This is a genomic window from Streptomyces sp. NPDC096040 (assembly GCF_040303265.1).
GTDB lineage: Bacteria > Actinomycetota > Actinomycetes > Streptomycetales > Streptomycetaceae > Streptomyces.
In genome coordinates, this window is sequence record NZ_JBEOTA010000006.1 from 281,046 (window position 1) to 336,156 (window position 55,111).

General features: G+C 72.1%; 51 protein-coding genes and 2 pseudogenes (1 of these 53 running past the window's edge). 24 read left to right on the forward strand and 29 right to left on the reverse strand.

Going from position 1 to position 55,111, the window contains the following annotated elements; all coding sequences use genetic code 11:
- Both ABTY98_RS10310 and ABTY98_RS10315 read left to right on the forward strand, forming a co-directional pair.
- Positions 1 to 140, forward strand: the 3' portion of a protein-coding gene (locus ABTY98_RS10310) for a DUF397 domain-containing protein (protein WP_352220438.1). The gene continues 52 nt to the left of window position 1, outside the view; 140 of the gene's 192 nt are visible here — the last part of the coding sequence; the start codon falls outside the window, past its left edge; its stop codon occupies positions 138 to 140.
- A 31-nt stretch (positions 141 to 171) separates the two neighbouring features.
- Complete coding sequence (locus ABTY98_RS10315; protein WP_352220439.1) at positions 172 to 558, forward strand: nitroreductase family deazaflavin-dependent oxidoreductase; 387 nt, start codon at positions 172 to 174, stop codon at positions 556 to 558.
- A gap of 7 nt (positions 559 to 565) precedes the next feature.
- On the opposite strand, the gene ABTY98_RS10320 is transcribed toward ABTY98_RS10315, so the two are convergent.
- The 7 genes from ABTY98_RS10320 to ABTY98_RS10350 all read right to left on the reverse strand — a co-directional run bounded on the left by ABTY98_RS10320 (position 566) and on the right by ABTY98_RS10350 (position 9,047).
- A complete protein-coding gene (locus tag ABTY98_RS10320; RefSeq protein WP_352220440.1) occupies positions 566 to 1,474 on the reverse strand; it encodes an NmrA family NAD(P)-binding protein in 909 nt (302 codons plus the stop codon).
- Between the two features lie 104 nt (positions 1,475 to 1,578).
- A complete protein-coding gene (locus ABTY98_RS10325) occupies positions 1,579 to 3,039 on the reverse strand; it encodes an aldehyde dehydrogenase family protein (protein ID WP_352220441.1) in 1,461 nt (486 codons plus the stop codon).
- Positions 3,036 to 4,757, reverse strand: a complete 1,722-nt coding sequence (locus ABTY98_RS10330; protein WP_352220442.1) for an N-acyl-D-amino-acid deacylase family protein — start codon at positions 4,755 to 4,757, stop codon at positions 3,036 to 3,038. Before ABTY98_RS10330 ends, ABTY98_RS10325 begins: the two co-directional genes overlap by 4 nt.
- A gap of 111 nt (positions 4,758 to 4,868) precedes the next feature.
- Positions 4,869 to 5,987 carry an LLM class flavin-dependent oxidoreductase gene (locus ABTY98_RS10335; RefSeq protein WP_352220443.1) on the reverse strand — a complete coding sequence of 373 codons (1,119 nt, stop codon included), beginning with the start codon at positions 5,985 to 5,987 and terminating at the stop codon, positions 4,869 to 4,871.
- Between the two features lie 97 nt (positions 5,988 to 6,084).
- On the reverse strand, positions 6,085 to 6,855 hold the full coding sequence (locus tag ABTY98_RS10340) for an SDR family NAD(P)-dependent oxidoreductase (RefSeq protein WP_352220444.1): 771 nt from the start codon (positions 6,853 to 6,855) through the stop codon (positions 6,085 to 6,087).
- A gap of 12 nt (positions 6,856 to 6,867) precedes the next feature.
- Entirely contained in the window at positions 6,868 to 7,812 is a 945-nt protein-coding gene (locus ABTY98_RS10345; RefSeq protein WP_352220445.1) for an LLM class F420-dependent oxidoreductase, read from the reverse strand.
- Entirely contained in the window at positions 7,809 to 9,047 is a 1,239-nt protein-coding gene (locus ABTY98_RS10350) for an amidohydrolase family protein (RefSeq protein WP_352220446.1), read from the reverse strand. Before ABTY98_RS10350 ends, ABTY98_RS10345 begins: the two co-directional genes overlap by 4 nt.
- 255 nt (positions 9,048 to 9,302) lie before the next feature.
- Between ABTY98_RS10350 and afsR the strand changes: the two genes are divergently transcribed.
- The gene (gene afsR, locus ABTY98_RS10355) at positions 9,303 to 12,254 is read left to right on the forward strand and encodes an SARP-family global regulator AfsR (RefSeq protein WP_352220447.1); all 2,952 of its coding nucleotides are present in this window, start codon (positions 9,303 to 9,305) and stop codon (positions 12,252 to 12,254) included.
- Positions 12,255 to 12,455: 201 nt separating this feature from the next.
- Entirely contained in the window at positions 12,456 to 12,638 is a 183-nt protein-coding gene (locus ABTY98_RS10360; protein WP_352220448.1) for a hypothetical protein, read from the forward strand.
- A 141-nt stretch (positions 12,639 to 12,779) separates the two neighbouring features.
- On the opposite strand, the gene ABTY98_RS10365 is transcribed toward ABTY98_RS10360, so the two are convergent.
- A complete protein-coding gene (locus tag ABTY98_RS10365; protein ID WP_352220449.1) occupies positions 12,780 to 13,151 on the reverse strand; it encodes an ATP-binding protein in 372 nt (123 codons plus the stop codon).
- Positions 13,148 to 13,327, reverse strand: coding sequence for a hypothetical protein (locus tag ABTY98_RS10370; RefSeq protein WP_352220504.1), 180 nt, complete (start codon positions 13,325 to 13,327; stop codon positions 13,148 to 13,150). Before ABTY98_RS10370 ends, ABTY98_RS10365 begins: the two co-directional genes overlap by 4 nt.
- A gap of 182 nt (positions 13,328 to 13,509) precedes the next feature.
- Here ABTY98_RS10370 and ABTY98_RS10375 point away from each other — a divergent pair.
- The 4 genes and pseudogenes from ABTY98_RS10375 to ABTY98_RS10395 form a co-directional block, all read left to right on the forward strand.
- Positions 13,510 to 14,252 (forward strand): annotated as a pseudogene (locus tag ABTY98_RS10375) (helix-turn-helix domain-containing protein); the annotation flags it as partial.
- The gene (locus ABTY98_RS10380; RefSeq protein ID WP_352220450.1) at positions 14,236 to 14,442 is read left to right on the forward strand and encodes a DUF397 domain-containing protein; all 207 of its coding nucleotides are present in this window, start codon (positions 14,236 to 14,238) and stop codon (positions 14,440 to 14,442) included. The pseudogene ABTY98_RS10375 and the gene ABTY98_RS10380, both read left to right, overlap by 17 nt.
- A 73-nt stretch (positions 14,443 to 14,515) precedes the next feature.
- Complete coding sequence (locus ABTY98_RS10385) at positions 14,516 to 15,448, forward strand: hypothetical protein (RefSeq protein ID WP_352220451.1); 933 nt, start codon at positions 14,516 to 14,518, stop codon at positions 15,446 to 15,448.
- Between the two features lie 619 nt (positions 15,449 to 16,067).
- Complete coding sequence (locus ABTY98_RS10395) at positions 16,068 to 17,441, forward strand: O-antigen ligase family protein (RefSeq protein WP_352220452.1); 1,374 nt, start codon at positions 16,068 to 16,070, stop codon at positions 17,439 to 17,441.
- On the opposite strand, the gene ABTY98_RS10400 is transcribed toward ABTY98_RS10395, so the two are convergent.
- Positions 17,438 to 19,027, reverse strand: a complete 1,590-nt coding sequence (locus ABTY98_RS10400; RefSeq protein ID WP_352220453.1) for a FadD3 family acyl-CoA ligase — start codon at positions 19,025 to 19,027, stop codon at positions 17,438 to 17,440. The genes ABTY98_RS10395 and ABTY98_RS10400 overlap by 4 nt on opposite strands.
- A gap of 95 nt (positions 19,028 to 19,122) precedes the next feature.
- Here ABTY98_RS10400 and ABTY98_RS10405 point away from each other — a divergent pair, with 95 nt between their 5' ends.
- From ABTY98_RS10405 to ABTY98_RS10415, 3 genes are read left to right on the forward strand one after another with little or no spacing between them, the layout of a single operon-like run.
- A complete protein-coding gene (locus ABTY98_RS10405; RefSeq protein WP_352220454.1) occupies positions 19,123 to 20,277 on the forward strand; it encodes a lipid-transfer protein in 1,155 nt (384 codons plus the stop codon).
- Between the two features lies 1 nt (position 20,278).
- A complete protein-coding gene (locus tag ABTY98_RS10410) occupies positions 20,279 to 20,692 on the forward strand; it encodes a Zn-ribbon domain-containing OB-fold protein (RefSeq protein WP_352220455.1) in 414 nt (137 codons plus the stop codon).
- A complete protein-coding gene (locus tag ABTY98_RS10415; RefSeq protein WP_352220456.1) occupies positions 20,689 to 21,462 on the forward strand; it encodes an enoyl-CoA hydratase/isomerase family protein in 774 nt (257 codons plus the stop codon). Before ABTY98_RS10410 ends, ABTY98_RS10415 begins: the two co-directional genes overlap by 4 nt.
- Before the next feature lie 308 nt (positions 21,463 to 21,770).
- Here the strand turns inward: ABTY98_RS10415 and afsK are convergent, their stop codons facing one another.
- Both afsK and kbpA read right to left on the reverse strand, forming a co-directional pair.
- Positions 21,771 to 24,125, reverse strand: coding sequence for a protein serine/threonine kinase AfsK (gene afsK, locus ABTY98_RS10420; RefSeq protein ID WP_352220457.1), 2,355 nt, complete (start codon positions 24,123 to 24,125; stop codon positions 21,771 to 21,773).
- Positions 24,126 to 24,324: 199 nt separating this feature from the next.
- A complete protein-coding gene (gene kbpA / locus ABTY98_RS10425) occupies positions 24,325 to 25,047 on the reverse strand; it encodes an AfsK-binding protein KbpA (protein ID WP_352220458.1) in 723 nt (240 codons plus the stop codon).
- A gap of 122 nt (positions 25,048 to 25,169) precedes the next feature.
- Between kbpA and ABTY98_RS10430 the strand changes: the two genes are divergently transcribed.
- Complete coding sequence (locus ABTY98_RS10430) at positions 25,170 to 25,817, forward strand: TetR family transcriptional regulator (protein ID WP_352220459.1); 648 nt, start codon at positions 25,170 to 25,172, stop codon at positions 25,815 to 25,817.
- A 75-nt stretch (positions 25,818 to 25,892) separates the two neighbouring features.
- Here ABTY98_RS10430 and ABTY98_RS10435 read toward each other — a convergent pair whose 3' ends face one another.
- A complete protein-coding gene (locus ABTY98_RS10435) occupies positions 25,893 to 26,345 on the reverse strand; it encodes an Lrp/AsnC family transcriptional regulator (RefSeq protein WP_352220460.1) in 453 nt (150 codons plus the stop codon).
- 82 nt (positions 26,346 to 26,427) lie between these two features.
- On the opposite strand from ABTY98_RS10435, the gene ABTY98_RS10440 reads away from it, so the two are divergent.
- Positions 26,428 to 27,048 carry a LysE family translocator gene (locus tag ABTY98_RS10440; protein WP_352220461.1) on the forward strand — a complete coding sequence of 207 codons (621 nt, stop codon included), beginning with the start codon at positions 26,428 to 26,430 and terminating at the stop codon, positions 27,046 to 27,048.
- A gap of 20 nt (positions 27,049 to 27,068) precedes the next feature.
- Here the strand turns inward: ABTY98_RS10440 and ABTY98_RS10445 are convergent, their stop codons facing one another.
- Positions 27,069 to 27,533 (reverse strand): nitroreductase family deazaflavin-dependent oxidoreductase, encoded by a 465-nt coding sequence (locus ABTY98_RS10445; protein ID WP_352220462.1) that lies wholly within the window; start codon positions 27,531 to 27,533, stop codon positions 27,069 to 27,071.
- The gene (locus ABTY98_RS10450; protein ID WP_352220463.1) at positions 27,530 to 28,714 is read right to left on the reverse strand and encodes an acyl-CoA dehydrogenase family protein; all 1,185 of its coding nucleotides are present in this window, start codon (positions 28,712 to 28,714) and stop codon (positions 27,530 to 27,532) included. Before ABTY98_RS10450 ends, ABTY98_RS10445 begins: the two co-directional genes overlap by 4 nt.
- A 99-nt stretch (positions 28,715 to 28,813) precedes the next feature.
- Here ABTY98_RS10450 and ABTY98_RS10455 point away from each other — a divergent pair, with 99 nt between their 5' ends.
- Both ABTY98_RS10455 and ABTY98_RS10460 read left to right on the forward strand, forming a co-directional pair.
- Positions 28,814 to 29,983, forward strand: a complete 1,170-nt coding sequence (locus ABTY98_RS10455; protein WP_352220464.1) for a thiolase C-terminal domain-containing protein — start codon at positions 28,814 to 28,816, stop codon at positions 29,981 to 29,983.
- 116 nt (positions 29,984 to 30,099) lie between these two features.
- Positions 30,100 to 31,101, forward strand: coding sequence for an expansin EXLX1 family cellulose-binding protein (locus tag ABTY98_RS10460; protein WP_352220465.1), 1,002 nt, complete (start codon positions 30,100 to 30,102; stop codon positions 31,099 to 31,101).
- A gap of 8 nt (positions 31,102 to 31,109) precedes the next feature.
- Here ABTY98_RS10460 and ABTY98_RS10465 read toward each other — a convergent pair whose 3' ends face one another.
- A complete protein-coding gene (locus ABTY98_RS10465) occupies positions 31,110 to 31,577 on the reverse strand; it encodes a hypothetical protein (RefSeq protein WP_352220466.1) in 468 nt (155 codons plus the stop codon).
- A gap of 152 nt (positions 31,578 to 31,729) precedes the next feature.
- Between ABTY98_RS10465 and ABTY98_RS10470 the strand changes: the two genes are divergently transcribed.
- The gene (locus ABTY98_RS10470) at positions 31,730 to 32,401 is read left to right on the forward strand and encodes a pyridoxine/pyridoxamine 5'-phosphate oxidase (protein WP_352220467.1); all 672 of its coding nucleotides are present in this window, start codon (positions 31,730 to 31,732) and stop codon (positions 32,399 to 32,401) included.
- Positions 32,402 to 32,450: 49 nt separating this feature from the next.
- Here the strand turns inward: ABTY98_RS10470 and ABTY98_RS10475 are convergent, their stop codons facing one another.
- The 3 genes and pseudogenes from ABTY98_RS10475 to ABTY98_RS10485 all read right to left on the reverse strand — a co-directional run bounded on the left by ABTY98_RS10475 (position 32,451) and on the right by ABTY98_RS10485 (position 34,497).
- Positions 32,451 to 33,287 (reverse strand): GNAT family N-acetyltransferase, encoded by an 837-nt coding sequence (locus tag ABTY98_RS10475; protein WP_352220505.1) that lies wholly within the window; start codon positions 33,285 to 33,287, stop codon positions 32,451 to 32,453.
- A 130-nt stretch (positions 33,288 to 33,417) separates the two neighbouring features.
- Positions 33,418 to 34,024: pseudogene (locus ABTY98_RS10480) on the reverse strand (GNAT family N-acetyltransferase).
- A 41-nt stretch (positions 34,025 to 34,065) separates the two neighbouring features.
- A complete protein-coding gene (locus ABTY98_RS10485) occupies positions 34,066 to 34,497 on the reverse strand; it encodes a Zn-ribbon domain-containing OB-fold protein (protein ID WP_352220468.1) in 432 nt (143 codons plus the stop codon).
- Here ABTY98_RS10485 and ABTY98_RS10490 point away from each other — a divergent pair.
- From ABTY98_RS10490 to ABTY98_RS10510, 5 genes are all read left to right on the forward strand, one after another.
- Complete coding sequence (locus ABTY98_RS10490; RefSeq protein ID WP_352220469.1) at positions 34,496 to 34,717, forward strand: hypothetical protein; 222 nt, start codon at positions 34,496 to 34,498, stop codon at positions 34,715 to 34,717. The genes ABTY98_RS10485 and ABTY98_RS10490 overlap by 2 nt on opposite strands.
- A 324-nt stretch (positions 34,718 to 35,041) precedes the next feature.
- Positions 35,042 to 36,199 carry a flavin-containing monooxygenase gene (locus ABTY98_RS10495; protein WP_352220470.1) on the forward strand — a complete coding sequence of 386 codons (1,158 nt, stop codon included), beginning with the start codon at positions 35,042 to 35,044 and terminating at the stop codon, positions 36,197 to 36,199.
- Between the two features lie 218 nt (positions 36,200 to 36,417).
- Positions 36,418 to 38,646, forward strand: coding sequence for an acetate--CoA ligase family protein (locus ABTY98_RS10500; RefSeq protein WP_352220471.1), 2,229 nt, complete (start codon positions 36,418 to 36,420; stop codon positions 38,644 to 38,646).
- Positions 38,647 to 38,653: 7 nt separating this feature from the next.
- Entirely contained in the window at positions 38,654 to 39,490 is an 837-nt protein-coding gene (locus tag ABTY98_RS10505; protein ID WP_352220472.1) for an enoyl-CoA hydratase/isomerase family protein, read from the forward strand.
- Positions 39,491 to 39,940: 450 nt separating this feature from the next.
- Positions 39,941 to 40,555: a flavin reductase family protein gene (locus ABTY98_RS10510; RefSeq protein WP_352220473.1), complete on the forward strand. Its 615-nt coding sequence runs from the start codon at positions 39,941 to 39,943 to the stop codon at positions 40,553 to 40,555.
- 9 nt (positions 40,556 to 40,564) lie between these two features.
- Here the strand turns inward: ABTY98_RS10510 and ABTY98_RS10515 are convergent, their stop codons facing one another.
- Positions 40,565 to 41,875, reverse strand: a complete 1,311-nt coding sequence (locus tag ABTY98_RS10515) for an MFS transporter (protein ID WP_352220474.1) — start codon at positions 41,873 to 41,875, stop codon at positions 40,565 to 40,567.
- A 71-nt stretch (positions 41,876 to 41,946) separates the two neighbouring features.
- Here ABTY98_RS10515 and ABTY98_RS10520 point away from each other — a divergent pair, with 71 nt between their 5' ends.
- On the forward strand, positions 41,947 to 42,981 hold the full coding sequence (locus ABTY98_RS10520; RefSeq protein WP_352220475.1) for a GlxA family transcriptional regulator: 1,035 nt from the start codon (positions 41,947 to 41,949) through the stop codon (positions 42,979 to 42,981).
- On the opposite strand, the gene ABTY98_RS10525 is transcribed toward ABTY98_RS10520, so the two are convergent.
- The 4 genes from ABTY98_RS10525 to ABTY98_RS10540 form a co-directional block, all read right to left on the reverse strand.
- The gene (locus tag ABTY98_RS10525) at positions 42,880 to 44,136 is read right to left on the reverse strand and encodes an MFS transporter (protein ID WP_352220476.1); all 1,257 of its coding nucleotides are present in this window, start codon (positions 44,134 to 44,136) and stop codon (positions 42,880 to 42,882) included. The two genes, ABTY98_RS10520 and ABTY98_RS10525, sit on opposite strands and share 102 nt — an antisense overlap.
- Before the next feature lie 72 nt (positions 44,137 to 44,208).
- Positions 44,209 to 45,264: a Zn-dependent alcohol dehydrogenase gene (locus ABTY98_RS10530; protein ID WP_352220477.1), complete on the reverse strand. Its 1,056-nt coding sequence runs from the start codon at positions 45,262 to 45,264 to the stop codon at positions 44,209 to 44,211.
- Complete coding sequence (locus ABTY98_RS10535) at positions 45,261 to 46,415, reverse strand: acyl-CoA dehydrogenase family protein (protein ID WP_352220478.1); 1,155 nt, start codon at positions 46,413 to 46,415, stop codon at positions 45,261 to 45,263. Before ABTY98_RS10535 ends, ABTY98_RS10530 begins: the two co-directional genes overlap by 4 nt.
- A gap of 201 nt (positions 46,416 to 46,616) precedes the next feature.
- Positions 46,617 to 47,531, reverse strand: coding sequence for an SDR family NAD(P)-dependent oxidoreductase (locus tag ABTY98_RS10540; protein WP_352220479.1), 915 nt, complete (start codon positions 47,529 to 47,531; stop codon positions 46,617 to 46,619).
- A gap of 86 nt (positions 47,532 to 47,617) precedes the next feature.
- On the opposite strand from ABTY98_RS10540, the gene ABTY98_RS10545 reads away from it, so the two are divergent.
- The gene (locus ABTY98_RS10545; RefSeq protein ID WP_352220480.1) at positions 47,618 to 48,553 is read left to right on the forward strand and encodes a cyclase family protein; all 936 of its coding nucleotides are present in this window, start codon (positions 47,618 to 47,620) and stop codon (positions 48,551 to 48,553) included.
- 325 nt (positions 48,554 to 48,878) lie between these two features.
- Here ABTY98_RS10545 and ABTY98_RS10550 read toward each other — a convergent pair whose 3' ends face one another.
- The 3 genes from ABTY98_RS10550 to ABTY98_RS10560 form a co-directional block, all read right to left on the reverse strand.
- On the reverse strand, positions 48,879 to 49,364 hold the full coding sequence (locus ABTY98_RS10550; protein ID WP_352220506.1) for an ATP-binding protein: 486 nt from the start codon (positions 49,362 to 49,364) through the stop codon (positions 48,879 to 48,881).
- 553 nt (positions 49,365 to 49,917) lie between these two features.
- Entirely contained in the window at positions 49,918 to 50,787 is an 870-nt protein-coding gene (locus ABTY98_RS10555) for an acyl-CoA dehydrogenase family protein (RefSeq protein ID WP_352220481.1), read from the reverse strand.
- 6 nt (positions 50,788 to 50,793) lie between these two features.
- Positions 50,794 to 51,924 (reverse strand): acyl-CoA dehydrogenase, encoded by a 1,131-nt coding sequence (locus ABTY98_RS10560; protein WP_352220482.1) that lies wholly within the window; start codon positions 51,922 to 51,924, stop codon positions 50,794 to 50,796.
- Between the two features lie 128 nt (positions 51,925 to 52,052).
- Here ABTY98_RS10560 and ABTY98_RS10565 point away from each other — a divergent pair, with 128 nt between their 5' ends.
- On the forward strand, positions 52,053 to 53,642 hold the full coding sequence (locus ABTY98_RS10565) for a class I adenylate-forming enzyme family protein (protein ID WP_352220483.1): 1,590 nt from the start codon (positions 52,053 to 52,055) through the stop codon (positions 53,640 to 53,642).
- Here ABTY98_RS10565 and ABTY98_RS10570 read toward each other — a convergent pair.
- Positions 53,626 to 54,138 carry an EF-hand domain-containing protein gene (locus ABTY98_RS10570; RefSeq protein ID WP_352220484.1) on the reverse strand — a complete coding sequence of 171 codons (513 nt, stop codon included), beginning with the start codon at positions 54,136 to 54,138 and terminating at the stop codon, positions 53,626 to 53,628. The genes ABTY98_RS10565 and ABTY98_RS10570 overlap by 17 nt on opposite strands.
- Before the next feature lie 163 nt (positions 54,139 to 54,301).
- Positions 54,302 to 54,676, reverse strand: a complete 375-nt coding sequence (locus ABTY98_RS10575) for an STAS domain-containing protein (protein ID WP_352220485.1) — start codon at positions 54,674 to 54,676, stop codon at positions 54,302 to 54,304.
- Positions 54,677 to 55,111: the final 435 nt, after the last annotated feature.

Sequence of the window (55,111 nt, forward strand, 5' to 3'; positions counted from 1 at the left end):
GCGCCCACATATCCACCACTCCCGCCTCCCCCACCTCCGTCCACATAGCCGACGCCGACCCGCCCCGGACCGTCGTCACCGTCAGCGCCGTGGCCTTCGTGGCCCTGCTCGACCAGGTGAAGTCCGCCGACGGACGGTGAGGCCGTGGCCCGCCTCGGAAACAGAGGAACCATGTCAGATCGCAGATTCCGTATGACCACCGCCTTCCAGCGGCACATCGCCAACCCGTTGACCCGGCTTCTCCCCTTCCAGACCCTCCTGGAGACCACCGGGCGTACCTCGGGGCTGCCCCGCCGGACACCGCTCGGTGGTCGGCGGGTCGGCGGCTCCTTCTGGCTGGTGTCGGAGTTCGGCGAACACTCCCAGTACGTCCGCAACATCAAGGCCGACCCGAGGGTGCGGGTCCGCATCGGGGGCAAGTGGCACTCGGGCACGGCCCACCTCATGCCCGACGACGACCCGGTGGCCCGCCTGCGCACCCTGCCCCGGGGCAACAGCGCGGCCGTACGGCTGCTGGGGACGAACCTGCTGACGGTACGGGTGGACCTGGACGGCTGAGCGTGGGTCAGTCCGGCAGGGCTTCGAGCAGGCTGTCGAAGCCCGAGGGCGGGCGGCCCAGGAGTTCCCTCACATCGTCGGTCGCCCGGTCGTAGCGGTTCTCGCCGTGCAGTCGGGCCATCGTGGCGATGTGGGCGAAGACATGCGGCGGCAGGCCCAGCGGCTTGAGGTCGCGCTCGACCCATTCGTCGTACGGCACGTCGACGTACGTCACGGTGCGTCCCAGCGCGGCGGAGAACTCGGCGGCAATCGCGGTCATGTCGCGGGAGGCGGCGCCGGTCAGTTCGTAGACCCGGCCGACCGGTGGTGAAGGGTCGAGCAGCAGTCGGGAGACCACCGCGGCCACGTCGCGGGCGGCCACCGGTGAGGTGCGTGCGCTGCCGAAGGGGAGGCGGATGGTGCCGTCACGTCGGACGGAGGCCACGGCGAGCATGCCGAAGAGAGGGTTCTCCATGAACACCGTCGGCCGGATGTGGACGACGGGCAGCCCGGACCAGTTGAGGACGTGTTCGGAGAGCCAGTGCAGTCGCTGCTGGTGCGACTCCGCGCTGCTGACGAGGTCCATCTGGGAGACGGTCATCTGTGACATGTGCACCAGCAGTGCAAGCCGTCCGCCCTCAAGGGCCGCCGCCGCCACGGTCGCCGCGGCCTCCAGGTAGTCGGGCGACGGGCTCATCCCGAAGTAGGCCCTGCGGCACCCCTCCAGGGCAACCACCACGTCCGCGCCACGGGTGAGGTCACCGACCACCACCTCGACGCCGTCGATGGCCCGCAGAGCGGTGGCACGGTCGTCGTCGCGGTGCACCAGGGCTCGCACCGGCACTCCCTGCCGGCGCAACTCCCTGACGACCGTACCGCCCACATTTCCGATGCCACCGGCGGCACCGGTGACCAGGATCGGATCAGCACTCGGCAAGGCGTCCTCCCGCAGTCGGCAACTCGCTCCGTCTTTCTACGGCACGGGGCCCGCCACCCGGCACGCCCCGGCCGCGGAGGCCACCCGCCAGGAGTAACCGCCCCTCACCCCGGCCAGACGATCGCCTGCACCTCGCTGTACGCGTGCAGGGCGTAGGAGCCGACGTCCCGGCCCACCCCGCTCTTCTTGAAGCCGCCGAAGGGGGCCTCCATGTTCCGGCCGACCGTGTTGATCCCGACGCCCCCCGCCCTCAGTCGCCGCGCCACCCGGAAGGCGCGGGCCACGTCCCCCGACCAGACGTAGTCGGTGAGGCCGTAGTCCGAGTCGTTGGCGAGGGCGATGCCCTCTTCCTCCTCGTCGAACGGGATGACGGAGACGACGGGGCCGAAGATCTCCTCGCGGGCCGCGCGCATCTCGTTGGTGCAGTCGGCGAGGAGGGTGGGAGTGAGGTAGAAACCCCGGTCCAGCGGCGGGCGTTCGCCACCGGCCAGCACCGTCGCGCCTTCCTTCCTCGCCACTTCGACGTACGACTCCACGCGCGCCCGGTGCCCGGCGGTGATCAGCGGTCCGACGACCGTGTCCGGTGCCGCCGGGTCGCCCACCTTCAACCGGCTCGCGTAGGCGGCGAGTTGGTCCACCAGCCGGTCGTACAGCCCCCGCTGCACCAGCACCCGCGTGGGTGCCGTACAGATCTGTCCGCTGTAGAAGGAGAAGGTGGTGCCGATTCCCGCCACCGCCGAGCCGACGTCCGCGTCCGCGAAGACGACCGCCGCGCCCTTTCCGCCCAGCTCCATCAGCTGCCGTTTCATGTCCCGCCCGCACACCTCGGCGATGCGCTGCCCGACGGCCGTGGATCCGGTGAAGCTCACCATGTCGACGTCGGGCGAGGCCACGGCAGCCTCGCCGACGCCGGTCGACCGGCCGGAGACGACGTTCACCACGCCCGGTGGGGCGCCCGCCGCCTCCAGTGCCTCCGCCATCCGGTAGACGGACAGGGGGTCCTGCGGGGCCGGTTTCACCACCACCGTGTTGCCCATCGCCAGCGCGGGCGCGACCTTGCCCGCCGGGTTGGCCCACGGGTTGTTGTAGGAGGTGATGCAACTGACCACTCCCACCGGCTGGCGCACGGCCAGCGCGCCCATCACGCCCGCCTTCCCCATCGGCCCGGCCTCGTTGATCTGCGGGGGGATCGCCCACTCGGACGGTTCGACGGTGGCGTAGCGCCGGAAGCGGGCCGTCGCCACCCCCACCTGCATCGCCCGGGCGGTCCCTGTCGTCGCGCCGGTCTCCGCCCGGGCCAGGTCTGCGTACTCCTTCAGCCGGCCCCGGATGATGTCGGCGGCCCGGCCGAGGACCGCCGCCCGTTCCGCCGCCGGCGTCCGCGACCAGCCGTCGAAGGCCTCCCGGGCGGCCGCGCAGGCGGCCAGGACCTGCTCCTCGGAGGCCTCGGGAGCCCAGCCGACGGTCCCCTCGGTCGCCGGGTCGACGACCTCGTAGTACCCGGCGTCGGGCTCGACCCACGCGCCCCCGACGAACAGCCGCTGCCCGTCCGCCGTATCGCTCACCGGGTGCTCACCGTCCGGGTGTCCCGCCCGGACCGCAGTACCTTTCCGGGTACGGCGCCGCTCACCACGTCGTCGCGGATGGCCTCGACGCCGTTCACCCAGACCGCACGTATCCCGATCGCCTTCGAGTCCAGGCGGGGACTGTCTCCCGGCAGGTCGTGGACCAGGGTGGCCTGGCCGGCGGCGATCCGCTCGGGGTCGAAGAGCACGAGGTCCGCATGCCAGCCCTCCGCGATCCGGCCGCGCTCGCGCAGCCCGAAGAGCCGGGCGGGATCGTCGGTCAGCATCTTGACCGCCCGTTCGAGTCCGAGCAGCTTCCGGCCGCGCAGACAGTCACCGATGAACCGGGTCGTGTACGGCGCCCCGCACATCCGGTCCAGGTGCGCCCCGGCGTCCGACCCGCCCAGCATCACGTCCTCGTGTTGCCAGGTCTCGGCGCGCAGCGCCCAGGAGGCGGGGTCGTTGTCGGTGGGCATGGGCCACAGGACCGTACGGACTTCGTCCGCCGCGCAGATCTCGACGAGGCAGTGGAAGGGGTCCTGCCCGCGTTCCGCCGCGATGTCCTTGACCACCCGGCCCGACAGCCCGGCGTTGGCCTCGCTGTAGGTGTCACCGATGACGTACCGCCCGAAGTTCGCGAGCCGCCGGAAGACACCGGCCTCCTTCGAGTGGGCGCGCTCCAGCATCTCCGCGCGGACGTCCGGGTCGCGGAGCTTCTCGATCCGCTCCGGTACCGGCAGCCCGAGGATCGGGCCCCACCCGGGGATCAGGTTCAGCGCGCAGAAGGTCCCGAGGGACATGTTCATCGGCGTGAGGATCGGCATGGTCAGCGCCACGACCCGGCCGCCCGCCTTCCGGGCCCGCTCACTGGCCTGGAGCTGGCGGGGGACGCGTTCGGGCACGGCCGCGTCGATGGTCAGCACGTTCCAGTTCAGGGGCCGCCCCGCCGCCGCGCTCATGTCTGCGAACAGTTCGATCTCGGCGTCGCTGAACTGGTCGAGGCAGCCGGCGACGATCGCCTCGATCTGGGTGCCCTCGTGTTCCCCGACGGCCCTCGAGAGGGCCAGCAGTTCCTCGGGGCGGGCGTGCCGGGAGGCGACCGGCTGTCCGTCGCCGTCCGAGTGGGTGGAGGACTGGGTGGTGGAGAGGCCCCAGGCGCCCGCGTCCATGGCCTCGTGCAACAGCCGTACGATCGCAGTGAGTTGCTCCTCGCTGGGCTGCCCGCCGACCGCATCCGGGCCCATCACGTACCGGCGCAGGGCACAGTGCCCGACCATGAACCCGGCGTTGACGGCGATCCGCCCTTCGAGCGCGTCGAGATAGTCCCCGAAGCCGGTCCAGCTCCAGGGCGCCCCTTCCTCCAGGGCGACCAGCGACATGCCCTCGACCTTGGACATCATGCGGCGGGTGTAGTCGGCGTCCCCCGGCTTCAAGGGGGCGAGGGTGAACCCGCAGTTCCCGGCGGCGACGGTCGTGACACCGTGGTTGAGGGAGGGGGTCGCGTACGGGTCCCAGAAGAGCTGTGCGTCGTAGTGGGTGTGGGGGTCGACGAAACCGGGGGCGAGGACGAGCCCGGCGGCGTCCTCGACGGTGCGGGAATCCTCGGTGACGGTTCCGACGACGGCGATACGACCGTCCCGGATACCGACGTCGGCGGTGAACGCGGGTGCACCCGTCCCGTCGACGACGGTCGCGCCCTTGATGAGGTGATCAAGCATGGGGCTCCCTTTTCAACTCCGGTACGGAAAAGGGGCGCGGGACTGCATCGATGTGCGGCTCCGCCGCGTGAGCGCGACCAGCCACAGCGCACCCGCACCCCGCAACGGCGATTACGCGGCACCCCGGAACCGGGTCGTCCGGTGCACCGGATCCGTGTCGATCTTCGGAATGACGTGCTCCCCGATCAGCCGGATCGTCTGCAGCGTCTCCTCCTTCGGCACCCCCACCGGCAGCCCGAAGCTCAGCTGGTCCGCGCCCGCCTGCTCCCACCGCTTGCACTGCCGCAGCACCTCGTCCGGATCGCCGCAGATCAGCAGTTCCTCCTCGACGAGCAGCTCCACGAACTCCGGTGTGTACTCGGGCAGCGTCTCCGGCCACACCGGGAAGCCCTCGGGCCGCGGGAACGTGTCGTGGTACCGGAACACCAGCGACGGAAGGTAGTGCAGCCCCCCGGACGCGGCGATCCGGATCGCCTCGTCATGCGTCGGCGCGCAGATCGCCGTCGTCGTCACCATGACGTTGTCGTTGACGAAGTCACCCACCGGCTCCGCGTTCACGATCGCCGTCTTGTACTGCTCGAGCACCCACTCCATGTCGGAGACCTTCTGGATGCTGAACCCGAGGACACCGAGCCCCTTCTTCGCCGCCATGGCGTACGACGGCGGCGACCCGGCCGCGTACCACATCGCCGGGTGGGACCTGCCGTACGGCTTCGGCAGTACCTTCCGCGGCGGCAGCTGCCAGTGCTTGCCCTGGAAGCCGGCGTACTCGTCCTGGAGCCACATCTTGGGGAACTCGGCGATGGTCTCCTCCCAGATCTCCTTGGTGTAGTTCATGTCGGTGATGCCCGGCAGGAACCCGAGGATCTCGTGGGAGCCGGCGCCGCGTCCGCTGCCGAACTCGAAGCGGTTGCCGGTGAGGTGGTCGAGCATGGCGACCTTCTCGGCGACCTTCACCGGGTGGTTGACCTGGGCGAGGGGGTTGAAGATGCCGGAGCCGAGGTGGATGCGCTCGGTCGCGTGCGCGAGGTAGCCCAGGAAGACGTCGTTCGCCGACAGGTGCGAGTACTCGTCCAGGAAGTGGTGCTCGGAGGCCCAGGCGTACTTGAAGCCGGACTTGTCCGCCTGGATGACGTACTCGGTCTCCTCCATCAGTGCCTTGTGCTCGGCCAGCGGGTCGGTCTCGGCGCGCTTGCCCACGTATCCCTGTACAAAGAGCCCGAATTCCAAGGCGGTTCACCGTCCCATATTCTCTGACGCTCCGTCAGATACCGTCGTTGGCCGACTGTCGCACCGGCCGCTTCCGCCGTCAATACCTGATAGCCCGTCAGATTATCGAGACCCCGGCCAGCCAGCCCCCGTCGATCACGAACGGCTGCCCGGTGATGTACGACGAGTCGTCCGAGGTCAGGAACAGCGCCAGCCTGGCCACCTCCTCCGCCCGTCCGATCCGGCCCAGCGGCACCAGCTTGCGGTACAGCTCGTCCAGGGCCCGGCTCATCTCCTCCGGGTCGGCGGTCGGGTCGAGCCGCGCCGGGTTGGACATCGCGGTGTCGATGGCGCCCGGGCAGATCGCGTTGACGCGTATCCGCCGGTCGGCCAGTTCCAGTGCGGCGACCCTGGTGAGCCCGAGCACCGCGTGCTTGGTCGCCGCGTAGGTGCCGACCGCCGCCATGCCGGTGAGCGCGGTGTAGGACGCCGTGTTGACGATGGTCCCGCCGTCGGCCAGCTCCGGCGCCACCGTCTTCATGCCCAGGAAGCAGCCGACCTGGTTCACCTGCACGACCTGCATGAACTCGTCGAGGGGCGTGTCCACGAGCGCGTTGAACCGCAGGATGCCCGCGTTGTTCACCAGCCCGTCGAGCCGGCCGTACGCCTGCTTCGTGGCGGCGACGGCGGCCTGCCACTCCTCCTCCACGCCCACGTCCAGGTGGACGTAACGCGCCCCGATCTCCTTGGCGAGCGCCTCGCCCAGGTCGTCCAGCACATCCGCCACGACCACGCTCGCGCCCTCCTCGACGAAGAGCCGCGCCTCCTGCTCGCCCTGTCCGCGCGCCGCCCCGGTGACGATGACGACCCGCCCGTCCAGCTTGCCCATGCCACCCGCTCCTCAGCTCAGACGGGGCGCGACGTCCGCCCCGAACATGCCTATCTGGTCGATGAGTTCGGCCCGGCTCCGGCTGCGGAACCGCACCTGGATCTGGTGCACGCCCATCTCGGCGTAGGCCCTCAGCGACTCGGCGAGGGCCTCGGGGGTGCCGCTGAGGGTGCGGCGGCCGACGTCCCACTTCGGTGTGCCGACGTAGAGCGGCTCGGTGATCGCGCCGATGGTCAGGGGCTCCATGCCGCATCCAACAGCGGCTCCGCCGCGGGCGGCCTCCTCGCGCAGCCGCCGCAGCCGGGCGATCTGGTCGGGCAGCCGGTCCCTGGGGTCGCCCTGCGGCAGCCAGCCGTCGCCCTTGAGCGCGGCCCGGCGTACGGCGGCCGGTGACGAGCCGCCGACCCACACGGGCACCCGGCGCTGGGCGGGACGGGGCCGCTGCCCCAGTCCCTCGAAGTCGTAGAACTTCCCGTGGTGGGTGGGGAACTCGTCGGGGCCGAGGGCGGCGCGCAGCGCGTCGATCGCCTCGTCCAGGACCGCGCCCCGCTGCCCGAAGTCCACGCCCAGCACCTCGAACTCCTCCCGCACATGCCCCGCCCCGACCCCGAGGATCAGGCGGCCGCCGGAGAGGTGGTCCAGGGTCGCGTACTGCTTGGCGGAGAGGAGGGGGTGCCGCAGGCCCACGACGGCGACGTGACTGAGCAGCCGTACCCGCTCGGTCACGGCGGCCAGGTGGGCGAGGGTGGCGACCGGGTCGTACCAGACCGTGCTCATCGCGGGGGCGAGCCGGTGCGGGATCGCCACATGGTCGCAGACGGCGAGGTAGGCGAAGCCGGCCCGGTCCACGGCACGGGCAATCTCGACCAGGTCCTCGGCGCCCGCGGCCGCCTCCCATTCCTCGGCGTAGATCGTGGACTGGGACTGGACGGGGAGCTGGATGCCGTAGTCGGTCACTTCGGACCGCCGTCCCAGAGGCCCTCCGGGGTCAGGCCCAGCAGGTCGATGGCGTTGCCGCGGACAATCCGCCGGATCACGTCCGGGGCCAGGTGGCCCATCTGGGCCTCGCCGACCTCCCGTGACTTCGGCCAGGTGGAGTCGGAGTGGGGGTAGTCGGTCTCGTACAGCACGTTGCCCAGGCCGATCGCGTCGAGGTTCTGCAGGCCGAAGGCGTCGTCGAAGAAGCAGCCGTAGACGTGCTCGGCGAAGAGTTCGGAGGGCGGCCGGGTGACCTTGTCGGCGACGCCGCCCCAGGCGCGGTTCTCCTCCCAGACGACGTCGGCGCGCTCCAGGATGTAGGGGATCCAGCCGATCTGGCCCTCCGCGTACATCACCTTCAGGTTGGGGAAGCGCTCGAACTTGCCGCTCATCAGCCAGTCGACCATCGAGAAGCAGCAGTTGGCGAAGGTGATCGTCGAGCCCACGGCCGGTGGGGCGTCGGCGGAGGTGGAGGGCATACGGCTGCTGGAGCCGATGTGCATGGCGACGACCGTGCCGGTCTCGTCGCAGGCGGCGAGGAAGGGGTCCCAGTCGTCGGTGTGGACGGAGGGGAGCCCGAGGTGCGGGGGGATCTCGGAGAAGGCGACGGCGCGGACGCCCCGGGCCGCGTTGCGGCGGACCTCCGCGGCCGCCAGTGCGGCGTCCCACAGGGGGATGAGGATGAGGGGGATGAGCCGGCCCTGGGCCAGTGGGCCGCACCACTCCTCCACCATCCAGTCGTTGTAGGCCTGGACACAGAGCAGGGCCAGTTCGCGGTCCTTGGCCTCGGTGAAGGTCTGCCCGCAGAAGCGGGGGAAGGTCGGGAAGCAGAGGGCGGACTGGACGTGGTTGACGTCCATGTCGGCGAGCCGCTGCGGGACGTCGTACGACCCCGCCCGCATCTGCTCGTAGGTGATCACCTCCAGCTTGATCTCGTCCCGGCTGTAGCCGACCGCGGTGTCGAGGCGGGTGAGGGGGCGGTGCAGGTCCTCGTATATCCACCAGTCGCCTGTGGGGCCGTCCTCCCCCGGCTTGCCCATGACCGGCTTGAACCGGCCGCCGAGGAAGCTCATCTCCCTGAGCGGGGCCCGGACTATGCGTGGCCCCGTGTCCAGGTACTTCTTCGGGAGGCGGGACTGCCAGACGTCCGGCGGCTCCACGGTGTGGTCGTCGACGGAGATGATCAGCGGAAGGGTGCCGTCCTGGGTGTCCATGGCGCTCACGGTAGCGCCGATCTGACGAACCGTCAGCTAGGGGGTGACGGTTCGTCAGGCAGTCGTCGACGGTCCGCCGGGGCGGGACGCGGAAACGTTCCGTCACGGACCGGGCCTCCTCACGGAGGCCACCGGGCTGTGAAGGGTATGTGGACCACCGCGTGTCGGCCTGTGATCGGTGTCTCGCCAGGCTGACGCGACTCCCGTGAACAAGGCAAACTGACGGAGTGGATCGGGATGTCTAGGGGGACGGGCATGGACGGTGGACCGCGGGTACCGGAGCAGCGGCGCCCCTCCTCCTCTGCGGAGGCGGCGGCGTTGCGCTTCAGTGTGCTCGGTCCGGTGCGCGCCTGGCACGAGGGGCAGCCGCTCAACACCGGCTCCCCGCAGCAACGCGCGCTGCTCGCCGCCCTGTTGCTGCGCGAGGGCCGCACGGCGACCGCGGCCGAGCTGATCGACGCGCTGTGGGGCCCCGAGCCGCCGTCGCAGGCGCTGGCGGCGGTGCGGACGTACGCGTCCCGGCTGCGGAAGATCCTGGACCCGGGCGTCCTGGTCAGCGAGTCCGGCGGCTACGCGGTGCGCGGCCTCGGCGAGGGCGCCCTGGACCTGGCGGTGGTGCAGGACCTGGCGGCGGAGGCGGAGAAGGCGCGGAGCGCCGGGGATCTGGCCCACGCCCGGGACGTGCTGAACCAGGCGCTGTCCCGCTGGGACGGCGAAGCGCTGGCCGGCGTCCCCGGCCCGTACGCCGAGGCCCACCGGGTCCGCCTGGACGAGTGGCGGCTCCAACTCCTCGAATCCCGCCTGGACATGGACCTGGAGCAGGGCTGCCACGCGGAGGCGGTGTCGGAGCTGACGGCACTGACGGCGGCCCATCCGCTCCGCGAGCGCCTGCGTGAACTGCTGATGCTGGCCCTGTACCGCAGCGGCCGGCAGGCCGAGGCCCTCGCCGTGTACGCCGACACGCGCCGCCTGCTCGCCGAGGAACTGGGCGTGGACCCGCGTCCGGGCCTGCGCGAACTCCAGCAACGCATCCTCCAGGCCGACCCGGCCCTGGCGGAACCCTCCTCCCCCACGGCGGACCCCCCGGCCACCCTCGTCCGCCCCGCCCAACTCCCCGCCACCGTGCCCGACTTCACCGGACGGGCCGCCTCCGTCACCGAACTGGGCGAGGTGCTGGCGTCGGCGGAGGGCCGGGTGATGGCCGTGTCGGCGCTGGCCGGCATCGGCGGCGTGGGCAAGACCACCCTGGCCGTCCATGTGGCCCACCGGGCCCGATCGGCCTTCCCGGACGGCCAGTTGTACGTCGACCTGCAGGGCGCGGGGCCCCGGGCGGCGGAACCGGAGACGGTCCTGGGCTCCTTCCTCCGCGCCCTGGGCACCCCGGACTCCGCCATCCCCGACACCCTGGACGACCGGGCGGCCCTGTACCGCTCGGTCCTGGACGGCCGCCGGGTCCTGGTCCTCCTGGACAACGCGAAGGACGCGGCCCAGGTACGTCCGCTGCTGCCGGGCACCGAGGGCTGTGCGGCGCTGGTCACCTCCCGGGTCCGGATGGTCGACCTGGCCGGGGCGCATCTGGTGGACCTGGACGTGATGTCCCCCGACGAGGCGCTCCAGCTCTTCACGAGGATCGTCGGCGAGGAGCGGGTGGCCGCCGAGCGGGAGGCGGCCCTGGACGTGGTGGCCGCGTGCGGCTTCCTGCCGCTGGCGATCCGCATCGCCGCGTCCCGGCTCGCGGCCCGCCGCACCTGGACGGTCTCGGTGCTGGCGGCGAAGCTCGCGGACGAACGCCGCCGCCTGGACGAACTCCAGGCCGGCGACCTGGCGGTGAAGGCGACCTTCGAACTCGGCTACGGCCAGCTGGAACCGGCCCAGGCCCGCGCCTTCCGCCTGCTGGGCCTGGCGGACGGCCCGGACATCTCCCTGGCGGCTGCCGCGGCCGTACTCGACCTGCCGGCAGAGGCGACCGAGGACCTGCTGGAGTCCCTGGTCGACACGTCGCTGCTCGAATCGGCGGCTCCTGGCCGCTACCGCTTCCACGACCTGGTCCGCCTCTACGCGCGTGCGTGCGCGGAACGCGACGAACAGCCCCCGAGTGAACGGGAGGCGGCGCTGTCCCGGTTGCTGGACTTCTATCTGGCGACGGCGGCCGGGGTCTACGCCCTGGAGCGGCCAGGTGACCGGCTGGTGGACCACCTGGCCACGCCCGACCACCCCGGGCTGGTCTTCGCGGACCGGCACCGGGCGCAGGACTGGCTGTACGCGGAAGCGGTGTCCCTGCTGGCGTGCGTACGGCAGTCCGCGGGCTCGGGACTCCTCACGCGGGCGGTCGACGTGCTGTGGGCCGCGGTGGACCTGGCCGAGTCCGGCACCAACTCCAAGGAGTACGCCCAAGTCGCCGCGGCACTGCGCGAGGCGGCACGCAGGGCCGAGGACCCGCACGCGGAGGCACGGGCCCTGATCACGCTGGCCTACGCCCACAGCGTCACCGGCCGGTTCGACCTGGCCGACGAGGAGGCCGGGCGGGCCCGCGAACTGACGAGCGCGTCCGTCGATCCGCTGGCGAGCTGCTGGTCGTCCAACATCCTCGGGGTGATCGCGGTCTACCAGAGCCGCAACGAGGACGGCGAGGCCCATCTCAACCAGGCGATCGAGGGTTTCCGCGCCTGCGACGACCGCCCGGGCGAGGCGAGTGCCCTGTGCAACCTCTCCCGCATCCATCTGGCCACCGGGCGGACCGAGAGCGCGGTGGCCCTGGCCCGGCAGGGCACGGAAATGTACGACGCCATGGGGCACGCCCTCAAGGGCGCCAACGGCCGCTACGCCCTCGGCCTCGCCCTGACCAAGCACGGCGCGCTCTCCGAGGCGACCGCCCGGTTGCAGGAGGCTCTGGAGGTGTTCCGGGACAGCCGCCAGCGCATGTGGGAGGGCATGTCCCTGTTCCGTCTGGCCGAGGTCGACCTCGCCGCGCCGCGTCCGGGGCAGGCCGCCACCAACGCCGAGGCGGCCCTGACCGTGCTGCGCGGCATCGGCGGCGACTGGCGGCGGGCCAACGTGCTGGTGGTGCTCGGGCACGCGTTGAGCGGCATCGGGCAGCCCGGCCGGGCCCAGGTCTGCTGGCGCGAGGCACTGGACCTGTTCGAGACGCTGGGCGCTCCCGAGGCCGGCCCGGTCCGGGCCCTCCTCCAGCCGCTCGCCGTGACCTGAGTCCGCCCTCGGGAGCGTTCATCGTTCGTTTATCGCCGTCCGTCACTCTCGTCCTGTCGTTCCGTCGCGTCGGGGGGCAGGCGGGCGACCTGGGCCGTTGCACTACGGTGAGCGGTCACAACGCCTGTCCGGCGGGCTCGGGGGAGCCGCCGGACAGGCGGCCTATTTCAGGCACCGAACTGTCAGGGGAGAGCAGGGAACATGAGCGACAACAACACCACCGACAACATCCACGCGACGGACGTCGAGGACGAGACGACCGTCAGCACGGACAACATCCACGCGACGAGCGAGCCGCTGACGACCGCGAACCCCCTCAAGGTGGACGACGGCACCGCGGAGGTCGGCACGGACAACATCCACGCCACGGGCGAGACGGCCTGACCGGCCCTTCCTCCACACGGGGACCGGCCGCGGCGGCACCGAGGGGGAGCCGCCGCGGCCGAGGTGTGTCCGGGGCCGGCGCCCGTTCGGGCACCCTGCTCAGACGGACATGCCCCGCACGTCGTACGCCAGGATCCCCGCCTACTCCAGCTCGCACCACACCGTCTTCCAGTCGCCTCCCTGCTCCACGCCCCACCGCAACGCCACCGCGTCGAGCAGCGCCAGCCCGCGCCCGGACTCGTCGGTGGCGGTGGCGTACTGGAGTACGGGCAGGGCTCGCGGGCCGGGATCGGTGACCTGGACGCGGATACAGCCGTCGGCAGCACCGCCCGACACCCGTACGCGGATGGGGGCGCCCTCGCCCACGTGCCGGATGACATTGCTCACCAGCTCGCTTACGCACAGCTGCACGTCGGGACACGGTCCGCCGAAGTGGCCGCGCACGGCGGCGCGCAGCTCCGGCACGGCCTTCGGGACGGCGAGCAGGTCCGCCTGGAAACGCGCCGGGGTCATGCTCCGGCCGCCTCACGGAGTACGGCGGACAGCTTCCGGACGGAGGCGATGTTGCAGTTGCCCAACGCCACCAGCCCCGCCGAGCCGCCGGACGATCCCGCGAAGCTCGGCAGGTCCACCCGGAGGGACGGGAGCGTGATGCCGTGGGCGGCGAGGGCGTCGCGTAGGTCCTCCACGCAGAGGGCGGTGTCGTAGGCGGAGGTGGCGCGGTGGACGGAGGGGGATTTGAGGACGACACGATTGCGTACGCCTTCCTGTGCTCTCTGTGACGAAACAGTCACACGGTGACGCCCCCGCCGGTACCTTTTGAAGAGGTTTCGGCTGCGCAAGCGCAACTGGCAAACGGCGGTGATGGCTTGTGCCCCCACGCAAGGACCCCGACGCCTCGGCGAACGTCCCCTCCTTCTACGGCGCCGAATTGCGCTATCAGCGGGAGCTGGCGGGGCTGACGCTTGAGCAGTTGGCGGAGGGAAGCTTCCGCGGCGTCCCCTTTCTGAGCCAAATCGAACGGGGAGAGCGGCGATGCCGGTGGATCTGGCCCGGCACGTCGACAAGGTGCTGAAGACCGACGGGTTTTTCGAGCGCCGTTGTGAAGACGCGCGCAAGGCGCGGCAGTCGGGGCATGCGGAGTACTTCGCGGACGTGGCGGAGATGGAACAGGGGGCGGAGTCGATCGAGGACTGGGCTCCGATGTTGGTGCCGGGGTTGCTTCAGACCCCGGCATACGCCGAGGCCGTCGTACACACCTCGCTGCCATGGCAGCCCCGCAAACCGCTCCTCCCACCGGAGGAGATGGCGGCGCAGTTGGAGCACATCACCCATGTGATCCGCTCCACACAGGGCGTTCTGCAGATCCTCCCGGAAACGGCGCACGCGCACCCGTTCACGATGGGCATGATGAGGGTCATGACCTTCCCGGACGCCCCGCCGGTGGCCTACACCGAGGGCCTCCACAATGGCCAACTCATCGACTGTCCGGCGCTCGTGAAGGACTACCGCAGGTCGTACGATCTGCTCAGGGCCGCAGCACTCCCGCCAGAAGCGTCCCTGGCCGTGATCGAACAAGCGGCAGAGGACTACCGAGATGGCAAGCACCGGGACCGACCTGAGCACCGCCGTGTGGCGCAAGAGCAGTTACAGCAACGGCAGCGGCGGCGAGTGCGTCGAAGTGGCCGTCACTCACCCCGGCGCGGTGATCCCCGTCCGCGACTCCAAGCGGGACGGCGAAGGTCCCGTACTTCTCTTCCCCGCCCCCGCCTGGGCCGCGTTCGTGGTGGAGTTGGTGCGCTGAGCGCGGCCCGTGCCGGTCAGCGGGTTATCCACAGGCGCGGTGACCGGCCCCCGGCCTCCGCGACACTGATGTCGTGGGGCACAAGGACTTGCGGGCGCTCGCCGAGGGCGGCGTGCTGCTCACCTCGCGGGCGCTGGAGGCCGGGTGGCCCCGACGTTCGCTCTTCCGACGGCTGGAGGTGGAGGGCTGGTGCCGGGTGCGGTCCGGGGCCTGGGCTGAGCCAGGGGCGCGCGTCGATCAGTTCGCGCATCTGAAGGCGACGCAGCTCCTCCACCCGCAACTCGTCGCCAGTCACCGCTCGGCGGCCTGCCTCTGGCAGATCGAGACGCTGGGCCCGGATCAGCGGGAGCGGGATGGGCCGGGCCGCCTGGAGTTCACCGACCCCGAGCTCAGTTTCCGGCAGTGCGTCACCGGCGTACGAGTGCATCGCATCCCTCTCCCCGAGCACGAGGTCGTCGAGCGCTGGGGCCTTCGGGTCACCGAAGTGCCGCGCACGCTCGCCGATCTTCTGCGTGCCGGTCCCAGGGACGACGCCCTCGTCGCCGTGGAATCCGCCCTCGGCTACCGTCGGGTCGGCCGGGACCGCCGGGCCCCGCTCACCGTTCCGGCCGCCGTCTCCGTCGCTCTTGAAGCACCGCTACGTGGGGCGGCCAGGGCCCGGAACTGGCTGGGCCTCGTCGACCGCGGCGCCGGCTCCCCCGCGGAGACGGTCGCCCGCCTGCACATGCTCGACGCGGGCCTCAGCCCCGAGACCCAGGCGGAGGTGCGCCCCCACGGCGGTTCCCGCCGCCACCTGGACTTCCTCTTCCGCGCCGAGGGGTTGGGCGTGGAGATCGAGGGCTACGCCTACCACGGCACGCGCGAGGCCCACCGCCGGGACGTCACCCGCTTCAACCAGATCCTCCAATGCCCCGAGGTCCGACGCCTCCTGCGCTTCACCGCGGAGGACGTCTTCCACCGCCCGGCCTGGATGATCCAGCAGATCCGCGCGGCTCTGGCCGCGTAAGACCGACCGGCAATTGGATCACTTGAGGCGGCGGGTGGTGGGCCGGGCACCCCAGCGGCAGAGGTTGGTCGCGCGTCGGATGTGCATGCGGAGCGGCATCAGTACTGCAGTGAGGTGGAGCAACGTCCAGTCCCCTCCCGTGCCGCGCACCAAGCGCGGCGCCGATGATTCGACTCGCTTCCGTGGCCCCGCGTCCGCCGCTCGCCGTGCCACTCCGTGATACCGCATAGCGGTACTAAGTACTACGCAGTACTGGGAGGATCGATGAGGAGACCCGCGATGGACGACCTGACGGAGATGCTCGACCAGCACGGTCGACCGGCGAACGCCCTGCCTGCTCGCCGCCGGACGTGGCGGCCTTGGTGTTGCAACCGTCCACCGAGATCTCACTCAGTCGCGGTCGTACGCGGGTGATTGGTGGTTTTGTGCCAAGGGGTACGGCCCTGGACCCGTTCCCGCCCAGGTGGCGACGGGGTTCGCCTCCGGCCCAGTGGCACAGATCCTCCATCAGGCACCGGGGAGCGGCCGGGTGGCGCCCGCGCATACCTCGTGAAGGCGCTTCGCCTCGTTCGCCCGGGCGCAACCCGGGCGTCGTGGTCGGCGGCCACGCTCGGGTGTCATGGCTTCCGACCGGACCACACCCCCCGGGCTGCCCGCCGCGGCCGCCCAGTTCGTGCCGCTCGGCGCGCTGGCCGTCGTGCTGCTCGACTCCGCCACCGACTTCTTCCCCGACGATCCCATCACCGGGGTCCTCACGCCCACCCGGCTGACGCTGCTCGTCGGGCTGGTGGCGCTCGTGATTCCCGTGCCGGGGCGGCCCCGCGCCCGGCTCCGGGACTTCCGGACCCGGCTGGACCTGCCCGTCGCGCTGCTCCTCGTCGCCGCGGTGGCGGCGACGTACGGCGGCGGCCACCCCACCGCCCCGCTGCGGGGCCTGCTGACCGTCATCGCGACGTTCTACCTCGTCGTCGGCGTGCGCCGCACCCAGCCCGAGTCCTGGCGCGCCATCGGACTGCTCGCGCTCGCCGGCGTCGCCGCCGCGGCCACCAGCGCCTTCTCGCAGGTCACCAACGGCACCCCGACCGGCTTCTGCCGCACCGGCCTGCTCACCGACGTCGCCTGCGACGCGGGCGGCGGCGATGTGCTGATCCGGGCCACCGGCACCTTCGCCAACCCCAACCTGCTCGCCGCCTGCCTGGTCCTGCTGCTGCCGTTCGCCCTGCTCGCCGCCGTGTCGGTGGACGAGCGCACGGCCCGTACGGCGATCGTCGTCATGGTCGTCCTCGGGTACGGCGCGCTGGTCGTCACCTTCTCCCGTGCCCAGTACGTCGCCGCCGTCGCCGGTCTGCTCGTGCTCGGCGGCGCCTACTGGCTGGCGCCCCGGTTCGCCGACCGGGTGCAGCAGCGGGTGTTCGCCTCCGTGGGGGCCGTGTTCCTGCTCGGTGCGGCCGGTGCGATCTGGGCCGTGTCGCGGGCCGGGGACTCGCTGGGCGTGCGCGGGCAGGCCTGGTCCGCCGCGTTGCAGGTGGCCCGGCGCAATCCGCTGGGCGTGGGCCTCGGGCGGTCCGGTGAGGCGATATCGGCCGCGGCGCCCGGGGACCGGGTGTTCGTGCACGCCCACAACCTCTGGCTCAACTGGCTGGTGGAGACGGGGCCGCTCGGGCTGCTCGCCATCACCGCCATCTCGGTCGTCGCCTGGGCCGGCGCCGCCCGGGGCGCCCGCGCCAAGTCCGTGCTCGGCACGTTCGGGCTCGCCTCGCTGACCGGGTTCTTCCTGGCCGGCATGCTGGACAACCCGTCCAACCTGGACCGGATCGAGATGCTGTTCTGGCTTGTGCTCGGCGTGGTCATGGCCGAGGCTCCGGCCGGCTGGCGACGCCGGTCCGACGTCAGGTCCGGCGTCAGGGACGACGACACCATCGTCCTGGCCCGGGTCCGGCAGCCCCGGCACGGCCACCAGCCCGTCGCCACCGCCCGTACGAAGCAGGCCTAGACGAGCCGGCGGCTCCGCAGCTCTCCCTTCACCACCTTCCCGCTCGCGTTCCTCGGCAGCTCCGCCACGAACTCCACCGCCCGCGGCACCTTGTAGTTCGCCATCTCCCGCCGCGCCCAGGCGGTCAGGTCGTCCCCGGTCAGCACCGAGCCCCGGCGCCGCACCACGAACGCCCTGCCGACCTCGCCCAGCCGCCCGTCCGGTACGCCGATCACCGCCACGTCCGCCACATCCGGGTGCAGGCCCAGCAGTTGCTCTATCTCCGCCGGGTAGGCGTTGAAGCCGCCGACGATGAACATGTCCTTCAGCCGGTCGGTGATCCGCAGGTTCCCGGCCGCGTCCAGGACGCCGATGTCGCCGGTGCGCAGCCAGCCGTCCTCCGTCAGCGTCTCGCCGGTCGCGGTCGGGTCCTCGTAGTAGCCGCGCATCACGTTGAAGCCCCGGACCAGTACCTCACCCGGTTCGCCCGGCGCCGCGTCCACCCGCACCCGGGTGCCGGGGATCGCCCGCCCCGACGTCGACGCGATCACCGTCGGGTCGTCGCCCCGGCGGCACATCGTCACGATCCCGCTCGCCTCCGAGAGGCCGTACGCCGTCAGGACCGTCTCGACGCCGAGTTCGCCGCGCAGCCGCTCGACGAGGAGCAGGGGGACGACCGCCGCTCCCGTCACCACCAGCCGCAGCGCCGAGAGGTCATGGGTGTCGCGCGCCGGGTGGTCGAGGAGCGACTGGTGGAGGGTCGGCGGACCCGGCAGCACCGACACCCGCTCCGCCGCCACGTTCGCCAGCACCGTCTCCACGTCGAAGACCGGCTGCGGGATCATCGTCGCCCCGCGCATCAGGCACGCGATCACCCCGGCCTTGTAACCGAACGTGTGGAAGAAGGGGTTCACGATCAGGTAGCGGTCGCCGGTACGCAGACCCGCCAGGTCGGCCCACACCTCGTACGCCCGCAGGGTCTGCGCATGCGTGATCATCGCGCCCTTGGGGCGGCCCGTCGTACCGGAGGTGAAGATGATGTCGGAGAGGCATTCCCCGTCCAACTCGGCCGACCGGTTGGTGACTTCGTCAGTCCCCACGGCCTCCCCGGCCGCCAGGAAGTCCTTCCAGGTGCGGAAGTCCACCGGCGCGTCCTCCGACAGCACCACCACGTCCCGCAGCAGAGGCAGCCCCGGCAGCGGGCCCCGGGAGTCCCCGTTCCCGGCCGCCCTCCGCAGCGAGGCCACGTACGACGTCCCCAGGAACGTCCCCGTCACGAACAGCAGACGCGCCCCGCTCCGCGCCAGCACGTCCGCCGCCTCCGCCCCCTTGAAGCGGGTGTTCAGCGGGACCAGGACCCCGCCCGCCGACACCGCGCCCAGCGCCGCGACGACCCAGTCCAGGCAGTTGGGCGCCCAGATGGCCACCCGGTCGCCCGCCTCGACGCCGGCGGCCATGCAGGCGGCCGCCGCCCGTTCCACCCGGGCGCCCAGCTCGGCGTAGGTGATGCGGGTACGGCCGTCCACCACCGCCTCGACGTCCGCGTACCGCCGGGCCGCCGACCGCACCAGTCCCGGAACGGTCCCCCACTCCATGTCACCGCGCACAACGGCCTCCCCGGACGCATAGCTGACTGACCGTCAGATTAGCTGTAGCCTGACGAGCTGTCAGCAAGCTGCGACAGCCGTGGAGGTGCGGGCACATGGCCGGTCTCAAGGACGCCACCGCCATCGTCGGGATCGGGCAGACCCCCTTCGCCAAACGGCTCGACGAGGACGAGAGGACCCTCGCCTGCCGTGCCGTCCTCGCCGCCCTCGACGACGCCGGGATCGCGCCCGGCGAGGTCGACGCCCTCGCCTCCTTCACCATGGAGGAGACCGACGAGGTGGAGCTGGCCAAGGCGGTCGGGTTCGGGGACCTCACCTTCTTCAGCAAGGTGGGATACGGCGGCGGGGGCTCCTGCGCCACGGTCGCGCACCTCGCCGCCGCCATCGCCTCCGGCCAGGCCACGGTCGGCGTCGCCTGGCGGTCGCGCAAGCGCGGTTCCGGGCCCCGCCCCTGGACCAACACCACCGTCCAGCTCCCCACCCCGGCCCAGTGGACCCGGCCCTTCGGCCTCCTCCGGCCCGCCGACGAGATAGCCATGCTCACCCGCCGCTACATGCACGAGTACGGCGCCACCCGCGACCACCTCTTCAACGTCGCCCTCGCCTGCCGCAACCGCGCAAACCAGAACCCCGCCGCCGTCATGTACGACCGCCCCCTCACCCGCGAGATGTACATGACCTCCCGCTGGATCAGCGAGCCCCTCTGCCTCTTCGACAACTGCCTGGAGACGGACGGGGCGTTGGCGTGCGTGGTCGTCAGCAGGGAGCGCGCCAGGGACTGCGCCGGGCGACCCGTGTACGTCCACTCCGCCGCTCAGGGCCTCCCCGCCCAGCACCACGGCATGGTCAACTACTGGAACGACGACCCGCTCACCGGGCCCGCCTGGACCGCCGCCCGGCACCTGTGGAAGCACGCCGACTTCACCCCGGAGGACGTCGACGTCGCCCAGATCTACGACGCCTTCAGCGCGCTGATCCCCCTCTCCCTCGAGGGATACGGCTTCTGCGGACGGGGGGAGGGCGGGGCGTTCACCGAGCAGGGCGCGCTGGAGATCGGCGGGCGGCTGCCCGTCAACACCGGGGGCGGCGGGCTCAGCGAGGCCTATGTCCACGGGTTCAACCTCATCACCGAGGGCGTCAAGCAGCTGCGCGGCACCAGTACCGCCCAGGTGCCCGGCGCCGCCACCTGTCTGGTCACCGCGGGCGAGGGCGTGCCGACCTCCGCCCTCCTCCTCACGAACAGGAGCTGAGATGCTGCGACCGGCCATCGACGCCGACGGCGCCCCCTTCTGGCAGTACGCGGCACTGGGCGAACTCCGCGTCCAGGCCTGCGCCGACTGCCACGAGCCCCGCTTCCCGCCCCGCCCGTGCTGCCCGCACTGCCAGTCCTTCGCGAGCGAGTGGCGGCCGACGAACGGACGCGGGCGGATCTGGTCGTACGTCGTCCCGCACCCGCCGCTCCTCCCGGACTACGCGGCGCAGGCCCCGTACAACGTCGTGGTCGTGGAGCTGGAGGACGCGCCGCTCATACGGCTGGTGGGCAATCTGGTCAGCGCCGCCGGCGCCCCCCTCAACTCCCTCTCCCCCGACCAGATCCGGATCGGCGCCAGGGTGCAGGCGGTGTTCGCGGACGGTCTCCCGCAGTGGGTCCTGGAGCGGCCGTGAGCCTGCGCCTCGACACGGACCAGGACACCGGGGTCGCCGTCGTCACCCTCGACCGCCCCGAGAAGCTCAACGCCATCGATCTGGCCACCGCCGCCGAACTCTCGGCCGCCTGGCAGGCGTTGCGCTTCGACGACGCCGTACGGGCCGTCGTCCTCACCGGCGCCGGCGGGCGGGCCTTCAGCACCGGGCTCGACCGGGACGCGGTCGTGCCGCAGCCCTCCTCGCCGTACATGCAGGACGATCCGCTGATCGCCGTCGGCCCGAAGTCGAACGACCTGTGGAAGCCGGTGATCGCCGCCGTGACCGGGATGGCCTGCGGGGGCGCCTTCTACCTCCTCGGGGAGTCGGACTTCGTCGTCGCCGACGAGACGGCCGCGTTCTTCGACCCGCACACCTCCTACGGCATGGTCAGCGCCTACGAGTCGGTGCTGATGGCGCAGCGGATGCCGTACGGGGAGGTGGCCCGGATGGTACTCATGGGCAACGCCGAGCGCGTCTCCGCCCGGCGGGCGTACGAGGTGGGGCTGGTGTCCGAAGTGACCGGGCCGGGGCGGGCGTTGGAGGCGGCCGTACGGTGCGCCACCGTCATCGCCGGGCATCCGGCCGAGGGGGTGCAGGGGAGCGTGCGGGCGCTGTGGGCGGCGAAGGAGGCGGCGCGGGAGCGGGGGTACGGGCAGGCGCCGTACCTGATCGCGCTGGGGAATCTGCCGGACGACCGGCAGGCCGAGCTGTTCGGGAACCGGTCCCGGACCACGCCCCGTATCCGCTGAGTCACCGCGTGCGGCGGACGGCCGTCGGGCGTAGCGTTCGCTGTGGGAGCCGACTCCCACCCCGTGCGACGGCCGCCGTGCACAGCCCTTCCGTGCAACCAACTGGTACGACGGCCGTCCCGGGCACCCGGAGATCCACCACTGCGGCGCCGTGGGGGCTGATCGCGCAGTTCCCCGCGCCCCCAGAGGGGCACGAGAGCAGCACGCCAGCTTTCAGGGGCGCGGGGCTGCATTCGACATGCGGCTCCGCCGCGTGGGCGCGACAAGCCACAACGCACCCGCAGCCGCCCCTCAACCGGTCGCGGCACTCACGCCGTGCGCGCCGTCCCCGTCCCCTTCTCCGCGTCCAGCGCGTACACGCACCGGTCCTTGCTGCACGCGTACACCACACCGTCCCGCACCACCGGCGAGCCGGTGATCTCCCCGCCCGTCGCCAGCTTCCACCGCAGCCGCCCGTCGTCGGCCTTCAGCGTGTACAGCAGATGGTCCGTGGACCCGAAGTGGATCCGGCCCTCCGCCACCACCGGCGCCCCGACCACGTCACCGCCCGCCTGGAAGCGCCACTTGGGCGTCCCGGTGACCGCGTCCAGGGTGTACAGCCCCTTGCCGCTGCCGACGTGCACGTGCCCGGCGGCGACGAGCACCGGCTCGATCGACGCGCGGGCCTCCGTGGCGATGCGCCAGCGGTCGCGGCCGTCGGTGGCGTCGAGGGCGTAGACGGTGCCGAGATAGTCCGCGAGGTAGATGCCGCCGCCGGTGACCGCGGCGCCGGGTACGAAGGCCGGCGGGGAGAGGAAGACGGCCGGCGCCTCGAAGTGCCAGCGGACGCGCCCCGTCGCCGAGTCGAGGGCGATGACACGGGTGCCCGCGGAGGCGTACACGAAGCCGTCGGGGGCGTGGGTGAGGCGGACCGGTACGCCGCCGCAGGAGGCCGCGTCGCCGATGGGGTAGGACCAGCGCTCGTCGCCGGTCCGGGCGTCCAGCGCCCGCAGCCGGCCGTCCTGCCAGACGAAGACCGTGCCCTCGTGCAGGGAGGGCCCGGACTCGGGGGACTCGAAGTCGGTCTGGGCGCCGGACAACTCCCAGAGCTTCTGCCCGTTGGAGGCCTCCCAGGCCTGGACGCCGCCGCCCCGGGTGCCGGTGACGAGGGTGCCGCGGTCGGCCTGGAGGGCGTACACCCAGGCGTCGGTGGACACCCGCCACAGGTCGCCGCCCTCGCGGGCCTCCAAGGCGAACAGGGTGGGCCCGTCGGAGGCGTGGATACGGCCGTCGGCGACCGCCATGGACCAGGCGACGTCGCGGGTCTTGAAGCGGCGGCGGCCGGTGGCGACGTCGAGGGCGTGCACCTCGAAGGAGGTGACGTAGACGAGGTCGCCGTCGACGGCCGGGGTGCCCCAGACGTCGTTGGACATACGGAACCGCCAGGGCCGCCAGCCGGACGCGGTCTCCGGAGGCTGGACGGGCGCGGCCGGTACGGCGGGATCGGCGCCGTTGACGCCGGGGCGCGGCCGGGACCAGTTGGCCACCAGGCCGGCCTCGGGCGGAGGCGCCTTGACGGCGGCGGCGCGGGCGTCGGCGACCCGCGGGCCGGGGCCGATCGGCACCCGGGCGCCGGCCAGCCGGACCGGGCCGGCGTCGGGACCGGCGGGCGGGGCGCCGACCGGGACCGGGGCCGGGACGACGGGGTCGTAGGAGGGCGGCGGGGGGACGGCGAGCCGGCCGCCGCTGCGGCCGCCGGACGGGTTGGCGGAGGGCTTCACGGCCGGGCGGCCGCCGCGGCGGGACTCGATCAGCGCGACCGCCTTCTCGGGCAGCCACGCGGACGCCGTACCGCTGTCGTCGGAGCCGGAGCCGAAGAGGTGGGGGGCGAGCTGGGCCTGGAGGTCGGCCGGGTTGGGGCGGCCGGTGGCCTCCATCTGCATGCAGGACTCGATGAGAGGGCGGAGTTCCTCCGGGAGGCCTTCGAGGTCCGGGCCCTCGCGCAGCAGCATGAAGACGGTCTCGACCGGGTTGGCGCCGTGGAAGGGCGGGTGACCGGTGGCGGCGAAGACGAGCATGGAGCCGAGGGAGAAGACATCGCTGGCGCCGGTGACGCTGCGGGAGTCCTTGGCCTGCTCGGGGGACATGTAGGCGGGGGTGCCGACCGCGACGTTCGTCATCGTCAAACGGGTGTTCGAGACGCCGGAAGCGATACCGAAGTCGATGACCCGGGGGCCGTCCTCCACGACGAGGACGTTCGACGGCTTCAGGTCCCGGTGCACCAGTCCGGCGCCGTGGATCGACTGGAGCGCCTCCGCGACGCCCGCCGCGAGCCAGCGCACCGCCTGGGCCGGGAGCGGCCCGCAGTCGTTCACTATCTCCTCGAGCGAGGGCGCGGGCACGTACGCGGTCGCCAGCCACGGCACGGCCGCGCGCGGGTCGGCGTCGACGACGGCGGCCGTGTAGAAGCCGGAGACCGCGCGGGCCGCCTCCACCTCGCGGGTGAAGCGGACCCGGAACAGCTGGTCCTCGGCGAGCTCGGTCCGGACCGTCTTGATCGCCACGCGCCGCCCGGACGCCGAGCGCGCGAGATAGACCAGCCCCATGCCGCCGGCCCCCAGCCGTCCCAGCACCTCGAACGGCCCGATCCGCCGCGGATCGTGCTGCGTCAGCTGATCCACCACTTGCCTGCCACCTCCCCGTACGGGCCTCGTCCACCCACATATGTACGCGACCCCGTGCAGCGTCTCACCACCGCACCGCCATGGCGGCACGCACCCCGATTCTTCCTGGCCCGGGCGCAGGTTGCGAACCCGGCAACCAATCGGGGTGTCACAGGACAAAGCGAGACATTTATCCACCGAGAGCCGTCTGTTTCCGGCCTCAACGTTGCAGCAGCGCGAAGGACGCCCCCTGATTGTCGGTCACGACGGCCACTTTTCCGTACGACGTCTCGAAGGGCGGCGCCTGGACCCGGCCGCCCAGCTGCCGCACGGCCTCGACCGCGGCCTCCACGTCCCCGGTACGGAAGTGCACGACGAACTGCGGCGGCATCCCGGCGTGGAACACATCGGAGACGGGGGCGCGGCCGAAGTCCGGGTCGGCGTCGGTGCCGAACAGGGCGTCGGTGAAGAGGCGGCCGTAGAAGTCGTTGGCCGCGTCGGTGTCCCTGGTGTAGAGCTGCGCCCAGGCGAAGGTGCCGGGGGCGTGCCGGACGCCGAAACCGGGGTGGCCCGCGGCCTGCCAGAGGCCGAAGACGGCGCCCTGGGGGTCGGCGACCAGGGCGGCGGTGCCGAGGTCACGGACGGGGGCAGGGTCACTCACGAGCTGCCCGCCGGCCGCCAGGATCCGCCGGGCGAGGTCCCGGGCGTCGGGGGTCGCGAAGAACACCGTCCACACGGTGGGCATCCGGCCGTCCCTCTTGGGCGCCAGCCTGGCGACGTCCGCGCCGGCCAGGCGGGCCCACACGGACCCCCCGCCGGCGTCCTCGAAGGTCCACCCGAAGAGCCCGCCGTAGAACCGCTTGCCCGCCTCGACGTCGGGAAGCTGCACGTCCACCCAGCACGGGACGCCCTCTGTGTATCCGGATGCCCTGTTTTCGGCCATGTCGCCAAAGTAACCGCCCGCCCCGCACCCCGCAGACCAGCCGCACCACCGCCCCCGCGGCCGTGCACCCCATTTGCAGTCGGCCGAATCGCGCTCCGATCACCCCTCGGTAAGCTGACGGCATGACAGGACAAGTGCGTACCGTCGACGGCCGCGTGGCCGGCCGGCGTGGGCAGGCGACCCGGCAGAAGCTGCTCGACTGCCTCAGCGAGATGCTCAGCTCCTCCCCTTACCGGGACGTCAAGGTCATCGATGTCGCCCGGAAGGCGGGTACTTCGCCCGCGACCTTCTACCAGTACTTCCCGGACGTCGAGGGCGCCGTCCTGGAGATCGCCGAGCAAATGGCCACCGAAGGCGGCCAGTTGACCGCGCTGCTGGAAGGGCGCTCCTGGGTCGGCAAGGCCGGCTGGGCGACCGCGCAGGAACTCGTGGACGGATTCCTGGAGTTCTGGCGCAAGAACGACGCGATCCTGCGCGTGGTCGACCTCGGCGCGGCCGAGGGGGACAAACGGTTCTACAAGATCCGTATGAAGATCCTGAACTCGGTGAACAACTCCCTGACCGACTCCATCAAGGAGTTGCAGTCCAAGGGCAAGGTCGACAAGGACGTGAACCCGGCGGCCATGGCCGGTTCGCTGGTCGCGATGCTCGCGGCGGTCGCCTCGCACCAGAAGGGCTTCCAGTCCTGGGGCGTGAAGCAGGCCGAACTCAAGCCGAACCTCGCGCTGTTGGTGCATCTGGGCGTGACCGGTAAGAAGCCAACGAAGTAACCCGCGTCCTGGGTCCTGTCTGGCAGGCGGTGGTTCACCCGAGGTGGACCACCGCCTGTCGCGCTACCGGTTCCGTCACGCGGGCAGCGGCCGGTCCCGGACGACGTGCTTCATCACCAGGGTCGAGGTGAGGCGCTGTACGCCCGGCAGGGTCGCGAGCCGTTCGTCGTACAGCCGTTGGAAGGCGGCGAGGTCGGCGGTGGCCACCCGCAGCAGATAGTCGGGCTCGCCGAACAGCCGCTGCGCGTCCAGCACATGGGGGATCTCCGCAAGCGCCCGCTCGAAGTCGGCGACCGTGTCCCGGTCCTCCTGCCGCATGGACACGAAGACCAGCGCCTCGAAGGTCAGCCCCACGGACGACGGGTCCACCACCGCCCGGTACCCGCTGATCGCCCCCGACCGCTCCAGCTCGCGCAGCCGCCGGTGACAGGGCGAGACACTCAGCCGCACCCGCCCGGCCAGCTCGGTCACGGTCAGCCGCCCGTCCTGCTGGAGCTCGGCAAGAATTTTGCGGTCCACGTCGTCCATGCGGCAGATTCTCCCCCGAAGCAGCCGGTAACGAGCAAATTTCGACAACACTTTCGGGTAGTTCGCGCCTAATGTTCCTGCCATGGACACCGGACCCCTGCTCTCCTTCCTCGCCGTGGACCTGCTGCTGGTGTGCGTGCCGGGCGCCGACTGGGCGTTCGTGATCGCCGCCGGGGTGCGCGGCCGCTCGGTACCGCGGGCGGTGGCGGGCCTGGTCGCCGGGTACGCACTGCACACCGCACTGGCGGTCGCGGGGCTCGCGGTGCTGGTGGCGGGTTCGCCGACGCTGCTCACCGCGCTCACGGTGGCCGGAGCCGTCTATCTGGTGTGGCTGGGGTGGGGGGTGCTGCGGCGCCCGGCGGTGCCTGCGGCGGAGGGGGCAGCAGCGGCGGCCGGGCCGGAGGGGCTGGGCTTCTGGCGGGGCGCGGCGATCAGCGGCCTCAACCCCAAGGGCCTGCTGCTCTATCTCTCCGTACTCCCCCAGTTCCTGGTGACGAAGGGCGACCACGCCCCCGTGGCCGCCCAGACGGCGGTACTCGGCGCCCTGCACATGGCTGCCTGCGCCGCCGTCTACCTCGCGGTCGGCATCCTGGCCCGCCGCCTGCTTTCCGCCCGTCCGCGAGCGGCCAGGGCGGTCACCCGCACCTCGGGGGCGGCGATGCTGGGCATCGGCGCCCTGCTGCTGGCACAGCACGCGCTGTGAGGGCTGTGCGCTGGTGGCCGCTATGCCCTGGTGAGCCGGAAGACCCGCAGCTCCCGTTCCACCCGCTCCTGGTACGTCGCGTACGGCGGCCAGAACTCCAGGAGTTGACGCCAGGCGGCCGCCCGTTCCGCCCCCGTCAGCAGCCGGGCGGTGACCGGTATGTCCCGCCCCTTCCAGCTGATCTCGGCGTCGGGGTGTCTGAGGAGGTTGTAGGTCCAGGCGGGGTGGTCGCTCCGGCCGTAGTTGGACCCGACGAGCAGCCAGCCGTCCTCCTGGGGCATGCACGCGAGCGGCGTGCGCCGGGGCAGCCCGCTGCGCGCCCCCGCGGACGTCAGGATCGCCCCCGGCAGCATCTGCGCGCTGAGCAGCACCCTGCCCCGGCTGAGCCGGTGCACGGCCCGGTCCAGGGCCGGCACCGCATGCGGGGCGACCTTCAGGAACCCGCGGCTGGTCGCCGCCCTGCGCACCAGGCGTTCGCCGATCACACCGCCACCTCGCGTCCCTCGAACAGCCCCGCCGCGTCGGCGGCCCGCCCGCGCAGCCGGTGCACGGGCCCGAACAGCAGCTCGTCCCCGGCGGCCCGCTTGAAGTACAGATGCGCCTCGTGCTCCCAGGTGAACCCGATACCGCCGTGCAGCTGGATCCCCTCCGCGGCGGCGGTCCGCAGCGCCTCCAGGGCCTGCGCGAGGGCCACTCCGCCCACCCTCTCCCCATGGACCGTCGCCCAGGCCGCGTAACAGGCGGCCGACCGGGCCGCCCGTACCGCCACGTACACGTCGGCCAGCCGGTGCTTGACGGCCTGGAACGATCCGATCGCCCGCCCGAACTGCTCACGCTGCTTCACGTACTCCACGGTCCGCTCCAGCGCCCGGTCCGCGGCCCCCACGGCCTCGCCCGCGAGCACCGCGGCCACGGAGTCGCCGAGGGCGGCGAGGGCGGGCCGGATGTCGGTGTCCTCGTCGCCCACCGGTTCCGCCACCACATGGCGCAGTTGGATCCGAGCCTGGGGGCGGGTCGGATCGAGGGTGGTCCGCCGGGTCCGTACGACACCGTCGGCGTCCCCCGCCACCAGGAAGAGCAGGACGCGGGAGCGGGCGTACCCGCGGGCGTGCGCGGGGACAAGGAGCAGCCCGGCGCTGTGTCCGTCCAGCACCTGGTCGGCCTCTCCGTACAGCTGCCACCGGCCCCCCTCGCGCCGCGCCTGCACGCCACCGGCCCGCCCGCCGCCGGCCCAGTCGCCGCCGCCCGGCCCGGTGAGCGCCAGGGCGGTGCCGAGCCGGGTGCCGGGGACGGCGAGGGCGGCGGTGAGACCGCCGTCGGCGATCCTCGGGAGCAGTTCGGCGCGTTGGGCGTCGGTGCCGAGGGCGAGCAGCAGCGGGGCGGCGAGGACGGCGGTGGCGAGGAACGGCGAGGGGGCGAGGGCGCGGCCCAACTCCTCGGCTGCGAGAGCGACTTCCGTGGCGGAGCAGCCGGCACCACCGTATGTCTCGGGCAGGGCGAGTCCGGGCAGGCCGAGTTGTTCGCCGAGGGCGCTCCACAGGGCGGGGTCGTGCCCCTCCGGCCTGTCGACGGCGGTCCGTACGTCCTCCGTCCCGCATCGCTTGTGGAGCAGTTCACGCAGGGCGCGCCGGATCTCGTCCTGCTCGTCGGTGAAGCGGGCGTCCATGACCGGACCTCCTGACCATCTGACGGCCCGTCATGCTAGGGGCAGTGGACGCAGATGCACAGGGGCGGAGTCGAGCGAACCTGATGTACCGTCAGATTCATGACTGGACCCCGCAAGGTCGCCGTGGTCGGCGTGGCCCTGTCCGACTGCGGCCGCGTGGACCACACCACCGCCTACGCCCTGCACGCCCAGGCGGCCCGCCGCGCGCTGGCCGACGCGGGCCTCGGCCGGGAGGTGGTGGACGGTTTCGCGTCGGCGGGCCTCGGCACACTGGCCCCGGTGGAGGTGGCCGAGTATCTGGGCCTGCGCCCCACCTGGGCCGACTCCACCTCGGTCGGCGGCTCCACCTGGGAGGTCATGGCGGCACACGCGGCGGACGCGATCGCGGCGGGCCACGCCAACGCGGTCCTGCTGGTCTACGGCTCCACCGCCCGCGCCGACATCAAGGCGGGGCGCAGGACCGGCGATCTGTCCTTCGGCGCCGGAGGCCCGCTCCAGTTCGAGGTCCCCTACGGCCACACGCTCATCGCCAAGTACGCGATGGCGGCCCGCCGTCACATGATCGAACACGGCACGACCATCGAGCAGTTGGCGGAGGTCGCGGTCCAGGCGCGGGCGAACGCGGCGCTGAACCCGGAGGCGATGTTCCGCACCCCGGTCACGGTCGACGAGGTCCTGTCCGGCCCGATGATCGCCGACCCCTTCACCAAGCTGCACTGCTGCATCCGCTCCGACGGCGGCGCGGCGGTGCTGCTGGCGGCCGAGGAGTACGTACGGGACTGCCGTACCGCGCCGGTGTGGGTGCTGGGCACGGGCGAGTGCCTCTCGCACGCGACGATGTCGGAGTGGGCGGACTTCACGACCTCCCCGGCGGCGGTGAGCGGCGAACTGGCCTTCCGGCGGGCGGGCGTACGGCCGTCGGAGGTGGACTTCGCGGAGATCTACGACGCCTTCACCTACATGACGCTGGTCACACTGGAGGACCTGGGCTTCTGCGCGAAGGGCGAGGGCGGCGCCTTCGTGGAGAAGGGGCGGCTGCGGGTCGAGGGCGGGGAGCTTCCGGTGAACACGGACGGGGGCGGGCTTTCGGCCCAACATCCGGGCATGCGGGGGCTGTTCCTGCTGGTGGAGGCGGTGCGGCAGCTGCGCGGAGAGGCCGGTGACCGGCAGGTGCGCCGGGCGGACGGGGGGCTGCCGAGGCTGGGGGTGGCGTCGGGGACGGGGGGCTGGTTCTGCTCGTCGGGGACGGTGGTGCTGGGGCGGGACTGATCCGGCGAGGGCGGCAACCTTTCGGGCTCCGGCGGCCACTGCCGTACCGGAAGCTTCGACGTTCAGAAGGCGACGTTCGAAGGACATGCACCGCCGAACCGCGTAAGGATCCCTCCGTGGCCTCCTCCTCACATCGCCGCCGCCGGCGCCCGGACCCGAACTTCGAGTGGCGCCCGGTCCGCGGCCCCTTGCTGGCGGTGGCAGCCGTGGCCGCCGTCGCCCTGGTCGTGACCCTGGTCGTGGCGTTCCGTCCCGGGGACGCGTCCGGCGCCGCGCAGGACCGGGCGGTGTCCGCGTCCTCCTCGTCGTCCGTGTCCTCGTCCGAAGCCGAGGCGAGCGCGGCGGCGAGGGAAACGGCGTCAGCGAAGCCGTCGTCGGCGTCACCGAAGCCCACAGCGACCGCACGGACCACGCCGACGGCGTCCGCGTCTCCCGCCACCACCCCGACCCGGCGCGCGGCGGCCGGCTCCGCCCGTACCCCCTCCACCACCACGGCCCCCGCGGCCGGCCGGATCCACCCCGGCGCCTCCTATCAGGGGGTCGCCACCTCCTACGACGCCGGGAACGGCAACGGCGCCTGCTCGTACGGCCCGACCTCCGACGTCATGACCGCGGCGATGAACACCGCGGACTACGAGACGGCGAAGGCGTGCGGGGCGTACGTCTCCGTCCGCGCGGCAAGCGGCACGGCCATCACCGTACGCATCACCAACGAGTGCCCGGCGCCCTGCGCGGTCGGCCAACTCGACCTCAGCCAGCAGGCGTTCGCGAAGCTCGCGCCGCTCTCGGCGGGCCGGATCGCGATCACCTGGAGCCTGCTGAGTCCGGCCACCTCGGACACGGTCTCGATCCGCTACAAGACCGGTTCCACCCAGTACTGGTGCGGTATCCAGGCGATCGGCCACCGCAACCCGCTGGCCCGCCTCGAGGTCCGCACCGGCGGCGGCTGGCTGGCGCTGACCCGCACCGGCTACAACTACTTCCTCTCCGAGAAGGGCACCGGCTGCGGCGGCGAGATCCGGCTCACCGACATCTACGGGGAGCAACTCACCGTGCCCGCACTCCCCGTACGCCCGGACACGATCCAGGGGACGGGGGTCCAGTTCGCCCGGCACTGAGCGGTGTCTCAGCCGCGTACCGGCACGATCCGGTGGCCGCGGCGGGGGCCGGGGGTGTCGACGAGGGTGACGCCGATGTGGTTGCGGGCGATCCCCCAGGCGGTGGGGGTGGCGATCAGGGTGACGACGGCCACGGCCACGCTGATCGGCAGGAGCAGGGGCGGTGACTGCCCGGCCGGGAGGGTCCGGCCGCCCTCGTGGACGGCGTAGACGAGCGAGACGCCGAAGAGAGCCAGGGCGAGCAGGGAGATCGCGCCCCAGGTCAGACGGACGCGCCGGGTGCGGCCGTGGTCGCGGATCTCGGCAAGGAGCGCGGCCGAGCAGACCGGACACTCCAGCCCGACCCGGTCCCGGCCCTCGACGGGCCGGGCCAGCCGGAAGTCCCGGGCGGCCCAGGTGACGGTCCGCGTACCGGGCCGCCCGGCGTCGCCGAGCACATGGCGTACGGCCACCTTCACGGTCCTGGGTCCCCTCATGCCGGACAGTGTGGGGCCGGGGCACAGGTGTTCGCAGGTGTTCGCCCGGTTGTGCCCGGGAGTTCGGCCCCCGGGTACCCCGGGGCACGCCGAGCCGCCGTACGACGTGCTGATGGTGCGGCCGCGCGGGGTCCCCGAGTGATACTCGGCACATGGCAGCAACGGATCTTCACACGCTCCTGAAGTCCCTCCGGGTCTGGTCCCCCGAGACCACGGAGCTACGGCCGTTCGACCCGGCGTCGGCGCCCGATGCCCCGCTCCCCCTCTTCACCGAGTGGTTCGCGGAGGCGGTGGCGGCCGGGCAGCCGGAGCCGCACACGGTGTCGCTGGCGACGGCGGACGAGGAGGGCCGGGCGGACGTACGGATCGTGATGCTGCACGGCGCGGACCCGGACGGCTGGTCCTTCGCGTCGCATCTGACCAGCCGCAAGGGTCATCAGCTGAGCGCCCGTCCGTACGCGGCGCTGGCCTTCTACTGGCCGGCGCTGGGCCGCCAGGTCCGGCTCCGCGGGCCGGTCACCGCGGCCCCGTGGGAGGAGGGCCAGGCGGATCTGCACGCCCGCTCGACGGGCGCCCTGGCGGCGGCGCTCACCGGCAGGCAGAGCGGGATCCTGGCCTCGCTGGAGGAGCTGCGGGAGGAGTCGGAGGCGGCCTGGGAACGGGCCCGCGCCGACCCGACCGCCTCCTCCCCCACCTGGACCCTCTACCGGCTGCGCCCGGAGGAGGTCGAGTTCTTCCAGGGCGACCCGGAACGACGCCATGTCCGGCTCCGGTACGTCAGGGAAGGGGACCACGCTTGGCGGACGCAACTGCTGTGGCCATGAGCGCCGGGCAACCGCGCCACGCCCGCCGACCGTAGGCGCCGGGATCCTCCTACGCGCGCTCCCCCAAGCCGTACACCGCCCAGTCGGCCACCTGCCGGTAGCCGAGGCGCTGGTAGAGCGCGTTGCTCGTCGGGTTCGCGAGGTCCGTGACGAGGAGGACCTCGCCGACGCCCCGGGCCAGGGCCGCCCGGCTGACCTCCGCCGTCACCGCGCCGGCGTAGCCGCGGCCGCGCAGCTCCCGCGGGGTGTAGACGGGCGCGATCCGAGCCTGGCCGGCGACCGTCGGGGTCACGCCGGCCATGGACACCGGGGTGCCGTCGGGGGTCTCCCAAAGTGTGATGCCGCCGTAGGAGAGCCGGAAGTCGGCCCAGTCTCCCGCGTCCTGACCGCCCGGTACGCCCGCGTCGGCGACAAAACCGCCGTACCAGCGGATCAGCAGGTCCCGGTCCGAAGGGCCGGCCACCCTCGCCCGGCCTTCCGGCGCCGGAGAGGGTGCCGTCAACTCACCCAGCCGGTAGAGCCGTTCGAGGTCGCGGAGCTTTCCGGGCGTCCCGGTCAGCCGTTCCCAGGCCGCCACGAACGCCTCCGCCGTCGCGCGTTCGGCGGCGAAGCCGGGGACCGGGTGGCCGAGGGTGAGGAGACGGGCGGCCAGCGCCTCGGTCTCGCCCGCCGTGAGGCGGGTGGTGCGCAGGGCGTGCGGCGGGGTGTGCAGCAGTGCCGCGCCCACGCTGCCGTCGCCGCGGGTGAGGAAGCCGAGGAACGGGGGCTGATCACCGTACGTTGACGGGCCGCGGCTCCGCAGCTGCTGCGTCACCGTCAGATGGACGGTGTGCAGGTCCGGGCGGGAGTGGAGGAAGTCGTGGGCGCGGGCGAGGAACTCGTCCACATCGGAGGTGAAGTGCCAGTCGGAGGCATCGGATGCGTCGGATGCTTCGGATGTTTCGGGTGTTTCGGATGCGGGTGTGTCGGTGGCCATGGTCGATGGTCGTGGTCGATCGCCCCGCCCCGCACGTGAATTAATCCAGGGACGGTTCCGGGTCCGAGGCGAGGCGGGCGTGCAGGTGGGCGTCCCGGAACGCGTGCGGCCGGCCCGCCTCGAACATCGCGCCCCGCAGCGTCCCCTTCGTACGGGAAACCGCATGTCTGCGCTATCCGGCATGACGCCTCGTGGCCGAGGGCGTGCCCCAGCTCCAGGCGGTAGAGGCCCAGCTCGGTGAAGGTCCAGCGGGCGGCGAGGGTCAGGGCGTGGGTGGCGACCCGGCGGCCCCGTGCCTCGGGGAGCACCCAGTAGCCGACCCGGGCCGAACGGGACACCCGGTCGATCATGTTGATACCGATGTGCCCGAGGGTCGTACCGCTCTCCTCGTCCGCGATCCGGAACGGCGCGCAGCTGCCGGCGGCCACCTGCTCCCGCTGCCGCAGCAGGGCGGCACGGGCTCCCGCGAGGTCGATGTCCGGCTGGAGGGGGGTGTTCCAGCGCAGGAAGTCCAGGTCGGTGCGGCCGCGCAGCCAGGCATCGGCGTGGGCCTGCGAGTCCGGGTTCCAGTGGTCGAGGCGTAGGCCGTGACCGTGCGGGGTGACGTCGGGGCGGCGGGCGGCGGGCTGTTCGTCGATCTGGGCCATGGGGTTATTGAAACCTCTGCGCCGGGTGGTGGCCCAGCGTTTCAGCGTGCCGCGGGGCGGAACACCGGCGCGCCGTCCCGGAAGGCGACCTCGAGTTCCAGTCCCGCGCGCGGCTCGGGCACGCCGACCAGCCCGGTCATCATGCGCGGGCCCTCCGCCAGGTCGACCACGGCGGCGACGTACGGGATGCGGTCACCGAAGGGCGGGAGGTCGTTGCGGTGGACGACGGACCAGGTGTAGAGGACCGCGCGGCCGCTCGCGGGCTCCCAGACGACGTCCTCGCTCCAGCAGTGCGGGCAGAACTCCCGGGGGTAGTGGTGGGCCCGGCCGCAGGAACGGCAGCGGCGCAGCAGAAGCCGGCCCTCGGCCGCCGCCTCCCAGTAGAGGCGGGTGAAGGCGTCCGGTTCGGGGAGGTCGTATCGCCGGGCGGATGTGCGGGCCCGGTCGCCACTCGTCGCAGTCGTCGCAGTCATGGCGGTAGCCGCTGTCGTGGCGCTCGGCGCACTCGTCGCATCCATGAACCTGACGTTATGTCAGATGGATGCCGGAGCCCAGAGGGAGCTGGGCAAAAGCTGTGCGATTCCGATGGGGCTGCGGGTCCGCCATGAATCCCCGCAGATTGTTGACTGGATCGCCGAGGTGACGGGCTATGGCAAGGGCAAGGGCAACGGCAAGAAGGGCAAGCAGGCCTGAGAGGCCGCTACGGAAGTAAGAAACCGCTGCGGAAGTAAGGACCTCTCACGATCGAGATAGGCGCCTCACGCCCGCAATAGCCCCCCTCGAACGCGGTGTCCTTTTCCCGTCTGTCCAAGGACACCGCCCACCCGTGCCGTCGGGCTCCAGCGCACCGGAGCCCGACGGCACGGGCCTTTTCGAACCCTCCCCTTCCCTTTCCGTTCAGACCAAGTGGGCCACGTCACAAGTCCCACCCACTTCTCCTACGGGTGTGATCAATCCGCAACCAATTCCGGTCTTGACCGAGACCCATCAACGGAGAGCGTGATTACGCTCCCGCTCATGGCCGCATTTCCCCCCACCGTCTCGCCCGTCTATGTCATCGGCGCCGGCCCCGGCGGGCTCGCCGCCGCGTACGCGCTGCGGGCCCGGGGCATACGTGCCGTCGTGCTGGAGAAGTCCGACGAGGTCGGCGCGTCCTGGCGTCGCCACTACGACCGGCTCCATCTCCACACCACCCGCCGCCTCTCCGCCCTCCCCGGCCTGCCCATGCCGCGCCGCTTCGGCCGCTGGGTCTCCCGCGACGACGTGGTCCGCTATCTGGAGAAGTACGCCGAGCACCACGAGCTGGAGATCGTCACCGGCGTCGAGGTCTCCCGCGTGGAGCGCTCGCCCGACGGCGACGGCTGGCTGCTGCACGCCTCCGGCGGCCGTGAGCTGACCGGCTCCGCGGTGGTGGTCGCCACCGGCTTCAACCACACCCCGCGCATCCCCGACTGGCCCGGCCTGGACACCTACGGCGGCCGGTTCCTGCACGCCGGCGAGTACCGGAACGCCGAGCCCTTCGCCGGCCAGGACGTCCTCGTCGTCGGCGTCGGCAACACCGGCGCCGAGATCGCCGTCGACCTGGTCGAGGGCGGCGCCTCGCGGGTACGGCTCGCCGTCCGCACGGTCCCGCACATCGTGCGCCGCTCCACCGCCGGCTGGGCCGCCCAGTACAACTCGATCCTGGTACGACGCCTCCCGGTGTCCGTCGTCGACCGGCTCGCCCGCACGATGGCCAAGGTCAGCGTGCCCGACCTGGCCGCCCAGGGCCTGCCCCGCCCCGACACCGGCCTGTACACCCGGGCCAGGCAGGGCGCCATCCCGATCCTGGACGTCGGCCTCATCGACGCGGTCCGGGAGGGGAAGGTCGAGATCGTGGCCGCCGTCGACGGCTTCGAGGACGGCAAGGTCACCCTCGCCGACGGCACCCTCGTCTCCCCCGACACGGTGATCGCCGCGACCGGATACATGCGCGCGCTGGAGGACCTGGTCGGCCACCTCGACGTCCTCGACGACACCGGCCACCCCGTCGCCCACGGCCGCCGCACCCCGAAGAACGCCCCCGGCCTGTACTTCACCGGCTACACCAACCCCATCACCGGCATGTTCCGGGAGATGGCCATCGACGCGGAGAAGATCGCGAAGGCCGTCGCCAAGCGGCAGCGGGTGGCGTAGGCCGAGCCCTGCGCTCGCGCCAGGGCCCAGAACGCATCCCGTCGGGCGAGCGCGGGTGACGAAGGAGGTCCCGGCCGCCCTCGGGTAGTGGCAACAGGCGGGGCGAGGGGCGCTTTCGGCCTCAACTTTGCGTGCAGACCAGTTCCTGACGCGACGTCAGTTCAGTAATCTGACACAGCGTCAGTTAATTGTGCTGTCACACAGGAGCGGGCGGAACGATGCTTGGATCAACCCACGGCACCCTCACCACCGACTCCCGCCGGGCCCGGGTCATCGCCTGCGGTGAGCAGCGTCCCGGGCCCGCTGTCCACGGCCGGACGGCCGACGCGGACGAGCATGACGTCAGCGGGCGGCCGCTGCACGCGGACGTACCGGATCTGGACAGGTTCTTCCGGCCCGAGTCCGTCGCCGTGATCGGCGCCTCGGACGCCGAGGGGCGGCCCAACACCGGTATCACCCGGCAGATCCTCGACTGGGCCGAGCGGGTCGGGGCCCGGGTCCACCCGGTCCATCCGGCCCGGCCGTCGGTCTTCGGCATCGCCTGCGCTCCTTCCGTCGCCGACCTGCCCGAGCAGGTCGATCTCGCCGTACTCCTGGTCGCCGACCCCCTTCCGGTGATCGAGGAACTGGCCGAGGCCAAGGTGAGGTTCGCCGTCGCCTTCGCCTCGGGGTTCGCCGAGACCGGCGAGGAGGGGGCGGCGGCCCAGGTCCGGCTCGCGGCCGCCGTGCGCCGCTCCGGGCTGCGGCTGCTCGGCCCGAACACCAACCTGAACGCCTTCGAGCGCTTCCGCGACGACCTGGACGGACCGGCGATCGCGCTGATCACCCAGTCAGGGCACCAGGGCCGGCCTGTCTTCGCCGCCCAGGAACTCGGCATCCGGCTCTCGCACTGGGCGCCGACCGGCAACGAGGCCGACCTGGAGACCGCCGACTTCCTCTCCTACTTCGCCGAACGCCCCGAGGTCGGCGCCATCGCCTGCTACGTCGAGGGCCTCAAGGACGGCCGCGCCTTTCTGCTGGCCGCCGACCGCGCGGCCCGCCGCGGGGTGCCGGTGGTCGCCGTGAAGGTCGGCCGCACCGAGGCCGGCGCCCGCACCGCCGCAACCCACACCGGCAAGCTGACCGGCGCGGACGACGTGATCGACGCGGCGCTGCGCCAGTACGGGGTGATCCGCGTCGACGGCCTCGACGAACTCCAGGACACCGCCGCCCTGCTGGCCAGGGCGCGGCCGCCGCGCGCCGACGGAGTGGTCGTCTATTCGATCTCGGGCGGCACGGGCGCGCACGTCGCCGACCTGGCGTCCGGCACGGGACTCCGGCTGCCGGTGCTGTCCGATGCGCGCCAGGCCGAGCTGCACCAGTGGATACCGGAGTATCTGAGCGTGGCCAACCCGGTCGACAACGGCGGCCATCCGGTGGGCGACTGGCGCGGCCGGAAGATCATCGACTCCATCCTCGCCGACCCGGAGGTCGGCGTGCTGATCTGCCCGATCACCGGCCCCTTCCCACCGCTCAGCGACCGGCTCGTGCGGGACCTGGTCGACGCGGCCGAGGCGACCGACAAGCTGGTGTGTGTGGTGTGGGGTTCGCCGGTCGGCACCGAACCCGCCTACCGTGAGGTCCTGTTGGGTTCCTCCCGGGTGGCCACCTTCCGCACGGTCGGCAACTGCCTCACCGCCGTCCGCGCCTACCTCGACCACCACCGCTTCGTCCGCGCCTACCGCTCCCCCTTCGACGAAGCCCCGCGCACACCCTCCCCCTCCTGTCGCAAGGCACTCGCGCTGATGCGGCCGGGGCAGCAGCTGAGCGAGCACGCGGCGAAGCAACTGCTGCGCGCGTACGGCATACGGGTGCCGCGTGAGCAGCTGGTGACCAGCGCGGCCGCCGCCGTGCGCGCGGCGGGGCTGGTCGGCTACCCGGTGGTGATGAAGGCGTCCGGCGCCCAGATCGCCCACAAGACCGAGCTGGGCCTGGTGAAGATCGGGCTGACCTCCGCCAGCCAGGTCCGGGACGCCTACCGGGAGCTGACCGACATCGCCCGCTACGAGGGGGTGACCCTCGACGGTGTGCTGGTCTGCCAGATGGTCGAGTGGGGCGTGGAGATGGTGGTCGGGGTCACGCACGACGCCCTGTTCGGGCCGACGGTGACCGTCGGGCTGGGCGGGGTCCTGGTCGAGGTCCTGCACGACGCGGCCGTACGCGTGCCGCCGTTCGGCGAGGAGCAGGCCCGGGCCATGCTCACCGAACTGCGCGGGCGGGCCCTGCTGGACGGGGTCCGGGGGCGGCCGCCTGCCGACCTCGAAGCGCTCGTCGAGGTGGTCCTCCGCGTCCAGCGGATGGCCCTGGAGCTCGGCGACCAGCTCGCCGAGCTCGACATCAACCCGCTGATGGTGCTGCCCGAGGGACAGGGCGCGGTGGCGCTGGACGCGCTGGCGGTGTGCCGCTGAGATGAACATGCCCAATTCCCCCCGTGAGCCTTCAAAGAACGAAGAGCCGGAAATTTCCGTTGAGTCATTGGTACTGCACGCCACTGACAATCAGGTCGCGCAGATCACCCTCAACCGCCCCGAGGCCCTCAACGCCATCACCCCTGACCAGCGAGAACGCATCATCCAACTTCTTTCCGAAGCCTCCGCCGACCCCTCGGTGAGGGCCGTGGTCCTCACCGGAACGGGCCGCGGTTTCTGCGCGGGCGCCGACCTCCGCGGCGGCGCCACCGCCGAACGCCTCCCCGGCGACGTGGCCCGCACCATCCGGCTGGGCGCCCAGCGTCTCGTCGCCGCCGTCCTCGACTGCGAGAAGCCGGTGATCGCGGCGGTCAACGGCACCGCCGCCGGCCTCGGCGCCCATCTCGCGCTCGCCTGCGACCTGGTCCTGGCCGCCGAATCCGCCCGTTTCATCGAGGTGTTCGTCCGCCGCGCCCTGGTCCCCGACGGCGGCGGCGCCTACCTCCTCCCCCGTCTGATCGGCCCGCACCGCGCCAAGGAGCTGATGTTCTTCGGCGACGCCCTCTCCGCCCCGGAGGCCGAACGCCTTGGCCTGGTCAACCGGGTCGTACCGGACGAGGAGTTGACCAGGACGGCACGGGACTGGGCCGTCCGGGTCGCCACCGGGCCGACACGCGCCCTCGCCCTGACGAAGCAGCTGGTCAACGCTTCCCTGGACAGCGACCGGGCATCCGCCTTCGCGGCCGAGTCCGCCGCCCAGGAAATCAACATGACGACGCGGGACGCCCAGGAGGGGCTACAGGCCTTCGTGGAACGCAGAAGCCCGGACTTCCACGGCCGGTGAGGCCGACCGGCCGACCGGCCGACCGGCCGACGGTCCACCCGACTACGACCGACCGGCCGACCGACTACGTCCGGCTGACCGGTCATCCAGCCGACTACGGCCGCTGACCGGTGATCCACCCGACGACGGCCGAGCAGCCGACCGTCCACCCGACGACGGCCGCTGACCGGTCGTCCATCCGACGACGGCCGATCAGTCGGTCGCCCGTTCGCGGATCCGCAGGGTGCCCGCGTCGGGATCGCCGAAGATCACGAACAGCCGGCCGCCGGCAGTCGAGCCGCCGCCGGCGCGGCCGCCGCGTTCAGATCACCGGCCGACCGGACCGGCCGCCGGTCACGGAGCCGGTCACGTGGCACTCCCCACCGCATGAGCGCAGCATACGAAGCAGCCGTACGCCCGTCTGCCAACGACCTTCCCATCTGACGTTCCGTCAGCTTCAATGAACATGTGATGGGACACGCAGGGGCGGCCGCGGCGGCCGTTCGATATCTCAGGTCGGTTCCCCCGCCGGGGCCCGTGGAGGCCTTGCCACGCCCGGAGTTGCGGTGCGTGCACGTGGACGAGCGGGCGCCGGTCGACCCGACGGAGTTCCGGCGTGTGCTGGGGAACTTCGCGACCGGGGTGACCGTTGTCACCGCACCGGCCGCCGAAGGCGAACCCTCCCCCGCCGGTTTCGCCTGCCAGTCCTTCTCCTCCCTCTCCCTCGACCCGCCCCTGATCTGCTTCATGGTCGGCCGGACGTCGACCACCTGGCCGCGCATCGCCCGCGCGGGCGTCTTCTGCGTCAACGTGCTCGGCGCCGGACAGGGCGCCCTGTGCCGCGCCTTCGCGGTGAGCGGCGCGGACAAGTTCGCGGGGGTCGCGTACGACACGGCCCCGGTGTCCGGCGCGCCCCGCCTGACCGGCGCCGCCGCCTGGATCGACTGCGCGATCCATGCCGTCCACACGGGGGGCGACCACCTGATCGTGGTCGGCCGGGTGACCGCGCTGGGCGCGGCCGAGACCCCCGACGGACCACTGCTGTTCCACCGGGGGCGGTTCACCGGGCTCGGACTGGACGGCTAGGGGTATTTCCTAGACGCCCAGGACGGGCACCGCGGTCACCGGCCGTCGCCGGATCACCAGCGCCATCAGCGCCGCCGCCGCGCACAGTGCGCCGGAGGCGTACCAGACCATGTCGTACGTGCCGAAGACATCGCGGGCGACACCGCCGAGGTAGGCGACGAGGGCCGCGCCGACCTGGTGGGAGGCGAGGACCCAGCCGAAGACGATGGCGCTGTTCTCGCCGTAGTGCTCCCGGCACAGGGCAAGCGTGGGCGGGACGGTGGCGACCCAGTCGAGACCGTAGAAGACGATGAAGAAGATCATCGGGGGGTGGATGGCGGGGCCCAGCAGCATCGGCAGGAAGAGGAGGGAGAGGCCGCGCAGGGCGTAGTAGACGGCGAGCAGGCGGCGCGGTTCGAAGCGGTCCGTGAACCAGCCGGAGGCGATCGTGCCGACGACGTCGAAGACGCCGATGACCGCGAGCAGCGAGGCCGCCGTGGTGACCGGCAGGCCGTGGTCGTGGGCGGCGGGCACGAAGTGGGTCTGGACCAGGCCGTTGGTGGAGGCGCCGCAGATCGCGAAGGTGCCGGCGAGCAGCCAGAAGGGGCCGGTGCGGACGACGGAGAGCAGCACCCCGACCGTGCGGCGCGCGGCTCCGGTGACCGGCGCCGGCTTCGGTACGAAGTCCGGTGCGCCGTAAGGCTTCAGGCCCACGTCGGCCGGGTGGTCGCGCAGCAGCAGCCAGACGAAGGGGACGACCGCGAGGGCGGCGAGGGCGACGGTGACGGCGGCCGGGCGCCAGTCGTACCTCTCGACCATCCAGGACAGCAGCGGCAGGAAGATCAGCTGGCCGGAGGCGGAGCCGGCGGTGAGGATGCCGCTGACCAGGCCGCGCCGCGTGGTGAACCAGCGGTTGGTGACCGTGGCGGCGAAGGCGAGGGCCATCGAGCCGGAGCCGAGGCCGACCAGCAGGCCCCAGCACAGCACCAGTTGCCAGGCCGCCGTCATCCACACGGTCAGGCCCGAGCCGACCGCGATCACGGTCAGGGCGACGGCCACCACCCGGCGGATGCCGAAACGGTCCATCAGCGCGGCCGCGAACGGTGCGGTGAGCCCGTACAGCGCGAGGTTGACGGAGACGGCCGCGCCGATCGTGCCGCGCGACCAGCCGAACTCCTGGTGCAGGGGGTCGATGAACAGGCCGGGCAGGGAGCGGAAGGCGGCCGCGCCGACGATCGTGACGAAGGTGACGGCGGCGACGAACCAGGCACGGTGGATGCGCGGTGAGCGGGTCGGCTTCGAGTCCTCGACGGCTGCTGCGGCTTCGCTTGTCTGGGTCACGCCATAAAGCTTCGGCCGCGGGGTTCACTCCATCGAGTGGCCCGGAGGACAGTATTCGCTAGGATCGGGCCATGAGCAGTGGCAGTGACTCCGGCTTCCGCCCGCACCGAGTTGTCGTCCTCGCCCTTGACGGTCTGCTCCCCTTCGAACTGGGCATCCCGCACCGCATCTTCGGCCGGCCCAAGGACGCCCGGGGACGGCACCTGTACGAGGTCGTGACCTGCTCGGTCCGGCCGCCGGGGCCGGTCGAGACCGACGCCGACTTCGCGGTCCACGTGCCGCACGGCCCGGAGGCACTGGCCACCGCCGACACGGTGGTCATCCCGGCGTCGTACGAACTGGGCCCGGTCTTCGAGGAGGGCGTCCTCACCCCCGAACTGGCCGCCGCCCTCGCCCGCATCCGCCCCGGCACCCGGCTCGCCTCCATCTGCACCGGCGTCTACGTCCTGGCCGCCGCCGGCTACCTGGACGGCCGTCCGGCGACCACGCACTGGGCCGAAGCGGACCACCTCCAGCGGCTGTTCCCACAGGTCAAGGTGGACGCGGACGTCCTCTTCATCGACGACGGAGACGTGCTGACCTCCGCCGGGGTGGCCGCCGGCATCGACCTGTGCCTGCACATGGTCCGCCGCGACCACGGCACGGCCGTCGCCAACGAGGTGGCCCGCCGTACGGTCGTACCCCCGCACCGGGACGGCGGCCAGGCCCAGTACATCCACCGCCCGGTCCCCGACCCTCAGGTCGCCACCACCACGGCCGCCCGCACCTGGGCGCTCGGCCGCCTGCACGAGCCCATCCAGCTGCGGGACATGGCCGAGCAGGAGGCCATGTCGGTACGGACCTTCACGCGCCGCTTCCGCGAGGAGACCGGTGTCAGCCCCGGCCAGTGGCTCACCCAGCAGCGCGTCGAACGCGCCCGTCACCTCCTGGAGTCCACCGAGCTCTCGATGGACCAGGTGGCCCGGGACGCCGGCTTCGGCACGGCCCAGTCGATGCGGCAGCACCTACAGACAGCGCTCGGCGTCACCCCGACCGCCTACCGCCGGACCTTCCGGACCGGTGCCGGCGAAGCCAAGGGCCACGGTGGTGTCGGCGTCCCGGGCTGACCGCCCGGCACGCCGGGTCTCGCCCCACCAGCCGATCCCGCTCAGCGCCAGGGTCACGCCCACCCCGGCCAGGACGGCCGTGGACGGCGCCACCACCCGAAGCAGCGCACCGGCGAGGGAACCGGTCGCCGCGTAACCGGCGCCCGCGGCCGCGTACATCAGGGAGTAGCCGGCGGCCTGGGCACGCGGCGGGAGCGCATCGCGCAGCGACAGGTTGCGGGTGAGCATCGCGGCCGACTGAAGCATGCCGCCCACGACGAGTGCGGACGCGATCCCAGCCGAGTGCGGTATCAGGGCCGCGAGCGTCACACAGACCGCCGTACCGGTCATCAGGAGCACGCTGTGGGTGCGCAGCCGGCCCGGCCAGCTGCGCAGTCCGTGGAGGAACGCGCCGAGCCCGCCGCCCACGGCCATCCCGGTCAGCAGCGGACCCGACCAGCCGACACCGATCCCGCGCTGTTCCAGCAGGGCGGGCAGGACGAGTTCGGACAGCCCGAGCAGGGTCAGGCTGGCCGCGCCCGTGACATACACCGGCCAGGCACCGGCCAGCACGCGCGCCAGGGGTGTGTCCGACCGCTCCTCCGTGCCCCAGGCCGCCGGGAGGAGCCACAGCGCGGCCACGGACGAGGCCATGAGGGCGGCCGCGAGCCGCAACGGGACACCGGGGGCGACGGCGAGGGCCAGGCCGGCCACCGCGGCCGGGGAGAGGGCCCACACGGCGGCCGTCAGGATGGACTCGACGGACAGCGCCTGCGCCGCCGAGCGCTCCGGGACGAGGTGGGTGAGCAGGGTGCGCAGGCCTCCGGTGGCGGCGGCCGGTGCGGCACCGGCGACGAACGCGAGGACGGCGAGGACGGCCGGGTGTGCGTCCGGGAAGATGCCGAGCCCGGCGAATCCGGCGGCCCCGGTGGCGAGGCCGACAGCCAGGTGTGCGCGGGCCCGTTCGGGACGCAGCCGCACCCCGAGCACGGGGGCGCCCAGGATCTCGCCGATCACATAGGCCGCCGCGAGCATCGCGCCCAGCGAGTAGCCGCCGGGGCGCTCACGCACCAGGAACACCAGGGCCAGCGGGGCCATGGCGACCGGCATACGGGCGCCCACGGCGGTGCAGGCCCAGAGCAGGACCTGCTTCGAGGCGACGTCACGGTAGGTCATGGGACGACGGTAGGGGGGCGCCGACAACGCCGACAGGTTTTCCACAGCCCGTCGGCTACCGGCGGCGCGGGTTCACCGGAACGTGAGCACCCCCCGTGCCACCCGGCCCGCCTCCGCGTCGGCGCGGGCCTTCTCGAAGTCCTCCACCGGGTAGGTCTCGGTTACCAACTCGTCGAGCATCAGGCGTCCTTGGCGGTACAGCTCGGCGTACAGGGCGATGTCCCGCTGGGGGCGCGAGGAGCCGTACCGGCAGCCCAGGATGGACTTGTCCAGGAACATCGAGGCGACGACGAAGGACGCCTCGGCGGTGGCGGCGGGCGTGCCGAGGAGGACGGCCTGGCCGTGCCGGTCCAGGAGGTCGACGGCCTGCCGGACCAGTTCAACCCGGCCGACGCACTCGAACGCGTGGTCCACCCCGGTCGGCAGCAGGTCCTTCACACCGTCCGTCGAGGTCAGGAAGTCGGTCGCGCCGAACCGCCGGGCCGCCTCCTCCTTGGCCGGGTTGGCGTCCACGGCCACGATCCGCAGCGCTCCCGCGATCCGCGCGCCCTGGATGACGTTGAGCCCGATCCCGCCGGTGCCGATGACCAGCACGGTGTCGCCGCGGTCGACGCGGGCGCGGTTCAGTACGGCGCCCACCCCGGTCAGCACGCCGCATCCGATGAGGGCGGCCGAGGTCAGCGGGATGTCCTTCGGAATCCGTACCGCCTGCACGGCCTTGACGACCGTCCGTTCCGCGAAGGCCGAGTTGGACGCGAACTGGTAGACGGCCTGGCCGCTGCGCGTGAACGGTTTCTGCGGCCGCCCTATGGCCTTGCGGCACATGGTGGGCCGCCCACGGTCACAGTCGGCGCAGGCACCGCAGTTGGCGAGGGTGGACAGCGCCACATGGTCTCCGGGCGCGACATGGCTGACCCCCACACCGACCGCCTCCACCACCCCGGCACCCTCATGTCCGAGCACCACAGGAACGGGGAAGGGTATGGTCCCGTCCACCACGGACAGATCGCTGTGGCACAGCCCGGCCGCCGCGACGGAGACCAGTACCTCACCGGCTCCCGGCTCCCGTACCTCCAGATCGTCGACGACCTGTACCTGTTTCCCGTCGAACACCACACCACGCGTCACGACTCGACCCCCTTCGGTTCCCTCGGCAGACCGAGCACGCGCTCGGCGATGATCGTGCGCTGCACCTGGTCCGAGCCGCCGTAGACGGTGTCGGCCCGGGAGAAGAGGAACAGGTGCTGGGCGGTGTCCAGTTCGTACGGCGCGGTGGCCGACCAGTCGGCCGGGCCGACGCTCGCGCAGGCGCCCCGGACCAGCACGGCGAGCTCACCGAGCCGCTGGTGCCAGCCGGCCCACAGCAGCTTGGCCACGCTGGGCGCGCCGGGCTCGGCGGCCGAACTGCCCAGTGTGCGCAGGGCGTTCCAGCGCATGACCCGCAGCTCGGCCCACTGCCGCACGAGCCGTGCCCGTACGACGGGATCGTCGGCGGCGCCGGTCGTCACGGCGTCCCGCACCACCCGTCCCAGCTCCTCGGCGAACCCGATCTGCTGGGCGAGGGTCGACACCCCGCGTTCGAAGCCGAGCAGGCTCATGGCCACGCGCCAGCCGTTGCCCTCGCCGCCGACGACGTGCTCCACGCGCGCGTGGGCCCCGTCGAAGAAGACCTCGTTGAAGTCGCTGGTGCCGGTCATCTGGCGGATGGGGCGGACCTCGATGCGGCCCGGCTGGTCCATGGGTACGAGCAGGAAGCTCAGTCCGTGGTGGCGCCGTGAGCCGGGCTCGGTCCGCGCCAGCACGAAACACCAGTCGGCCTCGTGCGCGAGGGAGGTCCAGATCTTCTGCCCGGTGATGCGGTAGCCGTCCGTCTCGCGTACGGCCGCGGTCCGCACGCCGGCGAGGTCGGACCCGGCGCCGGGCTCGCTGTACCCCTGGCACCACAGCTCCTCGCCGGCGGCGACGGGCGGCAGGAAGCGCGCCTTCTGCTCGGCGCTGCCGTGGGCGATGAGCGTCGGGGCGAGCAGGTTCTCCCCGATGTGCCCGGAGCGCGGCGGCGCGGCCGACCGGGCGTACTCCTCGGCCCAGGCGACCTGCTGGGTGAGCGTGGCGGTCCGGTTCCCGTACCCGCCCTCCGCCCAGCCGAGCCCGATCCATCCGGCGGCCCCGAGAGTGCGTTCCCAACCGCGCCGGTCCACCTCGCTCGTGGCGTGCGCGCCGAGCCAGACCCGGACCTCCCGACGAAACGCCTCGTCCTCCGGCGCGAATCCGAACTCCACGGTGACCTCCAGAGATGCGTAGGGGTTACGGAACTACGGACGGGACCTGTGAGCGCCGATGACCCCAAGAAACCCAAGGGACGCGGGAACTGCGCGAACGACCACGACGGCGCCGCACTCACGCACGCACGGCACCCCGCGACGGCGAGCAGGCGCCCGGACCCACCCATCCGCAGCCGCCACACAGCGCATCCCCCTCCCTCAGGCGTTCGGTCGGCTGCCGGCCCGCGCCGCCGTCTCCATCGCCGCCACCCGCGCCAGCATCGGCATCGGATCCGCCCCCACGCTCCCCGGCAGCACCTCCGCGATCCGTTCGGGGGTCCAGGACCCCTCGGTGGCGTACGCGGCGCGCAACTCCCTCGGCTGGGCCCAGACCGCGATCTTCGGCCCGGCCACCGTGTACACCTGCCCGGTGATGTCCGCGTCCTGGGCGGCGTCCGACAGCAGGTAGACCACGAACGCCGCCACGTCCTCCGGTTCGCCGATCTCCGTGAGCTCCGTCGGCACCCCGGCCGACATCCGGGTCCTGGCCACCGGCGCCACCGCGTTCGCGGTCACCCCGTACTTGTGCAGGCCGAGCGCGGCGCTGCGCACCAGCGAGATGATGCCGCCCTTGGCCGCGCTGTAGTTGGCCTGCGAGACCGAGCCCTGGTGGTTGCCGCTGGTGAAGCCGATCAGTGTGCCGGCGCGCTGGGTGCGCATCACCGCCGACGCCGCCCGGAACACCGTGAACGTGCCCTTGAGGTGGGTGGCGACCACCGGGTCCCACTCCTCCTCGGTCATGTTGAACAGCATCCGCTCGCGCAGGATCCCCGCCACGCACACGACCCCGTCGAGCCGGCCGTACGACGCCAGCGCCATGTCCACGACCCGCTGCCCGCCCGCCATCGTGGAGATGTCGTCGGCCACCGCGACCGCGTCCCCGCCCGCCGCCCCGATCTCCTTGACGACGGCCTCGGCGACCTCGCTGGTGGGCGATCCGCCGTCGACCGAGACGCCGTAGTCGTTGACGACGACCTTCGCCCCTTCGGCCGCCGCTCCCAGCGCGACCGCCCGTCCGATCCCGCGCCCCGCACCCGTGACGGCGACGACCTTGCCTGCCAAGAAGTTCCCCACGCCCGGCCCCTTCCCGCGGTTTCTGACGGACCGTTAGATTCTATGGCGCGTCGGATGCGCGGACACAAGCCCCGGGGAGGACCCAGATGTCACTGCCTACAGCTCATTCGGCGTTTCACGACATCGCCAAGCGCGTCAACAACTGGGGCCGCTGGGGCGCCGACGACGAGATCGGCACGCTGAACCTGATCACCGACGAGGTGGTGCGGGAGGCGGCGGCGACCGTCCGGACCGGCCGCCGCGTCCCTCTCGCGCTCCCTCTCCGGCAGGACGGCGTGCAGACCGGCATGATCCCGGGGCGGGTCAATCCCCTGCACACCATGGTGCAGATCAACCAGGAGCTCTTCGGCCCGGGGACGGTCGCGTGCAGCGACGACGCCGTGACCATGGGACTGCAGGCCGGCACCCACTGGGACGCGCTCACCCATGTCTCGCACTCGGGGAAGCTGTACAACGGCCGCCCGGCGCAGACCGTGACCGCGCACGGCGGTGCCGAGTTCGCGGGGATCGACAAGGCGCGGCACATCGTCTCGCGCGGGGTGCTGCTGGACGTGGCACGCGCGCACGGCGTGGAGCGGCTGGAGGGGGGTCGTGCGGTCACGCCCGAGGATCTCGACGCGGCCGAGGAGCTGGCCGGGACCACGGTCCGCAGCGGTGACATCGTGCTGGTGCGGACCGGGCAGGTGCAGGTGTATCTCGCCGGGGACAAGCACGGGTACGGCTATCCGTCGCCGGGGCTTTCGGTGCGCACCCCGGAGTGGTTCCACGCGCGCGATGTGGCCGCCGTCGCCAACGACACCCTCACGTTCGAGATCTTCCCGCCCGAGATCGAGGACCTGTGGCTGCCCGTGCACGCCCTGGACCTGGTGGAGATGGGGATGCTGCAGGGCCAGAACTGGAATCTCGAAGAGTTGTCCACAGCCTGTGGAGAAACCGGCCGGTACGCGTTCCTGCTGTCCGCGATGCCGGAGCCGTTCGTCGGGGCGACGGGCACCCCGGTCGCCCCCGTGGCCGTGCTCTGAGGTCGGTGTGCCGCCGTTGTTCGAGGTCGAGGGCGGTGCCACGCCGAGACCGGCGTGACACCGCCCCTCCCCCATTCCCCCTGAAACCCGGACGAATGCGCGCACCGGCCCGCCCCGAGCCCGGTCCCGCACGCCTCCGTCCGGCTCGACCCACGCTCGACGAGGGCATCAATCCCCTCGCCGTCCCCTCGCGGCGAATCGCAGACCTCAAGCGTGAGCAAATGGTCACAAGGCGTCAACACTCGTTCGGGGTTTTAGGACTTATGCCCCGGTTCATCATGGGCGCGCACAGATGCATTCCCCGGCGCATCACCGCACACCGGGGTCACACCGCCTCGAACGCCAGCCCCTCGAACGAGGCCAGTCCGCCTCCGTACGCCACCGCCGCGCCCTGCCGGGGTTCCGAACACCGGTCGAGTTCGCACCAGATGCGCTTGCCTGCGCCTTCGGGGCTCCAGCCCCAGCGGTCGGCGAGCCCGTCGACGAGGGCGAGGCCCCGGCCGCCGGTCGCGTCACTGCCGACGCACCGCGGTACGGGCGCGCGGTCACTGCTGTCGGCGACCTCCAGCCGGACGGTGACCGATTCCTCGGCTTCCTCGGATTCCCCACGGTCCGTGCCCGGCAGCGAGAGCCGCAGCACGGCCGGACAGCCGGTGTGCACCACGGCGTTGGTGACCAGCTCGGAGACGAGCAGGATCAGCGTCTCGGCGAGCGGCTCGTCCGCCGCTATACCGGACCCGGCGAGGCGCGAGCGCGCCCACCTCCTGGCCCGTCCCACCTCCGCGGGGTCGGGCCGGATCTCCAGCTGCACTTGAAGCACCTGCACCGCTCACACCATCCGAACCGGCGGACACATGAACCCGCGCCGAGCGAGCGCCACGACGAGGACCGCGACGAAAAGGACGACGAGGGCCACGATCGTAGCCATTTTCTGCATGGCCAGAACAACGGCCAGAGCAAGGGTCACGGAACGTGATTCCCTTACGAGACAGCATGGTTGACGTACAGTCACCCCAACAAGCGCTTCGGGCATATTCCAACGCGAAGGAGTACGCGTACGGCATACTGTGCGACGCTCGCTGCGGGGAGTCGAACAGGCGGGGGCGCAAGCCCTTACCGCCCTGCGAGGGGCGGTATGCACCCTGAACCGCGGGGCCGCTTCGACGGCACCGCCGGCATGGCTCGTCCTCGGAACCACTCGCATCTCACAGAAGGTACCCGAGGGGGCGCCCGACTCCAGGCCGTGACGAGTCACGCGTTGGACACAACCCGATATCAACGCTCCGTGATCCCGGTACGCCACGATCCGCGACACCACGGCAATCCGGGCCGCTGATTTCGCAGACCAGAGCCGTTTCGAACGCTCACCCGAGCAATTCGGCGGCGAGCGTCTCCTCACTCTCCGTGTTGCCGCCACCACGCTGTGCCCGCACCCAGGCCCTTTTCATGTGCAGATGCACCTGCGCCTCCCAGGTGAAGCCCATCCCGCCGTGCACCTGGAGACAGTCCCGGGTGCCGCGCACGGCGGCCTCGTCGGCGAGCAGCCGGGCCGCCGCGATGTCCACCGGGTCGGCGGTCACCGCGGCCGCGTAGACGGCCGCACGCGCGGTCTCGGCGCGCACCAGCATCTCGGCGCACAAATGCTTGACCGCCTGGAACGCCCCGATCGGCTGCCCGAACTGTTCGCGCGTCCGCGCGTGTTGCACGGCGAGCTCGCACGCGCGCGTGGCGGTGCCGAGCTGCTCGGCGGCGGTGAGGAGTACGGCGACCGGATCGGGGGCCACGGCCGCCGCCCCCGGCACCCGGTGCAGCGGCGTCAACGGGTCCACGGAGCACAGCGGTACGGCCCCCGACGCGTCCCCTCGTACGACGTCGGCCTCGGCCAGCCACTCCACCAGGCCGCCGTCCACGCGGGCCACCACGGCTTCCCCGGTGGCCGCGCCGGGCACGTCGGCCGCCGCGAGGTGGGTTGCCACCAGCGGGCCGGTCAGCAGGGCCCGGCCCGCCTCCTCGAAGACCAACACCGCCTCGGGCAGGCCGAGTCCGACCCCGCCGTCCGCCTCCGGCAGCCGCAGTGCGAAGAACCCGGCCGCCCCCAGCTCGCGCCACAGGCCCCGGTCCAGACAGGGCGCGCCGACCGCCGCCCGCAGTGTCCCGCCGTCGAACCGGCGTGCGAGCAGCTCCCGCATCCCGTCCCGCAAGGCCCGCTGCTCGTCACTCAGTTGGAAGCGCATGCCCGTTCACCGCCCCTTCGGCAGCCCGAGGATCCGCTCGGCCACGATGTTCCGCTGGATCTGCGAGGTCCCGGCCGCGATGGTGTACGAGAGGGACGAGAGCCGGTCGAGGACCCACGGCCGGTCCAGGTCGAGGGCGTCCGGGCCGAGAACGGCGGCGGCCGCGTCGTACAGTTCCTGCCGTGCGTGCGAGTAGCGCAGTTTGAAGACCGAGCCGCCGACGCCGGGCGCGCCCCTGCCCTCCGCCTCGCTGACGTTCCACTGGGTCAGCCGCCACAGTGCCCGGAACTCGGCGTTCAGCCGGCCGAGGCGGCGGCGCAGCACCGGGTCGTCCCAGGTGCCGTTCTCGCGCGCCACGCGCGCGAGGTCGCCGAGCACCCGGCGGCAGGCGACGACCTCGCCGACGAAGGCGGTGCCGCGTTCGAAGGAGAGGGTCACCATGGTGACGCGCCAGCCGTCGTTCTCGGCGCCCACCCGGTTGGCCACCGGCACCCGCACCTCGTCGAGGAAGACCTCGGCGAACTCCGCCGACCCGGCGAGCGTGCGCAGCGGCCGTACGGTGATGCCGGGCGCGTCCATGGGCATGGCCAGCCAGCTGATGCCCCGATGCCTGGGCGCCTCCGCGTCCGTGCGCACCAACAACTCGCACCAGTCGGCGACTTCCGCGTGCGAGGTCCAGATCTTGGAGCCGCTCACCACATAGTCGTCCCCGTCGCGCCACGCGCGCGTGCGCAGCGCCGCCAGGTCGGAACCGGCGCCCGGTTCGCTGAAGCCCTGGCACCACACCTCGTCCCCGCGCAGGATCGGCGTCAGCCAGCGCGCCCGCTGCTCCTCGGTGCCCTCGGCGGCGATGGTCGGGCCCGCGTGCAGCAGGCCCACGAAGTTGGCGCCCACATAGGGCGCGCCGGCCTTCTCGGTCTCCTCGAGGAAGATCAGCCGCACGGTGGGGGACGCGTCCCAGTGGACGTCGGCGTACCCGGCGTCGTACAGCATCCGCTGCCAGCCGAGGTCGTAGGCGCGGCGGCCCGGCCAGTCCTCGGGGCGCGGCTTCGGCGGCAGGCCCGGCAGCGCCTTGGCGAGCCACTCCCGAAGGCGCGCCCGGAAGTCCTCCTCCTCGGGTGTGTACGACAGATCCACCGGCAGACACCCCCACGGAGCTGATGGTTCGTCAGATCTCGCAGGCTAGCCCCGCACCCCTGGACCGACAAGGTGCCAGGTCCTACGATCTGACGACTCGTCAGTTAACGGCGGCAGGGGGCACGGCCATGGACGAAACGAACGCCACCGCACACGAAGCGAACGCCGTCGCTCGTGAGCTGAGCGCCTCCCGCACACTCTGGGACCTCGTCGCCCGCCGCGCCGAACTCACCCCCGGCCGCCCGGTGTTCCTCCAGGGCGACCGCACCCTGTCCTTCGGCAATCTACGCGCGCGTGCCGAACGCACGGCGGCCGGGCTGTACGGCATGGGCGTGCGCCCCGGCACGGTCGTCGCCTGGCAGCTGCCCACCCGCATCGAGACGGCCGTCCTCTCCTTCGCGCTGGCCCGCCTGGGTGCCGTCCAGTCCCCCGTCATCCCCTTCTACCGGGACCGCGAGGTCGGCTTCGCGCTGCGCGAGTCCAGGGCCGAGTTCTTCGCCGTACCGGGCGTGTGGCGCGGCTTCGACCACACGGAGATGGCACGGCGACTCGGCGCGAAGGGGGTTTTCGAGGCGTACGACGGGCTGCCCGACGGCGATCCGGCCGTGCTGCCCGCCCCGCCCGCCGAGGGCACCTCCGTCCGGTGGATCTACTGGACCTCGGGAACCACCTCGGACCCCAAGGGCGTTCTCCACACGGACCGTTCACTGATCGCGGGCGGTTCCTGCCTGGCGCACGCCCTGCGGCTGACGGCGGCCGACGTGGGCTCGATGGCGTTCCCGTACGCACACATCGCCGGCCCCGACTACACGGTGATGCTGCTGCTGTACGGCTTCCCGGCGGTCATGTTCGAGCAGTTCGCACTGCCGGACGCGCTGCCGGAGTACCGCAGGCACCGGGTGACGGTGGCGGGCGGATCGACGGCGTTCTACTCGATGTTCCTGGCGGAGCAGCGCAGGCAGCCGGGGGTTGCGGTGATTCCCTCGCTGCGGCTGCTGGCCGGCGGCGGGGCGCCCAAGCCGCCGGAGGTGTACCACGCGGTGGTGCGTGAGATGGGGGTGCAGCTGACGCACGGGTACGGCATGACCGAGGTGCCGATGATCACGATGGGGGCGCCGGACGACACGGCGGAGAACCTGGCGACGACCGAGGGGAAGCCGCCGCAGGGGATGGAGGTACGGATCGCCGCGGGCGGTGAGGTGCGGCTGCGCGGGGAGGCGGTGTGCCAGGGGTACCTGGATCCGGCGCAGACCGCCGAGGCCTTCGACGAGGACGGGTTCCTGCGGACCGGTGACCTGGGGCATGTGACCGAGAGCGGTCATCTCGTGCTCACCGGCCGCCTCAAGGACGTGATCATCCGCAAGGGCGAGAACATCTCGGCGAAGGAGATCGAGGATCTGCTCGCCGCGCATCCGGCGGTGGGCGATGCGGCGGTGGTGGGGCTGCCGGACGCGGAGCGCGGGGAGTTGGTGTGCGCGGTGGTCGAACAGCCCCCGGGAGCGTCCGTGTTGACGCTCCCGGAGGTGGTGTCGTACCTGCGTACGGAAGGGCTGTCGGTGCACAAGCTGCCGGAGCGGCTGGAGGTGGTGGACGCCCTTCCGCGCAACGAGACCCTGCGCAAGGTGCTCAAGTACAAGCTGCGCGAGCGGTTCTCGGCGGCTTCCGCGCCGCGGAGCCCGGAGACTGCGGCGCCGGGAAGCGCTACTCCGGGATCGTGAAGTAGCGGGCGAACGCCGGCACGATCTCCGTCTCCGCGACCTTGCCGTCGCCGTCGATGTCGAGGCCTGCCGCGACCGCCTGCGCGATCTCCGGGGGGACCCCGAGGACGCGCAGCACACGCACGGTGTCGGAGACGGCCGCCGTGCCGTCGCCCGCGATGTCCGCGAGGGCGAGGGCCGCGTGCAGGAAGGGGCGCGCGATCTCGCCGAAGCGGTCGGGGTTGTCGTGCAGCCGCTTGACCGCGCCGCTCACGAACTCCTCGCGGGTGATGCGCTGGTCGCCGTCCCGGTCCGCCATGCCGGCCATGCCCTGCCAGAAAGCCTCCGCACCGGCGTACAGGGCCTGGCCCTTGTCGGAGCGGGCGGGGACGCCGAACTCGGCGAGCAGTGCCTTGGCCGCCGCGTTGAAGTCCTCGCGGGCGATCCAGCCGTTGCCGTCCTGGTCGAAGGTTGCGAACCGGGCGGCGATCCGTCGCTCGTGCTCCGTGCTGACCATGTGTGTTCGAGCCGCCTTACGTGACGTGGGGGTTCCTTTCGCAGCGAGCCTACGACGCGGTCGGCGGCCGGGGAGCCGGAAAAAGACCCTTGTGCCAAGACCGGGGGAATTCTGCGACAACAATGTGGCACTGTCGTGATCGTCGGCCATGGGGCGCGGGAGCCTACGCCGAGAGCGGGCCCTCCTCGTCGCTGACCGCGCTGTCCATGTCCGGGTACACGTCGAACAGCCGTCGTACGCCGAGGGCCCCGAGGACCCGGTTGACGTGAGAACCGTCACTCGCGCCCTGGGCGGGCAGAATCAGCCGCAGCCGGCCCCGGCAGGAGCGGATCAGACGGCGGGCGGCGATGAGGACGCCGACCCCGCTGGAGTCGCAGAAGAACACGTCGGAGAGGTCGAGGACCAGGCTGTGATAGCCCTCGGCCACCGCGTCGTGCACCCGCTGGCGCAGCACCGGCGAGGTCACCAGGTCCAGTTCGCCCGACACCCCGAGCACGGCCCACTCACCCTGTTCGACGCCGGTCACCTTGAAAGCCACGGCTCAGCCCTTCGCTCGCCGGATCTCCGGAACCGCCCGGAAACGGAGCCAGTTCCTTCGCTTCTTTTCGCGCGGCTGCCCAGCGGCCGTTCCCCGAAACCCCGGATGACAAACGAGCGATGATCGGGAAGGGTCTTGTTTCGGTCACTGTCGATCCTGTTCGATCAGAAACAGAGGATTCGCTCGAAGACGGCTGTGTCCACGAAGGGCCCCTACCACTCGCGGTTCCTCGGGGGGCGCGCATTGCCATAAAGGGGCGTGCGTTGTCGGACGTGCCGACTACATTCGAGGAGACAGTGAGGTCTTCTCGGCAACCTGAAGGTTGCGTTGAGTAACGAGCTTGCGTGAACTGGACGGTGACCTGACGTCAGACATGCGTGAAACCCCTGGTAGGAACGACTCTGCGAAGATCACGTTCCGTACAGCAACCAGAGG

Excerpts from the sequence above, each read along its gene's own strand:
- ABTY98_RS10470 (WP_352220467.1), top strand. The coding sequence starts at position 31,730 with ATGGCAGCAACGGATCTTCACACGCTCCTGAAGTCCCTCCGGGTCTGG.
- ABTY98_RS10440 (WP_352220461.1), top strand. The coding sequence starts at position 26,428 with ATGGACACCGGACCCCTGCTCTCCTTCCTCGCCGTGGACCTGCTGCTG.
- ABTY98_RS10570 (WP_352220484.1), bottom strand. The coding sequence starts at position 54,138 with ATGGTCAGCACGGAGCACGAGCGACGGATCGCCGCCCGGTTCGCAACC.
- ABTY98_RS10405 (WP_352220454.1), top strand. The coding sequence starts at position 19,123 with ATGGCCGGTCTCAAGGACGCCACCGCCATCGTCGGGATCGGGCAGACC.
- ABTY98_RS10565 (WP_352220483.1), top strand. The coding sequence starts at position 52,053 with ATGGACGAAACGAACGCCACCGCACACGAAGCGAACGCCGTCGCTCGT.
- kbpA (WP_352220458.1), bottom strand. The coding sequence starts at position 25,047 with ATGGCCGAAAACAGGGCATCCGGATACACAGAGGGCGTCCCGTGCTGG.
- ABTY98_RS10555 (WP_352220481.1), bottom strand. The coding sequence starts at position 50,787 with ATGCGCTTCCAACTGAGTGACGAGCAGCGGGCCTTGCGGGACGGGATG.
- ABTY98_RS10455 (WP_352220464.1), top strand. The coding sequence starts at position 28,814 with ATGACTGGACCCCGCAAGGTCGCCGTGGTCGGCGTGGCCCTGTCCGAC.
- ABTY98_RS10350 (WP_352220446.1), bottom strand. The coding sequence starts at position 9,047 with ATGGACACCCAGGACGGCACCCTTCCGCTGATCATCTCCGTCGACGAC.
- ABTY98_RS10330 (WP_352220442.1), bottom strand. The coding sequence starts at position 4,757 with ATGCTTGATCACCTCATCAAGGGCGCGACCGTCGTCGACGGGACGGGT.
- ABTY98_RS10435 (WP_352220460.1), bottom strand. The coding sequence starts at position 26,345 with ATGGACGACGTGGACCGCAAAATTCTTGCCGAGCTCCAGCAGGACGGG.
- ABTY98_RS10360 (WP_352220448.1), top strand. The coding sequence starts at position 12,456 with ATGAGCGACAACAACACCACCGACAACATCCACGCGACGGACGTCGAG.
- ABTY98_RS10315 (WP_352220439.1), top strand. The coding sequence starts at position 172 with ATGTCAGATCGCAGATTCCGTATGACCACCGCCTTCCAGCGGCACATC.
- ABTY98_RS10430 (WP_352220459.1), top strand. The coding sequence starts at position 25,170 with ATGACAGGACAAGTGCGTACCGTCGACGGCCGCGTGGCCGGCCGGCGT.
- ABTY98_RS10380 (WP_352220450.1), top strand. The coding sequence starts at position 14,236 with ATGGCAAGCACCGGGACCGACCTGAGCACCGCCGTGTGGCGCAAGAGC.
- ABTY98_RS10465 (WP_352220466.1), bottom strand. The coding sequence starts at position 31,577 with ATGAGGGGACCCAGGACCGTGAAGGTGGCCGTACGCCATGTGCTCGGC.
- ABTY98_RS10410 (WP_352220455.1), top strand. The coding sequence starts at position 20,279 with ATGCTGCGACCGGCCATCGACGCCGACGGCGCCCCCTTCTGGCAGTAC.
- ABTY98_RS10495 (WP_352220470.1), top strand. The coding sequence starts at position 35,042 with ATGGCCGCATTTCCCCCCACCGTCTCGCCCGTCTATGTCATCGGCGCC.
- afsR (WP_352220447.1), top strand. The coding sequence starts at position 9,303 with ATGGACGGTGGACCGCGGGTACCGGAGCAGCGGCGCCCCTCCTCCTCT.
- ABTY98_RS10490 (WP_352220469.1), top strand. The coding sequence starts at position 34,496 with ATGGCGGTAGCCGCTGTCGTGGCGCTCGGCGCACTCGTCGCATCCATG.
- ABTY98_RS10520 (WP_352220475.1), top strand. The coding sequence starts at position 41,947 with ATGAGCAGTGGCAGTGACTCCGGCTTCCGCCCGCACCGAGTTGTCGTC.
- ABTY98_RS10365 (WP_352220449.1), bottom strand. The coding sequence starts at position 13,151 with ATGACCCCGGCGCGTTTCCAGGCGGACCTGCTCGCCGTCCCGAAGGCC.
- ABTY98_RS10525 (WP_352220476.1), bottom strand. The coding sequence starts at position 44,136 with ATGACCTACCGTGACGTCGCCTCGAAGCAGGTCCTGCTCTGGGCCTGC.
- ABTY98_RS10505 (WP_352220472.1), top strand. The coding sequence starts at position 38,654 with ATGCCCAATTCCCCCCGTGAGCCTTCAAAGAACGAAGAGCCGGAAATT.
- ABTY98_RS10500 (WP_352220471.1), top strand. The coding sequence starts at position 36,418 with ATGCTTGGATCAACCCACGGCACCCTCACCACCGACTCCCGCCGGGCC.
- ABTY98_RS10545 (WP_352220480.1), top strand. The coding sequence starts at position 47,618 with ATGTCACTGCCTACAGCTCATTCGGCGTTTCACGACATCGCCAAGCGC.
- ABTY98_RS10340 (WP_352220444.1), bottom strand. The coding sequence starts at position 6,855 with ATGGGCAAGCTGGACGGGCGGGTCGTCATCGTCACCGGGGCGGCGCGC.
- ABTY98_RS10450 (WP_352220463.1), bottom strand. The coding sequence starts at position 28,714 with ATGGACGCCCGCTTCACCGACGAGCAGGACGAGATCCGGCGCGCCCTG.
- ABTY98_RS10485 (WP_352220468.1), bottom strand. The coding sequence starts at position 34,497 with ATGACTGCGACGACTGCGACGAGTGGCGACCGGGCCCGCACATCCGCC.
- ABTY98_RS10395 (WP_352220452.1), top strand. The coding sequence starts at position 16,068 with ATGGCTTCCGACCGGACCACACCCCCCGGGCTGCCCGCCGCGGCCGCC.
- ABTY98_RS10510 (WP_352220473.1), top strand. The coding sequence starts at position 39,941 with ATGGGACACGCAGGGGCGGCCGCGGCGGCCGTTCGATATCTCAGGTCG.